43 protein-coding genes and 3 tRNA genes (1 of these 46 running past the window's edge) are annotated in these 57,671 nt (G+C 61.5%); 14 read left to right on the forward strand and 32 right to left on the reverse strand.

Annotated elements, in window-relative coordinates:
- Positions 1–37 precede the first annotated feature (37 nt).
- The 9 genes from thiL to nadA form a co-directional block, all read right to left on the reverse strand.
- Positions 38–985: a thiamine-phosphate kinase gene (thiL, locus tag SSPSH_RS12820; RefSeq protein ID WP_006913521.1), complete on the reverse strand. Its 948-nt coding sequence runs from the start codon at positions 983–985 to the stop codon at positions 38–40.
- 8 nt (positions 986–993) lie between these two features.
- A complete protein-coding gene (gene nusB, locus SSPSH_RS12825) occupies positions 994–1,509 on the reverse strand; it encodes a transcription antitermination factor NusB (protein ID WP_006913522.1) in 516 nt (171 codons plus the stop codon).
- A 20-nt stretch (positions 1,510–1,529) separates the two neighbouring features.
- The gene (gene ribH / locus SSPSH_RS12830; protein WP_006913523.1) at positions 1,530–2,000 is read right to left on the reverse strand and encodes a 6,7-dimethyl-8-ribityllumazine synthase; all 471 of its coding nucleotides are present in this window, start codon (positions 1,998–2,000) and stop codon (positions 1,530–1,532) included.
- Between the two features lie 50 nt (positions 2,001–2,050).
- Positions 2,051–3,178, reverse strand: coding sequence for a bifunctional 3,4-dihydroxy-2-butanone-4-phosphate synthase/GTP cyclohydrolase II (gene ribBA, locus SSPSH_RS12835; RefSeq protein WP_006913524.1), 1,128 nt, complete (start codon positions 3,176–3,178; stop codon positions 2,051–2,053).
- Between the two features lie 100 nt (positions 3,179–3,278).
- Positions 3,279–3,872 (reverse strand): riboflavin synthase, encoded by a 594-nt coding sequence (locus tag SSPSH_RS12840; protein ID WP_006913525.1) that lies wholly within the window; start codon positions 3,870–3,872, stop codon positions 3,279–3,281.
- A 2-nt stretch (positions 3,873–3,874) separates the two neighbouring features.
- Entirely contained in the window at positions 3,875–5,002 is a 1,128-nt protein-coding gene (gene ribD, locus SSPSH_RS12845) for a bifunctional diaminohydroxyphosphoribosylaminopyrimidine deaminase/5-amino-6-(5-phosphoribosylamino)uracil reductase RibD (protein WP_006913526.1), read from the reverse strand.
- Complete coding sequence (gene nrdR / locus SSPSH_RS12850; RefSeq protein WP_006913527.1) at positions 4,999–5,517, reverse strand: transcriptional regulator NrdR; 519 nt, start codon at positions 5,515–5,517, stop codon at positions 4,999–5,001. The genes ribD and nrdR overlap by 4 nt, the downstream gene beginning before the upstream one ends.
- Positions 5,518–5,546: 29 nt before the next feature.
- The gene (gene glyA / locus SSPSH_RS12855; RefSeq protein ID WP_021031769.1) at positions 5,547–6,836 is read right to left on the reverse strand and encodes a serine hydroxymethyltransferase; all 1,290 of its coding nucleotides are present in this window, start codon (positions 6,834–6,836) and stop codon (positions 5,547–5,549) included.
- Between the two features lie 141 nt (positions 6,837–6,977).
- Positions 6,978–8,078, reverse strand: coding sequence for a quinolinate synthase NadA (gene nadA, locus SSPSH_RS12860; protein ID WP_006913529.1), 1,101 nt, complete (start codon positions 8,076–8,078; stop codon positions 6,978–6,980).
- Between the two features lie 88 nt (positions 8,079–8,166).
- Here nadA and SSPSH_RS12865 point away from each other — a divergent pair, with 88 nt between their 5' ends.
- Positions 8,167–9,006, forward strand: a complete 840-nt coding sequence (locus SSPSH_RS12865; RefSeq protein WP_006913530.1) for a DUF6502 family protein — start codon at positions 8,167–8,169, stop codon at positions 9,004–9,006.
- Positions 8,987–10,459 (forward strand): DUF5666 domain-containing protein, encoded by a 1,473-nt coding sequence (locus SSPSH_RS12870; protein WP_006913531.1) that lies wholly within the window; start codon positions 8,987–8,989, stop codon positions 10,457–10,459. The genes SSPSH_RS12865 and SSPSH_RS12870 overlap by 20 nt, the downstream gene beginning before the upstream one ends.
- A gap of 107 nt (positions 10,460–10,566) precedes the next feature.
- Here SSPSH_RS12870 and SSPSH_RS12875 read toward each other — a convergent pair whose 3' ends face one another.
- The 5 genes from SSPSH_RS12875 to SSPSH_RS12895 all read right to left on the reverse strand — a co-directional run bounded on the left by SSPSH_RS12875 (position 10,567) and on the right by SSPSH_RS12895 (position 17,659).
- Positions 10,567–13,527 (reverse strand): beta strand repeat-containing protein, encoded by a 2,961-nt coding sequence (locus SSPSH_RS12875; RefSeq protein ID WP_021031771.1) that lies wholly within the window; start codon positions 13,525–13,527, stop codon positions 10,567–10,569.
- 195 nt (positions 13,528–13,722) lie between these two features.
- Complete coding sequence (aspS, locus tag SSPSH_RS12880) at positions 13,723–15,519, reverse strand: aspartate--tRNA ligase (protein ID WP_040608202.1); 1,797 nt, start codon at positions 15,517–15,519, stop codon at positions 13,723–13,725.
- Between the two features lie 150 nt (positions 15,520–15,669).
- Positions 15,670–16,047 carry an FmdB family zinc ribbon protein gene (locus SSPSH_RS12885; RefSeq protein ID WP_021031772.1) on the reverse strand — a complete coding sequence of 126 codons (378 nt, stop codon included), beginning with the start codon at positions 16,045–16,047 and terminating at the stop codon, positions 15,670–15,672.
- Between the two features lie 37 nt (positions 16,048–16,084).
- Complete coding sequence (locus tag SSPSH_RS12890) at positions 16,085–17,434, reverse strand: UDP-glucose dehydrogenase family protein (protein ID WP_006913535.1); 1,350 nt, start codon at positions 17,432–17,434, stop codon at positions 16,085–16,087.
- A 150-nt stretch (positions 17,435–17,584) separates the two neighbouring features.
- Positions 17,585–17,659: transfer RNA gene (locus tag SSPSH_RS12895), tRNA-Val, on the reverse strand.
- Between the two features lie 125 nt (positions 17,660–17,784).
- On the opposite strand from SSPSH_RS12895, the gene SSPSH_RS12900 reads away from it, so the two are divergent.
- The 4 genes from SSPSH_RS12900 (at position 17,785) to putA (ending at position 22,672) form a co-directional block, all read left to right on the forward strand.
- Positions 17,785–18,867, forward strand: a complete 1,083-nt coding sequence (locus SSPSH_RS12900) for a DegT/DnrJ/EryC1/StrS family aminotransferase (protein WP_006913536.1) — start codon at positions 17,785–17,787, stop codon at positions 18,865–18,867.
- A gap of 59 nt (positions 18,868–18,926) precedes the next feature.
- Positions 18,927–19,002, forward strand: a tRNA-Ala gene (locus SSPSH_RS12905).
- Positions 19,003–19,007: 5 nt separating this feature from the next.
- Positions 19,008–19,083: transfer RNA gene (locus SSPSH_RS12910), tRNA-Glu, on the forward strand.
- A gap of 391 nt (positions 19,084–19,474) precedes the next feature.
- Positions 19,475–22,672 carry a bifunctional proline dehydrogenase/L-glutamate gamma-semialdehyde dehydrogenase PutA gene (gene putA, locus SSPSH_RS12915; RefSeq protein ID WP_006913537.1) on the forward strand — a complete coding sequence of 1,066 codons (3,198 nt, stop codon included), beginning with the start codon at positions 19,475–19,477 and terminating at the stop codon, positions 22,670–22,672.
- 204 nt (positions 22,673–22,876) lie between these two features.
- Here the strand turns inward: putA and putP are convergent, their stop codons facing one another.
- The 4 genes from putP to hldE all read right to left on the reverse strand — a co-directional run bounded on the left by putP (position 22,877) and on the right by hldE (position 29,745).
- Positions 22,877–24,370: a sodium/proline symporter PutP gene (gene putP / locus SSPSH_RS12920; protein ID WP_006913538.1), complete on the reverse strand. Its 1,494-nt coding sequence runs from the start codon at positions 24,368–24,370 to the stop codon at positions 22,877–22,879.
- A gap of 579 nt (positions 24,371–24,949) precedes the next feature.
- Positions 24,950–26,893, reverse strand: a complete 1,944-nt coding sequence (locus SSPSH_RS12925) for a CotH kinase family protein (protein ID WP_021031773.1) — start codon at positions 26,891–26,893, stop codon at positions 24,950–24,952.
- 78 nt (positions 26,894–26,971) lie between these two features.
- A complete protein-coding gene (locus tag SSPSH_RS12930) occupies positions 26,972–28,306 on the reverse strand; it encodes a 3-deoxy-D-manno-octulosonic acid transferase (protein ID WP_006913540.1) in 1,335 nt (444 codons plus the stop codon).
- Positions 28,303–29,745 (reverse strand): bifunctional D-glycero-beta-D-manno-heptose-7-phosphate kinase/D-glycero-beta-D-manno-heptose 1-phosphate adenylyltransferase HldE, encoded by a 1,443-nt coding sequence (hldE, locus tag SSPSH_RS12935; RefSeq protein ID WP_006913541.1) that lies wholly within the window; start codon positions 29,743–29,745, stop codon positions 28,303–28,305. Before hldE ends, SSPSH_RS12930 begins: the two co-directional genes overlap by 4 nt.
- A gap of 124 nt (positions 29,746–29,869) precedes the next feature.
- Between hldE and SSPSH_RS12940 the strand changes: the two genes are divergently transcribed.
- Positions 29,870–30,832, forward strand: a complete 963-nt coding sequence (locus SSPSH_RS12940) for a lysophospholipid acyltransferase family protein (protein ID WP_040608193.1) — start codon at positions 29,870–29,872, stop codon at positions 30,830–30,832.
- On the opposite strand, the gene SSPSH_RS12945 is transcribed toward SSPSH_RS12940, so the two are convergent.
- The 6 genes from SSPSH_RS12945 to SSPSH_RS12970 all read right to left on the reverse strand — a co-directional run bounded on the left by SSPSH_RS12945 (position 30,802) and on the right by SSPSH_RS12970 (position 36,720).
- On the reverse strand, positions 30,802–31,539 hold the full coding sequence (locus SSPSH_RS12945; protein ID WP_006913543.1) for a 3-deoxy-D-manno-octulosonic acid kinase: 738 nt from the start codon (positions 31,537–31,539) through the stop codon (positions 30,802–30,804). The genes SSPSH_RS12940 and SSPSH_RS12945 overlap by 31 nt on opposite strands.
- 25 nt (positions 31,540–31,564) lie before the next feature.
- Positions 31,565–32,488 (reverse strand): branched-chain amino acid transaminase, encoded by a 924-nt coding sequence (locus tag SSPSH_RS12950; protein ID WP_006913544.1) that lies wholly within the window; start codon positions 32,486–32,488, stop codon positions 31,565–31,567.
- A 111-nt stretch (positions 32,489–32,599) separates the two neighbouring features.
- Positions 32,600–33,574 carry an ADP-glyceromanno-heptose 6-epimerase gene (gene rfaD, locus SSPSH_RS12955; protein ID WP_006913545.1) on the reverse strand — a complete coding sequence of 325 codons (975 nt, stop codon included), beginning with the start codon at positions 33,572–33,574 and terminating at the stop codon, positions 32,600–32,602.
- Positions 33,571–34,701 (reverse strand): glycosyltransferase, encoded by a 1,131-nt coding sequence (locus SSPSH_RS12960; RefSeq protein ID WP_006913546.1) that lies wholly within the window; start codon positions 34,699–34,701, stop codon positions 33,571–33,573. Before SSPSH_RS12960 ends, rfaD begins: the two co-directional genes overlap by 4 nt.
- A gap of 36 nt (positions 34,702–34,737) precedes the next feature.
- Entirely contained in the window at positions 34,738–35,505 is a 768-nt protein-coding gene (locus SSPSH_RS12965; RefSeq protein ID WP_006913547.1) for a lipopolysaccharide kinase InaA family protein, read from the reverse strand.
- A 72-nt stretch (positions 35,506–35,577) separates the two neighbouring features.
- Positions 35,578–36,720 (reverse strand): glycosyltransferase family 4 protein, encoded by a 1,143-nt coding sequence (locus SSPSH_RS12970; RefSeq protein ID WP_006913548.1) that lies wholly within the window; start codon positions 36,718–36,720, stop codon positions 35,578–35,580.
- Positions 36,721–36,933: 213 nt separating this feature from the next.
- Between SSPSH_RS12970 and SSPSH_RS12975 the strand changes: the two genes are divergently transcribed.
- Positions 36,934–38,172: a glycosyltransferase gene (locus SSPSH_RS12975; RefSeq protein ID WP_006913549.1), complete on the forward strand. Its 1,239-nt coding sequence runs from the start codon at positions 36,934–36,936 to the stop codon at positions 38,170–38,172.
- A gap of 5 nt (positions 38,173–38,177) precedes the next feature.
- Here the strand turns inward: SSPSH_RS12975 and SSPSH_RS12980 are convergent, their stop codons facing one another.
- On the reverse strand, positions 38,178–39,041 hold the full coding sequence (locus SSPSH_RS12980; protein ID WP_006913550.1) for a polysaccharide deacetylase family protein: 864 nt from the start codon (positions 39,039–39,041) through the stop codon (positions 38,178–38,180).
- 110 nt (positions 39,042–39,151) lie between these two features.
- A complete protein-coding gene (locus SSPSH_RS12985; protein ID WP_006913551.1) occupies positions 39,152–40,393 on the reverse strand; it encodes a glycosyltransferase in 1,242 nt (413 codons plus the stop codon).
- A gap of 278 nt (positions 40,394–40,671) precedes the next feature.
- On the opposite strand from SSPSH_RS12985, the gene asnB reads away from it, so the two are divergent.
- Positions 40,672–42,564: an asparagine synthase (glutamine-hydrolyzing) gene (gene asnB, locus SSPSH_RS12990; RefSeq protein WP_006913552.1), complete on the forward strand. Its 1,893-nt coding sequence runs from the start codon at positions 40,672–40,674 to the stop codon at positions 42,562–42,564.
- An 87-nt stretch (positions 42,565–42,651) separates the two neighbouring features.
- Here asnB and SSPSH_RS18040 read toward each other — a convergent pair whose 3' ends face one another.
- The 3 genes from SSPSH_RS18040 to SSPSH_RS13005 all read right to left on the reverse strand — a co-directional run bounded on the left by SSPSH_RS18040 (position 42,652) and on the right by SSPSH_RS13005 (position 46,264).
- The gene (locus SSPSH_RS18040; protein ID WP_006913553.1) at positions 42,652–43,884 is read right to left on the reverse strand and encodes a glycosyltransferase; all 1,233 of its coding nucleotides are present in this window, start codon (positions 43,882–43,884) and stop codon (positions 42,652–42,654) included.
- Between the two features lie 60 nt (positions 43,885–43,944).
- Positions 43,945–45,174, reverse strand: coding sequence for a glycosyltransferase (locus tag SSPSH_RS18045; protein ID WP_161627836.1), 1,230 nt, complete (start codon positions 45,172–45,174; stop codon positions 43,945–43,947).
- Positions 45,175–45,292: 118 nt separating this feature from the next.
- Entirely contained in the window at positions 45,293–46,264 is a 972-nt protein-coding gene (locus SSPSH_RS13005) for a glycosyltransferase family 2 protein (protein ID WP_006913555.1), read from the reverse strand.
- A gap of 202 nt (positions 46,265–46,466) precedes the next feature.
- Between SSPSH_RS13005 and SSPSH_RS13010 the strand changes: the two genes are divergently transcribed.
- On the forward strand, positions 46,467–47,567 hold the full coding sequence (locus tag SSPSH_RS13010; RefSeq protein WP_161627837.1) for a glycosyltransferase family 2 protein: 1,101 nt from the start codon (positions 46,467–46,469) through the stop codon (positions 47,565–47,567).
- 52 nt (positions 47,568–47,619) lie between these two features.
- Positions 47,620–48,342 carry a class I SAM-dependent methyltransferase gene (locus tag SSPSH_RS13015; protein WP_006913557.1) on the forward strand — a complete coding sequence of 241 codons (723 nt, stop codon included), beginning with the start codon at positions 47,620–47,622 and terminating at the stop codon, positions 48,340–48,342.
- A 7-nt stretch (positions 48,343–48,349) separates the two neighbouring features.
- Here the strand turns inward: SSPSH_RS13015 and glnE are convergent, their stop codons facing one another.
- The 3 genes from glnE to groES all read right to left on the reverse strand — a co-directional run bounded on the left by glnE (position 48,350) and on the right by groES (position 53,417).
- Positions 48,350–51,109, reverse strand: coding sequence for a bifunctional [glutamate--ammonia ligase]-adenylyl-L-tyrosine phosphorylase/[glutamate--ammonia-ligase] adenylyltransferase (glnE, locus tag SSPSH_RS13020; protein ID WP_006913558.1), 2,760 nt, complete (start codon positions 51,107–51,109; stop codon positions 48,350–48,352).
- A gap of 314 nt (positions 51,110–51,423) precedes the next feature.
- Positions 51,424–53,073 carry a chaperonin GroEL gene (gene groL / locus SSPSH_RS13025; protein ID WP_006913559.1) on the reverse strand — a complete coding sequence of 550 codons (1,650 nt, stop codon included), beginning with the start codon at positions 53,071–53,073 and terminating at the stop codon, positions 51,424–51,426.
- Between the two features lie 56 nt (positions 53,074–53,129).
- The gene (gene groES / locus SSPSH_RS13030) at positions 53,130–53,417 is read right to left on the reverse strand and encodes a co-chaperone GroES (protein ID WP_006913560.1); all 288 of its coding nucleotides are present in this window, start codon (positions 53,415–53,417) and stop codon (positions 53,130–53,132) included.
- Between the two features lie 287 nt (positions 53,418–53,704).
- Here groES and SSPSH_RS13035 point away from each other — a divergent pair, with 287 nt between their 5' ends.
- The 3 genes from SSPSH_RS13035 to SSPSH_RS13045 form a co-directional block, all read left to right on the forward strand.
- On the forward strand, positions 53,705–54,991 hold the full coding sequence (locus SSPSH_RS13035) for an acetyl-CoA C-acetyltransferase (RefSeq protein WP_006913561.1): 1,287 nt from the start codon (positions 53,705–53,707) through the stop codon (positions 54,989–54,991).
- 313 nt (positions 54,992–55,304) lie between these two features.
- Entirely contained in the window at positions 55,305–56,642 is a 1,338-nt protein-coding gene (locus SSPSH_RS13040) for a sodium-dependent transporter (RefSeq protein ID WP_006913562.1), read from the forward strand.
- Positions 56,643–56,687: 45 nt separating this feature from the next.
- Positions 56,688–57,671, forward strand: the 5' portion of a protein-coding gene (locus SSPSH_RS13045) for an alanine/glycine:cation symporter family protein (RefSeq protein WP_021031778.1). Its footprint extends 357 nt past the window's final position; 984 of the gene's 1,341 nt are visible here — the first part of the coding sequence; it begins with the start codon at positions 56,688–56,690; its stop codon lies off the right edge, out of view.

Consider the following 57,671-nt stretch of genomic DNA (forward strand, 5'->3'; position numbering starts at 1 on the left):
CTACTGAAAGATCACAGCTAGCGGCCGGCCCGGCGCGTCACGCGAAATGATCCCAGCCGCGCGCCTTGTCGCTATTCCAGCGAACGCCATGCCTGTCGAACGCACGCAGGCCTATTTCCGCTTCGATTTCGCCGATAACAGTCAACGGGCAGTCGATGGCCGCACGCGCCCTGTCGAGCTGAGCTTCGTTCAGCGTGACGCATAGCTCGTAATCGTCGCCGCCGGACCATTGCAGCCCGAGCCGAGTCTCCCGATCACAGCTGCGCATCATGCTCTCGGACGTTGGAAGCGTATCGATATCCAGACGGGCGCCCACTTCACTTGCAGACAGAACATGTTCGAGGTCTGCAGCAAGCCCGTCCGATATATCGATCGCGGCGTTGACGAGCCCGCGCAGGGCAGCACCCGGCCGCCATTGCGGGCGCGCGAGGCGATCAATAAAGAATTGCTGGTCGCGGGTCGCGTTATCCCGCGTCGGCCAACACTGCAAACCGTAGGCCGCATCGCCAAGTGTGCCGGTAACGGCGATCAAGTCGCCCACGCGCGCGCCGCTGCGTCGCAGTGCGGCGCCCGCCGGCAGACAGCCAATGGCCGTGATCGTGAGCGAGAGTTCGCCGCGGGTGGTGTCGCCGCCGACGATATCGACTGAAGCGTCGCCGATCGCGGCCAGCGCGCCATCAAGCAGCGCATCGCACCAGCCCGCGTTCAGCTCAGGCGCAGCGAGCGCAATCGTCACCCAGGCCGGGTCGGCCCCCATGGCGGCTAGATCCGACAGATTGACCGCTAGCGCCTTGTAACCGATATCGAAAGCCGACGTATCGACCGGAAAATGCCGGCCGGCGATGAGCGTGTCGGTGGTGATTGCAAGTTCCTGCCCCGCTGACGGTGCGACCAGCGCGCCGTCGTCGCCAATACCGAGGCGCGTGTCCGCGCGCCGATTCGCCAGCCGTTGCGACAGTCGATCGATCAGCGCGAATTCACGCACGGCCGACGCTACTTGCGCGCGCGGATCTCGTTGGCGCGCAATGAACGAGCGGTGGCATCCAGCACGCCGTTGATGAAACGATGACCATCGGTCGCGCCGAAGGTTTTAGCGAGATTGGTGGCTTCGTTGATGATCGCGGCAAACGGGATCTCGATGCGGTCCCGCAGTTCGAATGTTGCCAGCAGAAGAATCGCGTATTCGACCGGGTCCAGCTGGACCGCAGGGCGGCTCAGGTACGGATCGAAAGCCCCTTCGAGCGCGCTCACGTCGTAGACGACGCCGCGCAGCAACGTTTCGAAATACTCGCGATCGAGTTCGCGCAGACGTCCGGCCTGCGCGAATTGCAGAATCAGCTCGCCCAGATCCGTGCCGCTCATGCGCCACTGATAGATCGCCTGAACCGCCGCCATACGGGCACGAATACGCGCGCCGCCGGGAATACGCGCCGGCGTAGGCAGTTCGTCCTGCTCCGGGCGATCCTCTTCCTGCGATTCGTATTGAACCTGGTCGTCGCTGATGATCACTTGAATATCTCTTGTGTCGCCTATTCCGCGATCATGCGCAGCAGCGAAGCCATCTCGACCACGGCACTGGCCGCCTCCGCGCCCTTGTTGTGGTCTTCGTCGGGCTGCGCGCGTGCATCGGCCTGTTCTGCATTATCCGCCGTGATCACGCCAAAGCCGACGGGCACACCATATTCGAGTGCCGTCGCGGACAGACCTTTGGCGCATTCACCGGCGACAAAATCGAAGTGCGGCGTTTCACCACGGATCACCGCGCCAAGGGCGATGATGCCGTCGTAATCGTCGCGCTCGGCCAGCCGATCCACTGCCAGGGGCAGTTCAAACGCGCCGGGTACGCGTACCAGGGTGACGTCGTTGTCGTCGACACCGCAATCGTTGAGCACGTCGAGCGCGCCGTCGACCAGCCGATCGACGATATCGTCGTTCCAGCGGGTACACACGATGGCGATACGCAAGCCGTCGCCGTCGAATTCTCCTTGAATGCTGCGCATGATGGCGGCCCTTTTGATTTCGATCGATATTATCGCACGACGACCGGCAGTTATTCCGCGTCGTCCTTGCCTTGAACGTATTCGACAACTTCCAGCCCGAAGCCGGAAATGCCCTGTAACCGCATGGGCGCCGACAGCACGCGCATGCGCCGTACACCCAAATCCGTGAGAATTTGTGCGCCGACGCCGTAGGTGCGCAGGATACGGCTTTCGTCGCCGGCGCCATCGGGGGCGTGCGGCGGCACATTACCCTCGATGATACGAATACGCTCGATGAGTTCGCGCGCTGTTTCGGGTTTACGCAGCACCACGACCACGCCGCAGCCCTCTTCGGCCACGCGTGCCAGCGTATCGCGCAGCGGCCAGCCGAAATCGCCGTGGCGCACACCTAGCATGTCCGCCAGCGTGTTGCGTACGTGCACGCGCACCAGCGTGGGCGTTTCGGCGTCGATATCGCCGCGCACCATCGCGAAATGCAGGACCTTGTCGACTTCGTCTTCAAAGGAGTACAGCGTGAACGGACCGAATTCGGTGTCGACCTGCGATTCGGTCACCCGCACCACGGTGCGTTCGTTTTCGATGCGGTAACGGATCAAATCGGCAATCGTGCCGAGCTTGATATCGTGCTCGGCAGCAAATGTCTCCAGATCCGGCAGCCGCGCCATGGTGCCGTCTTCGTTGAGAATTTCGACGATCACTGAGGCCGGTTCAAGGCCCGCGAGCCGGGCAAGATCGCAACCGGCTTCGGTATGGCCGGCCCGGGCGAGTGTACCGCCCGGCTGCGACATGAGCGGAAAGATATGACCCGGCTGCACCAGATCCGACGGCTGGGCGTCACGCTTGACCGCCGCGCGCACGGTCTGGGCGCGATCGTGTGCGGAGATGCCGGTCGTCACGCCTTCGGCGGCTTCGATCGAGAGGGTGAAATTGGTCGACTGCGCTTCATCGCTGGCAGCCACCATCAGCGGCAGATGCAGCTGACGACAGCGCTCACGCGTGAGCGTCAAACAAATCAGGCCGCGCCCATAGCGCGCCATGAAGTTGATGTCTTCCGAGCGTACGCATTCGGCGGCCATGATCAGGTCGCCTTCGTTCTCGCGATTGGCGTCGTCGAGCATGATCACCATGCGCCCGTTGCGCATGTCGTCGACAACCTCTTCAATCGGGCTGATGGCCATAGCGAATTCCTTAAATAGCGCGTTACGCGAGCAGCGAGATATGCGTGCCAGGGCACGCCGCAGCGCAGTCTAGCACCGCCCCACAAAACGCAGCGACGCTTTATTGCGCCTCGGTCAGCCGAGCGAGATAACGGGCGATTACGTCGATTTCGAGGTTCACCCGATCGCCGACAGTGCGCTCTCCGAGCGTGGTGTGCGACATCGTATGCGGCACGATATTCACACCGAAACGATCGCCCTCGACTTCGTTCACCGTGAGGCTGATGCCGTCGACACAAACAGAACCTTTGGGCGCAAAAAAACGCTTCAGATGCGCAGGCACGGAGAACGTCAGCCGCCACGAGCGCGCGTCCTGCTCGCGCGCTTCAAGCACGCCAAAAGCATCAACGTGGCCCGACACCATATGCCCGCCCAGCGGCTCGCCTGCGCGCAGCGCGCCTTCGAGGTTCACCGAACTACCCACCTCAAGCGCGCCGAGCGTGGTCAGCGAGAGCGTCTCCTGTGAAACATCGGCCGCGAACGTTGTTCCGTCCAGCTCGACGGCGGTCAGACAAACCCCGCTGACAGCGATGCTGTCACCCAGGGCGACGTCGCCGAGGTCGGTGTCGACAGCGTCGATCGCAATTCGCGTATCGCCACCGCGCTCTTCGAGCGCTGCCACACGCCCAATGCCTTTAATGATGCCGGTAAACATGCTCAGTCCTCTTCGATAACCGCCGGCCGCGCGGTGATTCGCCAATCACGCCCCACCGGCTCGACGCTATCGATCACGAGTTGCGGCGCGTCGGCAAGCGTGGCGATCTGCGGCATATGCAGCAACCCGCGGCCGGCATCGCCCAGAAGTTTGGCGGCCATATAGATCACGTACTCGTCGACCAGACCGGCATCGGCGAGCGCGCCGGCCAGCTGCGGCCCCGATTCGACCAGTACATCGTTGATTTCTCGTTTCCCAAGATCAGCCAGCACCGCGCGCAGATCGAGCCGATCATCACTGAGCCCCACCATTACGATATCCGCGCCGGCCTGCTCGAGCGCGGCGATGCGCGCACCCTCCGTGCTTGCGCAATAGATGAGAACACGCGGCGATGTTTCGAAAACTCGGGCGTCCGGCGTGATAGCGACATGGGTATCGAGCACGACCGGCATCGGTTGGGGCCAATCGCCTTTCAGCCGCACGTTGAGGCTCGGATCGTCTGCCTTCAGAGTGCCGCGACCGACCATGACCGCCCCGCTTTCTGCGCGCAGCCGGTGCACATCATCGCGTGCCACCTCGCCGGTGATCCACTGGCTCGTGCCATCCGCCGCTGCGGTGCGACCATCAAGAGTCATCGCGAGCTTGACGCGCACACGCGGCCGCTTGGCCCGCATCCGTTTTTCGAAACCGGGATTGAGCGCACGACAGCGATCGGCGACCACATCGGCAATCACTTCGATCCCGGCTTCGCGCAGCCGCGCAATGCCACGGCCGTTGACCTGCGGGTTCGGATCGGTCGCGCCGACCACCACGCGTGCGACACCGGCATCGATCAATGCATCCACACAGGGTGCAGTGCGACCGGTATGGCTGCACGGCTCAAGCGTCACGTAAGCGGTCGTACCGCGCGCGCTTTCACCGCGCCGCTCAACGTCTGCAAGCGCGGCTTTTTCGGCGTGATTTTCGCCGGCACGCTCGTGCCAGCCTTCGCCGATCACGGTCTCGCCGCGCACGATCACACAGCCCACGCGCGGATTGGGCCGGGTCGTATACCAACCGCGTCTGGCCAGTTCGATCGCACGCTGCATGAAATAGGCATGCACCGCCTCGCGAACGGTATTCGTGCTCACGATTGTTCCTGCTCGTCGCTCGGCGCGCTATCGATCAGCGACAACTGCCCGCTGCGCCGGCCCGGCGTCGCTTCGAGACGCTCTATTTCCTCGCGAAACGCCTGCACGTCCTCGAAACGCCGATACACCGAGGCAAAGCGCACGAACGCCACCTGATCAAGCTCGCGCAGTTCTTCCATTACCCACTCACCCAGCTGGCGCGAAGCGACCTCGCGTTCGGCGTCGGTGCGCAGCCGCTGCAGGATATGGCTGATCGCCGTGTCGATGGCCTCGGCGGCGACCGGGCGCTTGTAGAGGGCGCGCGTGATGCCCTGGCGCAGCTTGGCTTCGTCGAACGGCTCGGGCGTACCATCGTTCTTGACGATGCGCGGCAGCACCAGTTCTGCTGTTTCGAACGTGGTAAAGCGTGCGCCGCACGCCGGGCATTCACGGCGTCGGCGCACCTGACTGCCCTCGGCCGCAAGACGTGAGTCGACCACGCGCGTGGCGCGCTCGTCGCAGAACGGACATTGCATTAGCGCCTTCCCTGCACGCTATACCGCAATCAGGCGGCGCCGAGCGCGGGCGTGCGATACACCGGATAACGGGCACACAGCTCATTGACCTGCTTGCGCACGCGTTCGGCTTCGCCTTCAATATCACCGCCTTTGGCCAGCGTATCAAGCACATCGCAAATCCAGGTGGCGATCTGGCGCACGTCGTCTTCGCCGAACCCGCGGGTGGTCGCCGCCGGCGTGCCGATACGAAGCCCCGATGTCACAAACGGAGAACGCGGGTCGTTCGGCACCGCGTTCTTGTTCGCCGTGATATGCGCCTTGCCGAGCCACTCCTCCGCGTCCTTGCCGGTGATGTCCTGTTTGACCAGGCTCACGAGCATCAGATGATTGTCCGTGCCGCCGGAAACAACGTGGTAGTCGCGGTCGATGAAAACCTGCGCCATGGCCTTGGCGTTGGCCACAATCTTCTCGGCATAGGCCTCGAAGTCGGTTTCCAGTGCCTCCTTGAAGGCGACCGCCTTGGCGGCGATCACATGCATGAGCGGACCGCCCTGCGTGCCGGGGAAGACGGCGCTGTTGAGCTTTTTATAAAGCTTTTCGTCGCCAGCCGCGGACAGAATCAGGCCGCCGCGCGGACCGCGCAACGTCTTGTGCGTGGTGGTGGTCACGACATGGGCATGCGACAACGGGCTCGGGTACTGGCCGGTCGCAACCAGGCCAGCCACGTGTGCCATATCGACGAACAGCCAGGCGCCGACCGAATCCGCGATCTTGCGCATGCGCGCCCAGTCGATACGACGCGAATAGGCAGAAAAGCCGCCGATCACCATCTTCGGTTGGTGTTCATCCGCCAGACGCTGGATTTCGTCGTAGTCCAGCTCGCCGGTTTCGGCGTTCAGACCGTACTGCACGGCGTTGTAATTTTTGCCCGAGAAATTCGGCGCCGCCCCATGCGTGAGGTGGCCGCCGGCATCCAGGCTCATGCCGAGGATGGTGTCGCCCGGTTTGACCAGAGCGAGATATACAGCGGCGTTCGCCTGCGCGCCCGAGTGCGGCTGCACGTTGGCGAAATCGCAGTCGAAGAGCTTGCAGGCACGGTCAATAGCCAGCTGTTCGGCCACGTCCACGTGCTCACAGCCACCGTAGAAGCGCTTGCCCGGATAGCCTTCCGCGTATTTGTTGGTCAGCAGGCTGCCCTGCGCTTCCATCACGCGGGGGCTGGTGTAGTTCTCGGAGGCGATCAGCTCGATATGATCTTCCTGGCGCTGATCCTCGTCGGCCATGGCGGTGGCCAGTTCGGGGTCGAATTCGGCGATGCGCTGGGCGGAATCAAACATGTTCGAATGCTCGGGTTGAAGTACGAAGAATGCACAGCGGCGGCGGCGCGATTCGCGCTCGCCGACACGTTTTCGAAGCTTGTAAGGGCGCATAGTGTAGCGCAGACGCGGTGCCGACCCCACATGTGGGGCGGCGCGGCGCTAGGCGGTGATCTCGAGCATCAGATCGAGTGCGGCCTTGGCTTCGCGTGCCTCGCTGGCGTCGACCTTGATCTGATTCACGACATGCCCCTCGGCCAGATTTTCCATGACCCAGGCCAGATGCTGTGGGTCGGTGCGGAACATGGTCGAGCACATGCAAACCACCGGCGACATGAACTGTACCTTCACGTTTTTTTCCGCCATTTCGTGGTGAAGTCGGTTGACCAGGTTCAACTCGGTACCCACCAGCCAATGACTACCCGGCTCGCTCGCACGCACGGTCTTGAGAATGGTTTCGGTCGAGCCGACCACATCGGATGCCTGACATACCTCGAAGGCATTCTCCGGATGAGAAATCACCTTGCCCTGCGGGTGCTCCTCGCGAAACTTCTTGATGTGGTTGGGATGAAACATCTGGTGAACCGAGCAGAAGCCCTTCCAGAGAATCATCCTCGCGTTGCGGATCTGATCCGCGGTCAGCCCACCCATGGGCTTGTCGTAGTCCCAGACCACCATCTCGTCGAGGCCGATGCCCATGTCGTAGGCCGTGTTCCGACCGAGGTGCTGATCGGGGAAGAACAGCACTTTTTCACGACGCGAGAACGACCAGTCGAGCACGCCGCGCGCGTTCGATGACGTACATACGATGCCGCCGTGACGGCCGCAGAATGCTTTCAGGTCCGCCGCGGAGTTGATGTAGGTGACCGGTGTGATCGTTTCGTCCGGTTCAAGCACGTCGGAGAGCTCGCGCCAGGCGCGTTCGACGTTGCGAAGATTGGCCATATCCGCCATGGAACAGCCCGCTGCCATGTCCGGCAGAATGACCGTCTGCTCGTCGCGCGAGAGAATATCCGCCACTTCCGCCATGAAATGCACGCCGCAGAACACGATGTACTCGGCATCAGATTGTGCCGCTTGAGCCGATAGTTTCAGCGAATCTCCGGAGAAATCGGCATGCGCGAAGACTTCGTCTCGCTGGTAGTGATGGCCCAGAATGGCACAGCGCGAACCCAGCGCCTCCTTGGCGGCACGAATACGTGCGTCGCAGGCCGCGTCGTCGTAACGAGCGAAATCCTGCAAGGCCAGAGCAGTTGCAGACATGCTTGTGATCAGTCGGCGAATCGTCCGGAAAATGTACCACAACCGGGCAGAGAGTCGGTGGCTGCCCGCAGACCTCTATAATGGCCCGATGAATAACCACGATCGTCAATGGCTCGCCCGCGCATCGCACCGCCTGCTGCGACCGCTCGTGCGCATCATGCTTACGCAAGGCATCGCGCATCGGGATTTCGACGCCATCGTTCGTGCGGTCTATGCGGAAGTCGCACGCGATTCATTCGCGCCCGACGGCAAGCGCGCAACCGATTCACATGTGGCCGTCATAACCGGGTTGACGCGTAAGGAAGTCAAGCGACTGCGCGAACAAAGCGATTCCCAATACGACGCGGGCAACTGGGGCGGCGCAAACCGCGCGACCCGGGTTCTTTCCGGCTGGCACCGCGACCCGGACTTCACCGACGACGAAGGCGCGCCGCGGCCTCTGCCCCTCGACGACGACAGCGACGGCTTCAGTGCGCTGGTGCGTCGCTATAGCGGCGATATTCCGGTGATGGCCATTCTCGACGAACTCGAACGGGTTCATTCGGTTGCGCGTGGGCAAGATGGCACGGTCCGCGTACTCAATCGCGCTTACGTACCCGGCGCAGGCGATTCCGAGCGCATTCGTATGCTCGGTTCGGCCGGACACGATCTGCTCTCGACCCTGGAGCACAATCTTTCATCGGGCGAAGATAAAAAACCGCGATTTCAACGTACTGTATTCAATACGCGCGTCAACAAACGGGTTTTGCCCGTATTCCATCGTCTGATCTCACAGCAGGCACAACAGCTGCTCGAAACGCTCGACGATTGGCTCGAGCGACACGAAGTCGATGACACGGACAACGAGACCGCTCATACCCGCGCCGGCGTGGGTATTTACTATTTCGAGGACCAGGGGGAGACAACGGATGACGACCAGTCTAAATAACGCGGCGCATCGCGCGACGAAAATCATCCTGTTGCTCGCAAGTCTGTTCGTACTGGCCACGTTCGCCGGCTGCAGCTCCGGTGGCAGCGGCGATGACCGTCAGGCCGGTATCGAGGGCACCGGTATCGTTTCCGGGTTCGGCAGCGTTTATATCGAGGGCATGGAGTTCGAAACCGACGATGCGACGATCCTATTCGTGGGCGAAGAAGTCCCCGAATCGAAGCTCAGTGTCGGCGATCGCGTTGCCGTGACCGGCACGCTGGACGCCGACGGCCGCGCGCATGCCGATCGCATCGTCTATCTCCGCACGCTCGATGGCCCCATCGAAAGCATCGAAACCGATGGCGAACGCGGTTCGCTCGTGGCGCTCGGACAGACGGTGTATTTCGATGGCAATACCACATTCGTGAACACGCCGGCCGATGAGCTCGCCGCGGGCGACCTGATCGCCGTAAGCGGCTTCACGCGGCCATCCAATCGGGTCTATGCCGAGTCGATCCGGCAAAGCGAGACGGATTTCGTGCCCAATAACTCGACGCTGGAAATCGAAGGCCCGATCGATACCATCGACGGCACCCGCCTGACTATCGGCGACCAGGTCATCGATTTCGCCAACGCCGATATCCGCCCAAGTCGCGCCGCGCTTACACCTGGCAGCCGTATCGAGGCGTTTGGAAGCCGGGATGCGGCGCGCACCGATCCGCTCATTGCCAGCCGCATCAACGTACAAAGCCTGAACGAAGCGCCCGAAGGCCGACAGATGCTTGTCGGCGCCGAGATCGACGACTATGAGAATCTATCCGACTTCGTTGCTGGCGGCTGGCGTATCGATGCAGGCGACGCCGAACGCCAGGGTGACGATACGACTGCGCTCGCGCCGGGCGTACGTGTGAGCGTACGCGGCGTATTCGAGAATCAGCGCGTGCGAGCCCGCACCTTGTGGGTCGAGCCGCGCTCGAATGGGATGCTGCAAGCGCGCTTGGACGCTATCGATAGCGACGCCGACACCCTCACGCTCTTCGGGCGAACGATTCACGTGTCGGCACAAACGGGCTATACCGACAAGAGCGCGACGAACGATCGCGCACTGCGTATCAGCACGCTCTCACCAGGCGATATTCTCCGCGTGCAGCTATATATGGTCCAGGGTAAGGCCGTTGCCCGGCGCATTGTGCGCGTACAGACCAGCGAAGCCGACGACGCCGCGGTGGCCGGCCACGTCACAGATACGACACGTAATGGCGCGAGCACCACGCTCGTCGTGGCAGGCATTACCGCACAACTGGCCGATGCCACCACGACCTACCATGACGCGGACGGCAACGTGATCGATCCACCGACGTTCTTCGCTCGCGTCGATGCGGGCACACAGGTACAGCTCGTCGGGCCGCAGAACGGTACGCAAATCAATATCGTGCGCAACGCGCGCCTTCTTCGCGCCGACACGTACTGACACGCATGCCGGTATCCACGTCATGGCATCGCGGCGGCGCAAGGCAAAAAAAACCGGACCGGGCAGCGCCCGGTCCGGCTTGTTACAACGATGATTCGAAGCGGGAGCTAGTCTGGCCCGTCCTCGTCCATCGCCGGTGCCTCGAACGACACGGTCGGGCCGGTTATCGGCAGACCATCGCCGATAACCAGATCCGTACCGGTGCCGTTGATCTCGCTGAGCACGAACGTCGCCTCACCCTCGCCCATCATCGCGTTGTCGGGCTGAGTGACGTTGACCTTGCGGTCACTGTCGCTGTCGCTACAAGCGGTGAGCATCAGCACAAGCGCCCCGGCGATGAGCAGGTACTGGGTACGTCGACGCACACCTCCGATCGATAGCAGACCGAACAACGCAAGCAACCCGCCACCGGCGAAGACCGGCGGGCTCGCCAGCGTTGCCGGCGCGCTGCCGGCTGTGCTGCCGACGGTAAACGGCTGTTCCGCCGCCGGATCGGCGAGATTGGCAACAATGAAATAGCTCGCGCTCGCCCCCGCCGCGACGGGCTGGCCGGCACCACCGTTGAACGTGACCGTGAAGTTGTAGCCATCGTCCAGCGTTGCGGTACCCACGCTCATATCGCTACCCATATCGTAGGCAGCGTTGTCGTTGCTATCCGCATAGACCGTCAGCTCGATATCGCCCGGGGCGATACCTTCAGGCAGCATGTCGTCACGATCCACATAGCCGGAGAAACCGCCGACCGTAACCGAGTCATCACTGCTGTTCGTAAGCGTGACCCCCAGCACGACGGCTTCACTGTCGCCGCTGCCGACCGTTGTGTCGCCGAGACTGATAGCGACTGCCTGCACCACGGGATCGTCGGTGAGCTCGAACGCCCCCGAGTCGCAATCGCCGGTGCCGTTATTCGGGTCCACGGCATTGAAGGGACGCTGCGCCCCGCGCTGATCCGTATCCATTGCGCCGCAGTCGGCGTTCGTATCGAGCGCGGCACTATCCATGGCCAGCGGCTGGGTCGGAGTCGGCCCGCCATATAGGCGATACGTGCCGTCAAGTAACGATGCCTCGCCCGTAACATTGCCATCGCCGTCGGCTGCGGTGATGCCCGCACCCAGATTGGTATCGTTGCCCGCAATCAGGCTGTTGGTGATGGTATAGGCGTCTTGCGGCGTCTGCAGTTCACCGGCATCGATACCCGTGCCGTTGTTATTGACCACCGAGACGTAGTCGAGGCTGATGCCCTCGCCGGATACAGACTGATCGTCGCCGCCGTCCTGATAGATGCCCGCGCCGGTGCCCGCCGTATTGTCGGACACGGTCACATTGTCCACCGTCAGCGAGCCGCCGGGGGAATTCCAGAAACCGCCGCCTTCCATGGCCTGGTTGTAGCCCACGCTGGACATGGTAAATGTCGCCGAACCGGTGCCGCCGATATGCAACGCGCCGCCGTTGCCGGGATTGGAACCGGCGTTGTTGCCCTGCGCTCTGGTGGTGCCACCTAGCGTGACATTGGTTGCCGTCACCATGCCGCCCGCATTCTCGATACCGCCACCCGCGCGCTGTGCGCTGTTGCCGGTGATACGCGTATCGGAGATGTCAGCCGTTGCGTTGGGGCTGACCAGAATGCCGCCGCCGGAGCCAGAGGTTCCCGAGGCGCGGTTCATGGCAATACGGCTATCCGTGATTGTGAGCGTGCCACTATCGCCCATGTCGTTGCCTTCGGCGTAGATGCCACCACCGCCCTGAGTCGCGTCGCCCCCCGTGGCTTCATTGTTGACGATCGACACGCCCGCAAGCGTCATTTCGCCCTGATTGTTCCAGAACGCGCCGCCTTCGACCGCGGTATTACGCGCGAACACGCCACCACTGACATCGACGTTTCCGGCCCCCGTGACGTGCAGTACGCCGCCGTTGCCCGGATTGGCGCCCGCGTTGTTGCCGGCGGCGGTCACGTTGGTCAACGTAGTCATGCTCCCGTCGAGCACTTCGAATACGCCGCCAGCGCGCTGGGCACTGTTGTCGCGAAACACGCTGTTGGTCACATCGAGCATCGCGCCCGTGGTGACAAAGATCGCACCACCCGATGCCGAGCTATCGTTATCAGCATTGTCGTCGTCATCGGCCATGCCGGCGCTGTTGTTGGTGAACGTCGAATCATCCACGGTGACCGAGCCGCCGTTGAGGAAGATTGCACCGCCGCCGTTATCCGCCGCCGTGCCGTTCGCCTGATTGGCGACAAAAGTCGCACCGGTCACGGTCGTTGTACCGTTGAAATTCCAGAGCGCGCCGCCTTCAGCCGCTGCGACGTTGGAATCGAAACGACCCCCATCAACCACGACATCGCCGTTGCCGGTCACGTGCACGGCACCGCCGTTACCCGGGTTGGCGCCCGCCCTGTTGCCGGAGAAAGAAACGTCGTTGAGCGTGACACGCACGTTGTCGGTCGCGTCGTCACTGCCGTCGTCGTCGTCATCCATGCCGCCGGGATTCGAGGCTTCCTCGATCGCGCCACCGGCGCGGTCTGCGCTGTTGTTGTTCATCGCACCGCCGTTGACGATAAGCGTGCCGCCTTCGTCGTTGAGCACGGCGCCCCCCGAACGATCGTCGGCCGATGCGTTGCTGCCGCTGGCCGTGGCGCCATTGATCAGCGTCAGTGCGTTGAGCGTCAGATTGCCCTGGTTGGTAAAGATGCGGCTCTGGCTATTGGCATCGATGGTTACGCCCGCGGAATCGCTGTCCTGCGTGCCGATTGTCAGCGTCGAACCGGCGACGATCGTGGGAAGCGCTGTGCCGCTCAGCGTGATGGTTGCCCCGGCCACGCCACTACCGAATTGGATCGTGTCGTTGGCGTCATCGCCAGCCATACAGGCGCCGACCATCTCATTCTGGTTTGCAGCCGCGATCGCGTCACGGAGCGTGCACTGATCTGCACTGCTTGAATCGCCGGATGAATTCACGGTAATCGTGGCGGCCATCGCGCCGGGCGCGGTGACTGCCAACGACGTGCCGATAAGCGCCAGACGCACTTGCTGGCGCAATCGACACCCGATTGGGTTCGGAATTTTCATGACTTGGTTCCCCTTGCCACTAACGCGGTGGGCGCGCCTCCCACAGTTTAGGATTTTTATCCCAAACCGCAGAAATAGACTCCGCGCTTGCCGCGGGCACGTCAAAACCAGGTGCCAGATACAACAAAGCCGGCGACCGCTCGAGGCGGCGCCGGCTCCTTGCAACAACGTTTGCGGGAAAGTTAAGTCGTGGCGCTATTGGCCGTCGGAGGCTTCGCTCTTGCCGGTTGCGCGCAACCGAATACCCAGTTCACGCAGTTGGGCGTTGTCGGCAAGCCCCGGCGCGCCGGTAAGAAGATCGGTCGCTGTCTGGGTCTTGGGAAAGGCGATGACTTCACGAATCGAATCCGCGCCCGCCATCAACATCACCAGACGATCGAGACCAAAGGCAATACCGGCATGCGGCGGGGCGCCGAACTTGAGCGCTTCCAGCAGGAAGCCGAACTTCTCTTCGGCGTCTTCACGAGAGATGCCGAGCACATCGAACGCAGCCTGCTGCATTGACGGCGTGTGGATACGCACCGAACCGCCGCCGATTTCCGTACCGTTGAGCACCATATCGTAGGCTTGCGAAAGCGCGTGCTTGGGATCGTTACGCAACGCATCGGCGTCGTCGACAGCCGGCGCGGTAAACGGATGGTGCAGCGCATTCCAGCGCTTGGCTTCGGGGTCGTACTCGAACATCGGCCAGTCGATGACCCACAGCGGCGCCCAGTCACCTTCGACCCGGCCGAGATCGTGGCCGAGCCGCACCCGCAATGCGCCCAGCGCATCGTTGACCACGGTTTCGGTATCCGCGCCGAAGAACAGCAGATCACCATCCGCCGCGCCGCTACGCGTCATGATGCCCTCGACCGCTTCATCGGAGAGGAATTTCAGAATCGGCGAGGCCAACCCTTCGCGTCCAGCAGAGGTATCGTTGACCTTGACGTAGGCCAAACCCTTCGCGCCGTAGCGGCTAACGAACTCGGTATAGCCATCGATCTGCTTGCGTGTGAGGCTCGCCCCGCCCGGCACGCGCATGACGGCAACGCGGCCGGTATCGCTGTTGGCCGGGCCCGAGAACACCTTGAAATCGGCATCGGCGACAAGGTCGGCAATATCGACCAGTTCGAGATCGATCCGCAGGTCGGGCTTGTCGGACCCAAAACGGCGCATCGCCTCTTCATAGGTCATGCGCGGGAACGGATCGGGCAGCTTCACGTCGAGCACATCGGCGAACAGCGAGCGGATCATGGTTTCGTTGATCGCCATGATGTCGTCGGCATCGACGAACGAGGCCTCGATATCGATCTGGGTGAACTCGGGCTGACGATCGGCGCGCAGATCTTCGTCACGGAAGCAGCGCGCGATCTGGTAGTAGCGGTCCATGCCCGACACCATCAGCAGCTGTTTGAACAGCTGCGGCGACTGCGGCAGCGCGAAGAAATGACCCGGCTGGGTACGACTGGGCACGAGATAGTCGCGCGCACCTTCGGGCGTGGCCCGGGTGAGAATCGGTGTTTCGATATCCAGAAAGCCGAGTTCGTCGAGCGCGTTGCGTACTGCTCGCGTGACCTGGGCGCGCAGCTGCATATGCCGCTGCATGCGCGGCTTGCGCAGTTCGACATAGCGATAGCGCAAACGCGCCGCGTCGCCCACGTTTTCGGTGTCGTCGAGTTGCAGCGGCGGCGTTTCCGACGCGTTGAGCACGGTCAGCGCGGTGGTATAGACCTCGATTTCGCCCGACGCGAGATTCCTGTTGACCGTGCCTTCAGGCCGCGCGCGTACACGTCCGGTCACCTGAATCACGTATTCGCTGCGCAGCTTTTCGGCTTCGGCGAATGTGCCGGGCTCGTCCGGATCGAAGACAACCTGAATCAGGCCGCTGCGATCCCGCAGGTCGACGAAGATCACGCCGCCATGGTCGCGGCGGCGATGCACCCAGCCGCAGACGGTAATTTCGCTGTCGATGGCAGCGGCGGTGACATCGCCGCTGTAGTGGGATCGCATCATGGCTATCGTCTTGAAGGTGTGCAAAAGAGCGCGAGTCTAGCAAGAGCGGGCGCCCTGCCGGTACCCGCGCGGAACTCGCCAGTCTGACGTCGGCGGCGCTGGCGCGACACCATACGCCGCTTATCTGATGACCGCGCGTTTGGCGTACTAGCTGCCGGCGTCGGTCGAAGGCTTGCTCTCGGTCTTTTTCGCCGGCTTGCTGGACGTGTCGGTTTTCGTGTCGGCGCTCGAACTCTTGGACGCGGTCGATGCGCTATCGGACTTGGCACCGTCGCTGGCGGTCGCGTTCGAGCTGGTCGATTTCGACGTCTTGTCGTCGCCGCTGGCGATATTGCGCTTGCCATCCGACTTGAAGTCGGTTTCGTACCAGCCACCGCCTGCCAGGCGAAAACCAGCGGCGGAAATCTTGCGCTTGAGTTCCGGGGTATCGCACTCGGGGCATTGGATCAGCGGGTCTTCCGACAACCGCTGGAGCCGTTCGAGTTCATGGCCGCAATTGCGGCAGACATATTCGTAGATGGGCATGCTCAGAAACTCTGCGAGGCCAATGACGGCGCGTATTTTATACGACGTGACGCGTTGCGCCACTGGCTGCAGAGCGGCCGATACCGTAATAGGTGAAACCCGCCTGGGCCACGTAGGACGGTTTGTAGATATTACGCCCGTCGACGAGCACCGGCTGGCGCATGCGTCGTGCGATATCGGCAAAATCCGGCGTCCGGAAAATATGCCACTCGGTTACCAGCACGAGCGCATCGGCATCTTCGACGGCCTGCTCTGCGGTTTCGCAAAGAAGCAGGTCGTCGCGTTCGCCATAGATGCGTCGGGTTTCTTTCATGGCTTCCGGATCGTAAGCACGAACACGCGCCCCGGCTTCCCATAGCGCTTGCATCAGCGTGCAGCTGGGCGCTTCGCGCATATCGTCGGTATTCGGTTTAAAGGCAAGGCCCCACAGCGCGATAGTCTTGCCCGACAGATCGCCGAAATGGGCAGCGAGCTTTTCGAACAGGACCTGCTTCTGGCGATCGTTGACGCGCTCGACGGCGTTAATGATTTCGGTGTCGTAGCCGAGCTTGCCGGCTGTTTGCGCCAGGGCGCGAACGTCTTTGGGAAAACAGGAACCACCAAAGCCGCAACCTGGATAGATGAAGTGATAGCCGATGCGATGGTCGGCGCCAATAGCCTTGCGTACCTGTTCTATGTCGGCGTCCACGCGATCAGCGACCTGCGACAACTCGTTCATGAGGCTGATCTTGGTCGCGAGCACGATGTTGGCGGCGTACTTGGTCAGTTCGGCCGAACGGATATCCATAATGATGGTGCGATCGTGCTGGCGGTTGAACGGCGCATAGAGCGCGCGCAGATGTTCTGCGGCGCGGTCGCTATCCACACCCACGACCACGCGATCTGGTTTCATGAAGTCCTCGACCGCCGCGCCCTCTTTCAGAAACTCGGGGTTCGAGGCCACATCGAATTCGATATCGACACCGCGCTCACGCACGGCCTGGCCCAGGGCTTCCCGCACTTTGTCGGCCGTACCTACCGGCACCGTCGACTTGGTGATAACGAGCCGATAGTCGTCCATATGGGCGCCGATAGTCGATGCGACCTTCAATACATACTGAAGGTCCGCACTGCCATCTTCATCGGGCGGCGTGCCGACGGCGATGAACTGCAGCGTCCCATGGGCAACCGCTTCGGCAGCATCGGTGGTGAAACGCAGCCGCCCCGAGCGAACGTTGTCGTGCACGATCTGCTCAAGGCCGGGCTCATAAATCGGGATTTCGCCGCGGGTCAGACGCGCGATCTTGTCTTCGTCGATGTCGACGCAGACGACATGATTGCCGCTTTGCGCAAGACATGCGCCGGTCACAAGGCCCACATAGCCGGTTCCGAAAATCGTGATATGCACTCTGACCCCTTGACTGCTTGAATTGGAAAGGTGGGTGGCACTCGAAATGCGGGCGATTATGCGCAACCGGGCAGCGGGATGCGAGTTCCACGCCGGCGCTCTGCGCAAAAAAAAGGGCCAGACCAACTGGCCTGACCCTCTTTCGATGTCTGGTGGGCGGTACTAGGTTCGAACTAGTGACCCCTGCCGTGTGAAGACAGTGCTCTACCGCTGAGCTAACCGCCCGGTTCGCCGTGCGAGCGCGCAAAGTCTAGTGTGCAAGGTCTGACGGGTCAACGAATAAATCGCACCGGTGCGATGCTAGAATTCCCGCGATTTGATAACTCTCACCCTCGAAGCCGGGAGCCCGGATGCAACTCATCGACCTGCAAGCCCAGTATCAGCGCATTAAGCCGGATGTCGACGCGCGCATTCAGGCAGTTCTCGATCATGGCCGCTATGTGATGGGCCCGGAGGTCGAGGCCCTTGAAGCACGCTTGGCGGAATACGTCGGCATCGAACACTGCATCGCGCTCTCGAGCGGTACCGATGCCCTGCTCGTGGCGATGATGGCGCTGAATATCGGCCCGGGCGACGAAGTCATCACCACGCCGTTTACCTTCATCGCGACCGGCGAGATGATCGGCCTGCTCGGCGCGACACCCGTATTCGTGGATATCGACCCGGATACCTACAACATCGATGCCGCACTCATCGAGGAAAAGATTACCGATCGCACCAAGGCCATCGTACCGGTGAGCCTGTTCGGTCAGATCGCTGATATGGACGCGATCAATGCCGTGGGCGAACGTCACCACGTGCCGGTGATCGAAGACGCCGCCCAGAGCTTTGGCGCCACCTACAAGGGAAAACGTTCCTGCGGTGTCTCGCAGATCGCAGCGACATCGTTCTTTCCAGCCAAACCGCTGGGCTGCTATGGCGACGGCGGTGCCGCGTTCACCACTGATGCCGCGCTGGCCGAACGCATGCGCGAGCTGCGCAACCATGGCCAGAACGCGCCGTATCACCATCCGCGGCTGGGCATCAACGGCCGTCTGGATACGATTCAGGCCGCCGTACTCCTGGCCAAGATGGAAGTCTTCGACGACGAAGTCGCGCGCCGCGCACAGGTGGGTGCGCGCTACGGCGAACTGCTTAGCGGCCTGGTCAAGACACCCGCGCTCGCTGCGGACTGCACGAGCGTCTATGCCCAGTACACGATCGAAGTCGACGACCGCGAGCGCGTTCGTCAGTCCTTGAATGACGCGGGCATCCCGAACGCGGTCTATTACCCGGTGCCCCTGAATCGCCAGCCCCCCCTGTATTCGGATGTGGCGATCCCCAAGTCCGAGCGTGCCGCGGAACGCGTGCTCAGCCTGCCCATGCATCCGTACCTCGAACAGGCCGATCAGGACCGCGTGGTGGACGCGCTGAAAAACGCAGTAAAAAAATAGTGCGATAGAGGTTGGCAAGGCGCGAGCCAATCTCTACAATACGCCCTCGCTGCAGATCAGGGGCCATAGCTCAGCTGGGAGAGCGCAACACTGGCAGTGTTGAGGTCGGCGGTTCGATCCCGCCTGGCTCCACCAAAACTGTCCCCATCGTCTAGAGGCCTAGGACACTGCCCTTTCACGGCAGCGACAGGGGTTCGAATCCCCTTGGGGACGCCATTACGGCAGAAGCCGCCCACCGACAGGTCGGGCGGCTTTTTTTTGCCCAACATAAGGCCAGGCCCAAGTGGCAACAGGCTTTTGTTAGCTGCCAAGACGCCTCCTAGCGCGTCATGGCCTACGGCTTGTCGCATTTATCGAGCGCAGTGCCTTGCACGGTAAGCAGACATACGCCGCCTGCGCGTTAATCACCGCTGACCGGACCTGACGGCACAAAGCGTTTCTAAACAACTGACGCTATTGCATAAATTCCCGTATCTCTCGTTTTGAGAGAACGCGCTCGGCAATAACGGTGTATGGCCGCAACCGCCGCCAAGGGGGACCGGGTCGACTTCCCGTAGACCGCCGCGATAGATTGACCTTGTTAATTCAAGCTGAGACGCGTTACCTGATGGATTATTCCCGCCCCAGCCAGATCGATGAACCCGCCTATCGCGGCGTACTCGAAACCTATCGCTGCGATGAAGCCGAGCAAGTCAATCGGCTGATCGAAATCGCCCGGCTGTCGCCCCATACCAGCCGGCGGGTGGAAGCCGAGGCCGGCAAGCTGGTTCAGGCCGTGCGCAAGAAGAATGCCCATGGCAGCGGCATCGACGCGTTCATGCACGAATACGAGCTGTCCAGTCAGGAAGGCGTCGTGCTGATGTGCTTGGCCGAAGCGCTGCTGCGCATTCCTGATGCCACAACGGTCGACCGTCTCATCGACGATAAGATCGGCGGCTCGAACTGGGAATCGCATCTGGGCGAGTCGAAATCCTGGTTCGTGAACGCCTCGACCTGGGGCCTCATGCTTACCGGCCGTATTCTGCGCTATGAGGATTCGCCCCAGCGCAATTTCCGTACCGTGCTGCAACGGCTGGTCAAACGCAGCGGCGAGCCGTTCATTCGCCAGGCCGTCAGCCAGGCGATGCGCATCATGGGTAAGCAGTTCGTGATGGGCCGCACCATCGAAGAAGCGATCAGCAACGCCAAGTCCCTGGAAAAGCGCGGCTATACCTATTCCTACGACATGCTGGGCGAAGCCGCACGCACCGATCGCGACGCCCAGCGCTATTTCGACGATTACTGGCACGCCATCGAAGAATGCGGCAAGGCCAGTCGCGGCATGGGCCCGGAAAAATCACCCGGCGTCTCGGTCAAGCTCTCTGCCCTGCACGCGCGCTACGAACTCAGCCATCGCGTTCGCGTGCATCGTGAACTTCTGCCGCGACTGCTCAAACTCGCCCGTTTGGCCGCTAAGCACAACATCAACATGACGATCGACGCCGAAGAAGCGGCGCGTCTCGACCTGTCGCTGGAACTGTTCGCCTGTGTATCTCAGGAAGAGGATCTGGCCGATTGGCAAGGTCTTGGCCTGGCCGTCCAGGCGTATCAAAAGCGTGCACTCGACGTGATTGACTGGCTTGCCGATCTGGGCCGGCGTCACAACCGACGCATCATGATCCGTCTGGTCAAGGGCGCCTACTGGGATACCGAGATCAAGCGCGCTCAGGAAGCCGGCGTCGACGGCTATCCCGTTTTCACCCGCAAGATGAACACGGACGTATCGTTCCTTGCCTGCGCGCAGCATATTCTCGATGCCTCGGACGTGTTCTACGGCCAGTTCGCGACTCACAATGCTCATACGCTGGCTTATATACGTCAGGCCGTCGGCGAGCGGACAGACTTCGAGTTCCAGCGCTTGCACGGCATGGGCGAGGATCTCTATGAAGAGATCGTGGAAAAAGGCGAACGCCGCGCGGCCTGCCGAATCTATGCACCCGTGGGCGCGCACGAGGACCTGCTGGCCTATCTCGTACGCCGTCTGCTTGAGAATGGCGCCAACAGCTCCTTCGTCAATCGCCTCGTGGACGAAAGCGAGCCGGTCGAAGATATCGTTGCTGACCCGATTTTCGCAGCCGAAAAGCAGGACCAGGCGCAGCATCCGCGCATCCCCCTGCCCCATAACCTTTATGGCGAACGACGCCCGAATGCAAAAGGCGTAGACCTCTCCGACATCCGCGAACTCGACGCCTTGGCCAAGGGCATGCAAGACGCCGATGCCCAAACCTGGCGCGGCATCCCGCTGATCGGCGGTGGCCAGACCGATTTCGACAAGCGCAGCGCTATCACGGTGAAATCGCCGGCCAATAACGACATTAGCGTCGGCGAAGTGGTCTGGTCGAACGAGGACGATATCGAAGCAGCGCTGGCCGGTGCCGCGGCAGCGGCCGACGGCTGGAGCGCGACGCCGGGGCGTGAACGCGCGGCCATACTACGACGCTACGCCGATCTGCTCGAAAGCCATATGGCCGAACTGATCGCGCTATGCGCGCGCGAGGCCGGCAAGAATATCGGTGACGGCGTGGCCGAAGTGCGCGAGGCCGTCGATTTTTGTCGCTACTATGCCTGCCAGGTCGAAGACGAATTCGACGGCGAAATGCTCTTGCCGGGCCCGACGGGCGAACGCAACACGTATCGCCTGGTCGGGCGCGGCGTGTTCGTGTGCATTTGCCCGTGGAATTTCCCGCTGGCGATTTTCACCGGTCAGGTTACGGCCGCGCTTGCGGCCGGCAACGCCGTGATCGCCAAACCCGCCGAGCAGACCTGTCTGATCGGTCATCGTGCCATTGAGCTTATGCACGAAGCCGGCGTGCCACGCGACGTACTCTATTTCTTGCCCGGCGATGGCCCGTCGGTAGGGGCGAAGCTCGTCGCCGATCAACGCATTGCAGGCATCGCTTTCACGGGTTCGCTGGCCACCGCGAAGGCGATCAACAAGACACTCGCCGAGCGTGACGGGCCGCTGATACCGATGATCGCCGAGACCGGCGGCCAGAACGCGATGATCGTCGACTCCTCGGCGCTGATCGAACAGGTCGTGGCCGATGTCATTCGCTCGGGCTTTCAAAGCGCCGGCCAGCGCTGTTCGGCGCTGCGCGTGCTCTACGTACAGAACGATATCGCCGACACCCTGTTGACCATGCTCTCCGGCGCGATGGCCGAACTGTCGATTGACGACCCCTGGAAGCTCTCGACCGACGTTACACCGGTCATCGATGCCGAAGCCCGCGACGGGCTGGTCGACTACGTAGAAAAAACCCGACAGAAGCTGGATACGATCTACGCCTGCGAGCTACCCGAAGGCAACGGCACCTATGTCGCACCGCGCGCCGTCGAACTCAAAAGCATCGACGATCTCGGCGAGGAACAGTTCGGGCCCATCGTGCACGTCATTCGCTATGAAGCCGAAAACATCGATGATGTGGTCGATCAGATCAACCAGCTGGGCTATGGCCTGACGTTCGGCATTCACAGCCGGATCGATACCACCGTGGAGCGGGTGGTACGTCGCATCAAGGTTGGCAATGCCTACGTGAATCGCAACATGATTGGCGCGGTTGTCGGTGTGCATCCGTTTGGCGGCGAGGGTCTGTCCGGGACCGGCCCGAAAGCCGGCGGCCCGCATTATCTGCATCGCTTCGCCACGGAGCGCGCCATCAGCCGCGATACCACGGCGGCCGGTGGCAACGCATCTCTGATGTCTCTCGAAGAGGACGAACCGGCGGATAACGCGCTGGTTACCCCCGAGCCGCAGCGCTACGGCTGACAGATCGGCACCGCCCCGGTCGGCACGCGTTGCCGACCGGGGCACCCAATTGCCGACTATATCGATCGCCCTGGTTGCGATTGGTAGCAGCAGGCGGTTTCCGCTAAAGGCCATCGCTGACCACGTATAACAGGCAAAAAAAGCCGGGCCTCACGGCCCGGCTCCTAAAGCCTACAGCTGATAACTCGCGGACTGGCTACGCGCTCAGGTCGTTTCGATCGCGCGATACTCGCCGCTGGATTGCGTCGCGAGGCTCACACCATAGATCGCCAGCCATGACACGATGAAGCCGGGAATGATCTCGTACACCCCGGGGCCTCCCAGGAAACTGCTGTTCCAACCCAGCGTGATCCATACCAGTACGGTCACCGCGCCGCTTACCAGCCCGGCGACCGCCCCGGCCCCGGACATACGCGGCCACATCAACGACAGAATGATCAACGGCCCAAACGCCGCGCCGAAACCGGCCCAAGCGTTACTGACAAGCCCCAGCACCTGCGACTCGGGATCGCGTGCGATGAAGGCGGCGATCAGCCCCACGATCAGCACGCACACGCGGCCGACCATCACACTCTCACCGTCGCCCGCCTCCTTACGCAGGAACAGTCGATAAAAATCCTCGGTCAACGACGAAGATGCGACCAGCAGCTGGCTTGAAATGGTGCTCATGATTGCTGCGAGCAGCGCAGCGAACAGGAAGCCAGTGACCAGCGGATGGAACAACAGGTTGGCCAATACGATGAAAATCGTTTCCGAATCTTCGACGTTCAGCCCGTTGCGCTCGGCATAAGCACGCCCGAACACGCCGACACATACAGCGCCGATGAGTGAAATGCCCATCCAGGTCATACCGATATTGCGCGCCTTGGACACCTCGCCCACCGTGCGAATCGCCATGAAGCGCACGATGATGTGTGGCTGGCCGAAATAGCCAAGCCCCCATGTCACTGCCGACAGGAACCCTACGAAGGTCAAACCATTGGCGAGCGACAGAAAGTTCGGATCCACGCCCGCGAGCGTTTCCGACGCCTGATCGAAACCGCCGCCACCGCTGCCGAAAAGCACCACCGCGGGCATGACGATCAATGCAAGCATCATGATCACGCCCTGGCAGAAGTCGGTCAGACTGACCGCCAGAAAGCCACCGACCACGGTATAGGCGAGCACGACCGCGAGCGTACCCCAGACGCCCACCTGGTAATCCGTCAGTGAGGCGAAGCTGACAATGTCGCCGAACGCGCTTTGTACCAGCTTGCCGCCGGCCACCAGCCCGGACGCGGTATAGACCGCGAAGAACACGACGATAATCACGGCCGAAACCGTACGCAGCGCCATCGCACGTGTTGGAAAACGTTTCGACAGAAATTGGGGAATCGTCAGGCTGTTGTCATATCGCTCTGTCTGCTCGCGCAGACGCGGCGCCACAATAACCCAGTTGACGAATGCGCCCACGAACAGGCCGATGCCGATCCAGGCCTCAACCAGACCGGAGGCATAAAGCGCGCCGGGCAACCCCAGCAGCAGCCAGCCGCTCATGTCCGATGCCCCGGCCGACAATGCAGCGACCGCCGGACTCAGATTGCGTCCGCCGAGCATATATTCTTCGGACGACGCGGTGGATTTGCGCCACGCATAGAAGCCGATGCCGAGCATCAGCCCAAAATAAAGGATCAGACTGATCCATACCCCAATCGCCATAATGTCCCCAACTAATAAAAGCGTTCCCCATCACAACCCTTTCACATTCGGCGGATGCTGTGAAGGCCGACATAGGTCGCGCTACGCGGCGCGGTGGATGGCAAGAGACCGAATTACTCCGGCTGCGCGGCCGAGTTCGGAACGCCTTTAGCGGCAACCAGGCCGTATTGCCGCTACATTGCCCGCTATTGCGCGCCCCGATCACCGAGCAAACGCACCGTATGAAGCATTCATTTTAAAACCGGCGTTGCCGAGTCCCTTGCATAGACGCGCGGTTCGCGCCCAAAGATGGGAAAAGCGCTTGCTCGTATGGCAGCCATACATGAGGCCGCCCAGCGCGTTCCTTTATAAAACGAGGACAGTCTCATCTGGCACGATGGACTGTCGCCCCGCGCTAAATACGGCCGCTTCCGAAATCACTACGCGGGTGCCAGCGACCGGTCATCGACAATCATAAACCGGGCGGTACGCGGTCTGTACGTCAGCCGCGACAGATCAGTGCAGACTCGGCTAGTCCGGCGGGTAGGCAACGAATAAAAAAGCCGGCACGAGGCCGGCTTTTTTATTCGCGGTTCGCCTTCAGTCCTCGAGAGACGTTATCGCGGTCCCGTCGAAGTTGAACCCATAGACACCATTATAAATTTCATCATCATCGGATGTATCCGGATCACCTTCGTAAAAGTAGGAGTCGAACGCGCTCTGGCAGTAGCCGTTCGAATCGCGTACGACCACTTGCATGTAGTAGTCGCCCGCCGCCGGTGTCGGGATAGTGACGCTACGGCCAGTCAAGCCATCCGGACTACTACTATAAACATCGCCGTTGATCACCGGCATCGGATCGTCCTGATCGGTACACGCCGCAAGATTGCTGCCCAGCGTCGGATCCGAGCCTATACGCACATCATAGACGAGCGAATCACCCTGGATATCGTACGACTCGTCCCAGGTCAGCCGCAGGCCGCCGCTTGTGGCCTCGACGCCCATGAACACCGGCATCGGCCGATCGAGCGCATTCAGATAGCGTTGGCGTGCTTCGGTTACCGTCTCCGGCAAACGCTCTATTTCGTCCCGCATGGCCTGTGCCGGATCGCTTGTGTCACCAGTCGGTAGATACTCGCCATCCTGATTGGATGTCGAAATAGCGATAATGCCCCCAGCGCCTTCGGTCGGGTAGCCCTCAATCATTTCCTCGACGCTGGACGGGCTAACCGGACCATTGAACAGCTCGTTGATCTTCGCGGTCAGCGACGGGACATTACCCGCGCGGATATAGCGCTCAACGAGCGGCATGAGCCACCAGTTGCTTACACCTTCCTGCCAACGCGGCAGCCCGTCGTCCGGTTCGGCCGGCTGGCCATAGAAGTCGAAGGCGCCATCGTAGTCCCAGGGGGTGAAATAGAACTGGTCGATCTGGGACGGCCGATACAGATAGAAGTTCTGGGTATTCGAATCGGCGTTCGCCAGCAGAATGTTGATACCCAGCCAGGTCTCGAAGTTGTCCTGGTTGAAATATCGGTTCAGCACCGTATTGAAATTGTTGCTGTCGTCATTTACCGCGCGCAGCATTTCCAGAAGCTTGGCCGAACTCTCATCGTCGCCCTTGGATTCCAGGACCGTCTCGAACTCGTCGGAGTCGACCGCAGCGAGTAATTCCGGCGTTTCTTCAAGCGAACGGAATGAAAATTCTTCGGTCTTGAAGATATTCGATTCTTCTTCCTGGCCGTGATAACGCGCCCACTTGTCGTCCATATACTCGACGTTGGTGAACAGACCGGCATCCTGGCGGACATCACGAAGGGCCGGATCGGTCTGGTCGTAGAGGTAGACATGCACAAACTGCGTGCGCAGGCTGGGGAAATTACCGACTTCCCGGAACAGATCGAATGCCAGCTTGTTGCGGATCCGGCTTAGGTCATAGGGATGCTTGTTGAGCTGCAGGCGCTCCATACGGAACCAGTCTTCCTGCTCATACTCGCCGTCGTTGTCGTCAAACTCGACCTTGTAGGATTTCTGCTTGCTAAAGCGGCTGCTGGCGCCACGAACTTCCACTTCGTCGGAAAACAGTTCCAGGTCGCCGATACGAATCGTCGCCCGTAGCTCGGGATCGAACGCATCGTCACCCTCGGTGTCTCCTAGGTTGTTGGGGTCGTCACCACCGTTCAGGTCGGCCAGCGTGCAGCCGCTATAGTCTTCCTCGTCGACATCGGGCGTCGTCGGGTCATCGCCGCGGCACGGGCCGCCAGGATTCGGCGGCGGCAGAATCGTAACTTCGATCTCGATGATCCCGCTGTCATCGGGCTGGGTATAGATGTTGGGTGTCGTCGGACCGGGATCCATAATGCGACCATTCTCATCCAGCCCCAGGACCGACACCGGTTCCGTGGGCGGATTCGGCGTGCCGCCACCGCCGCCACCATCATCGTCGGAGCCGCCGCCACCGCTGCCGCAGGCGCTCAAGCTTGCGACCAAGGCAGCCGTTATTAAAGGTCGGGCATGCGCCCCGCATAGCAAACGTTCAAGCATTTGGTTCCCCCTGGGTTGTAATTAGCACCGCGCCACCGCCTTCTATAGCACGGCATGCCGGGCGCTGATAGTGGCATACTAGGCCGTGACGTCGGCAAGCGTTTCGATCATGTGCATACTACGTTCGAGCGCGCCCGACCGCTCATTGACCAAGCGCCGACCTGCTCGCCCAGCGGCCGCGGCACCGACCGGATCAGCAAGCCAGCCATGCAGCGTTGCCACCAGCGCAGTAGTCGTATCGCAGATACACGCCGCTTCAACGGCAACCAGCGCCTCGACGATATCCTGCCATTCGCGAACGTGGGGGCCCACGCAGAATGCACGCGCAAGCGCTGCGGGTTCGAGCACGTTGTGCCCCTCGATGCCGGGCACAAGGCTGCCACCGACCAGCACCGCATCGGCCGCCGCATAGAACAGCGGCACCTCACCCAGCGTATCGGCCAGTACAACGCCGATATTGTCGTCGACCGGCTGACCAGCACTGCGGCGTACGAAAGCGATGCCGCGCGACTTAAGCAATTCGGCAACGGCTGCGAAACGCTGCGGGTGACGTGGCGCGATCACGAGTAGCAGCTTCGGATGGCGGGCGCGCAATTCGGCCCAGGCCTCGAGCACCTGCGCCTCTTCCCCCTCGTGCGTGCTGGCCGCCACCCAAATGGGTCGATCGCCTGCCTTCCAGCCCTCGCGCAGGAACTTCGCCTGGGCTTCGCCGACGCCGGTGGGGAGGCTGTCATATTTGAGATTGCCGATCACATGAACCCGCTCGGGTGGCGCACCCAGGGCGACGAAGCGCTCGGCATGGACGTCGCTGGCGGCACCAACGGCGGCCAGCGAAGCGAGCATACGGGCGATGGTATGCCGCCACAGCGGGTTTCGGTAGCGCGCTGCCGAGCGTGCCGACACGCTCGCGTTAACCAGCGCGATGGGCACGTCATATCGATCGGCGGCGGCCAGCAGATGCGGCCACAGCTCGGTTTCTGCGATCACGCCGAGGCGCGGGCGCGCGCTGCGCATGAACCGCCGCGGCGCGCCCACGGTATCGAGCGGCATATACCGACAATACACGTCGCCAGCGAAGACCCGCTCGATGCGTTCACGCCCGGTGGGCGTCATGGTGGTCACCAGAAGGGGACGATGTGGATGCGCCTGCTTGAGCCGCCGAATAAGCGGTGTGACCAGAACCGCTTCGCCCACCGACGCGGCGTGCACCCAGATCGCGCCCGCGGGCACGTCACCGACATAGCCCAAGCGTTCGTTCCAGTGCCGACGATAAGCCGGTTCGCGCCGCCCCCGCCCGTAGAAATAAGCCAGGGCAACAGGCAGACCGGCCCAGGTCACCAAGCGATAGATCCCACGCATCAGCAGATCGGCGAGCCGCGCCGGGAACGCGCTGCTACCGGAGTGATCGGTCACCGCGGATCGGCCGCGTCGCTATTCATACGTTCGATGATCGACGTAGTGGAGTAGCCGTCGACGAAATCGAGAACGCGCACCTCACCGCCCGCATTGCGTACACAGTCGCCGCCTGCAATCTGATCCGGCGTGTAATCGCCGCCCTTGACCAGAACGTCCGGCAGAATACGGCAGATCACACGCTCCGGCGTATCTTCCGAGAAAGCCACCACCCAATCGACTGCGGCAAGCCCACGCAGCACCTGCATGCGGTGATCGAGATCGTTGAGCGGTCGCGACGCGCCTTTCAGGCGTCGTACCGAGGCATCGTCGTTGACGGCAACGATCAACCAGTCACCCAGCGCACGCGCGGCTTCGAGATAAGCGATATGGCCCGGGTGCAGCAGATCGAAACAGCCGTTGGTCATGACCACGCGCTCGCCGCGGCCACGACGTTCCGCCACCATTGCGGCCAATGTATCTTCGTCGACCACGCCTCGGCGTCCATTGCTCTGCCTGTGCGCGGCCTGCTTGAGCTCGCCCGGCGTCACCGTTGCCGTACCCAGCTTGGCAACGACGATGCCGGCGCCCAGGTTCGCAATGGCAGCGGCATCGGCCAGCGACATGTTCGCGCCCAACCCGGCACCGAGCAGCGCGATGACCGTGTCCCCCGCACCGGTGACATCGAAGACTTCCTGAGCCTGAGCGGGCAAATGCAAATGGCCGTCGTGTGCGAACAGGCTCATGCCTTTTTCGCTACGCGTGACCAACAAGGCATCGATATCCAGCCGGGTGCGTAGCGCCGCCGCTTCATTCTGCAGGGCTGTGTCGTCATCGACGGGCCCGACGACTGTCTCGAACTCGTGCAGATTGGGCGTGATCAGATGCGCACCGGCGTAGCGACCCCAGTCACTGCCTTTCGGATCGACAAGCACGGGAATATCGCGCTCGCGTGCCGCGGCAATGATCGCATCGACATCGGCCAGCGTGCCCTTGCCATAATCGGAACACACCACAACGTCTGCGTGCTGCAGTGCCGCGCGATACCGCTCGATCAGACCCTCACGGTCAAAGGCGCCATCGAGCGCAAACGATTTTTCGAAATCCAGACGGATGAGCTGCTGGTTGCGACTCATCACTCGTAACTTGGCGATCGTGGGATGGGTTTCGCTTGCAATCAGATCGGCGACCACACCGGCTTGTTCAAGCAGTGTGCGGGTTGCCGTGCCCGGCTCATCATCGCCGATGACGCCGATCAGACGTGTTTTCGCCCCGACACGGGCCAGATTGAGTGCGACATTGGCGGCGCCACCGAGCCGGCGTTCCTCGTCGGCAATACGGACCACGGGCACCGGCGCTTCCGGCGAGATCCGGCCCGTATCGCCATACCAATAGCGGTCGAGCATGATGTCGCCGACCACCAGTACGCGTGCGTTTTCAAACGAGGGAACCGTAAGCATGCTTTCACCGGGCGAACAATTCGCGCATCATACAAACCCTGCTGCGCGCTGTGTAGCGCGCCATTCGTGACCCGATCCTCGTTCGTGCCTATGACCGCCGACCGACTGCTGCGGCTTGCCTCGCATGGCTAGCCCCGTTCCGTCCAAAAATTCCGATACGACTGGCCTTCGCAGCCCCCGTTATTGGGCGAGCTGGGCGTTAATGGGCCTGGGTTGGGTGCTCGCGCGCCTGCCCTACCGTCTGCAGATGGCCCTGGGTCGGCGCTTCGGCGACCTTGCCTATCACATCATCGGCGAACGCCGGCGTATCGCGGCCGTTAACCTGCGGCTGTGTTTTCCCGAGCTGGACGCCGACGCCCGTCAGCAATTGCTGCGCGAACACTTCCAGTCGGTGGGCATGGGCGCAATCGAAACCGCGCTGTGCTGGTGGGGCCCCACTGAGAAAATCGAGTCACTGGCCCATATCGAAGGACTGGAAAATCTCGAAGCCGCCTGCGCGCGGGGCCGCGGCATCATTCTGTTATCCGCGCATTTCACCTCACTGGAACTGGGCGTGCGCATGGCCAAGCGGCCTCTGCGCGAACTGGGCTATATCACGACCGCGATGTACAAGGCGCCGCACGACCCGGTGGTCGATCACGTCATGCGCACACGACGCGAAGCCCATATCGGCGGATCGAGTATTCGCGACGATGACGTCAAAGGGCTGCTCAAGGCACTAAGGCGCAAGGACGCGGTCTGGTATGCCGCCGATCAGAAGCCACCGAAACGGCTCGGTACCGTGGTCGATTTTTTTGGCCAGCCGGCACGCACGCATATTGCGCTCAGCCGCTTGGCGCGGATGAGCAAGGCCAGCGTCGTGCCGTTTTTCACGCTTCGCTGCGAGGACGGCAGCGGCTATCGGCTGATCATCCTGCCTGCGGTCGAGGATCAGCTCGGCCAAGATGAGGCCGAAGACGCGCGCACGATCAATGCCCTGATCGAATCAGTCGCCCGCCAGGCGCCAGCGCAGTATTTCTGGCTACACCAACGCTTCAAACGCGCCGGGTACAACCCCTACAAAGCAGCGGCCGAAGCCGATACGTAGCCGCCCCGCAGCGCGCTCCAATCGGCTTCGAGAAAGTGGAACGCGAGCGAGGTATCGCGAAATTTCGCCAGCGATCGGTAAAAGCGTGCCAGATTGGCCTGGCGCCATTTGCCGGGCGCGCGCAGCCTTGCCTTATCGAAATCGATGAGATGAAACGCATCGTCGGCATCGACCAGCACATTGCGCGCATTCAGATCGGCGTGCCATAGCCCGGCGCGATGAAACCGTGCCAGCACCGCACCGAGCCGCTGCCACGCCATCGACGGTAACGCTTGGTTGGCGAGGCGATCTGCCAACGGTTCGGCCTGTTCGATGCGCTGCGTGATGACATCGCCGCAATAAAAACCCAGCCGCGGTGCCACACGGGCAGCGATTGGCCGCGGCACAGGCAAATCCAGAGCCTCCAGTGTCGCAATCAGACGAAGCTCGCGGATCGGGCGTGCGCGCTCGGCCCCGGTGTATAGAAATCTATCGTGATTGAAGCGCGCAATCACTCCGCCACGCCGATTGTGGCGCAGCACCCATTCCTTGCCATCGAGCCCGTGTAGAAAATACGCCGCGCCACGGCCCTGCGCCTCACCCAACAGCGCATCACGTGAACGCCACCAGTCCGGCTCGAACAGGTCCGACTCAGCACTATCCAGAACGGAATCGTTCCAGACCATGCGATCGCCGTTATCACCTTGGGTGAACTGCAGCGTCATCATCGCGCACGCGCCGTGCGGCGCAGGCTTATACGAATGTCAGCCAGTCCGCATGGTCATCGCGCTTGCCGGTCACCTGGTCGAAATAACGCGACTGCATGGCCTCGGTGATCGGGCCGCGCTTGCCTTCGCCGATCGGGCGATCGTCGAGTTCACGCATGGGCGTGACTTCAGCCGCGGTCCCGGTCAGAAACGCTTCGTCGGCGATATAGACTTCGTCACGGGTGATGCTCTTTTCCCGATACTCGATGCCCATTTCCTGGGCATAGGTCAGGATCGTACGACGCGTGATGCCATCGAGCGCGCTGGTCAGATCGGGCGTATACAGCACGCCGTCGCGCACGATGAACAGGTTCTCACCACTGCCTTCCGAGACGAAGCCGTTGCAATCGAGCATCAATGCTTCGTCGTAACCGGCCTTATTGGCTTCGGTCACGGCAAGCATGGAATTGAAATACGGCCCGTTGGCCTTGGCCTTGGTCATCGCGGAATTGACATGGTGACGCGAAAACGACGACGTCTTCACGCGAATGCCCTTGGTCATGTTCTCTTCGCCGAGATAGCTGCCCCAGGTCCAGGCGGCGATAGCGACATGAGAGGTCAGGTCGTGGGCGTGCAGACCCATCGCTTCCGAGCCATAGAAGATGACTGGGCGGATATAAGCCGACTCCAGCTTGTTTTCGCGCACGACCGCTTTCTGGGCGGCATTCAGCTCGTCTTCGGAATACGGCATCGGCATGCCGAGAATCTTGGCCGAGCGACACAGCCGACGCGTATGGTCGGCGAGCCGGAAAATCGCCGTGCCGCGATCAGTGTTGTAGGCGCGTACGCCCTCGAACGCGCCCATGCCGTAATGCAGGGTATGCGTGAGTACGTGGACCTTGGCATCGCGCCAGTCGACGAGTTCGCCGTCGAACCAGATCAGGCCATCGCGGTCGGCCATCGAAGTCATGCGCTTTTCTCCTGTTACGCGTGCAGCTGCGCTACCGTGCGAGCACGGCGAGGCCGGCTATTTGACCATATCGGCGCCGGTGCAGGCCAGCGGTTTGGCTGCATGGGGCAGCTACTCGGCCTGCCCCGCGTGCTTGTCGGCTTCCCCGCGATCAGCAAGCCAGTCGAGATATCGGGCCACGCCCTCACCCACGGTGGCGAAAGCCGGGCCGTAGCCAGCAGCACGCAAGGCGTCGATATTGGCCTGGGTGAAGCTTTGGTAACGCCCAACCAGCGATTGCGGGAACTCGATATAGCGTTTCTCGCCCCGGCCGTACCAGGCGATCACTGCATCGGCGACGTCATTGAATGTCTGGCTGCGACCAGTACCGCAATTGAAGATTCCGGATACGCCCGAGTCGAGCAACCAGAGATTGACGTCGACGCAGTCGCCGACATAAACGAAATCCCGACGCTGCTCGCCGTCGCCGAAACCTTCTGCGCCTTCGAACAGCCGGCATTCGTCGTCAGCCTCGATCTGGCGCGAGAAATGCCAGGCCACGCTCGCCATCTTGCCCTTGTGCTGTTCGCGCGGGCCGTAGACGTTGAAATAACGCAAGCCGGCGACCTGCGATTTCGTCGTCGCCGACTGTGCGCGTACGTACTGGTCGAACGCGAACTTCGAAAACGCATACATATTGAGTGGGCGTTCCGCTTGCCGTTTTTCCACGAAGTCCGGGCCCATGCCGTACACCGATGCCGAGGAGGCATAGATAAACGGAATGGCCCGCGCCACACACCAGTCGTGCAGGCTTTTGGAATAGCGGTAATTGCGCGCCATCACATAGCGGCCGTCCCACTCGGTGGTATCCGAGCAAGCGCCCTGGTGAAATACGGCGCGAATATCGCCGAGATTGTCACCGGCTTCGATACGGGCGATCAGATCGTCGTATTCGAGGTAATCGCTGAAGTCCAGGTCGGCGAGATTCAGACATTTTTGTCCGTCGGACATGTCGTCGACGATAAGAATGTCGCGTTCGCCACGGGCATTGAGTCCGGCCACGATATTGCTGCCGATGAAGCCCGCGGCCCCGGTTACGATGATCACTGGCGCGTATCTCCATTGTGTTCGTTGCTGCGATCGACGGCCGCGATATCGTCGGCGACACCAAGATCCAGCCCAAGTGTGCGATACCAGCGCACATAGCGGTCGGCCATCGCGGCGGCAGTATACGCGAGCGATTTTTCCCCTGCCGCGTTCGCCAGGCGCCGCGCCAGCGCCGCATCGTCGCGCAGACGCTGCAGTGCGTCGGCCAGCGCTACGGCATCGCGAGGCGGCACCAGCAGCCCGTCGACGCCGTCGACCACGATATCGGGAATACCATCGACATCGCTGGCAACGATCGGCAACCCGGCATGCATGGCATCCAGCAACGCCGACCCCAAGCCCTCGTGCACCGACGGGAAAGCGAAGATATCGAAAGCGGCCAAATGGTCGCCGACATTATCGACATGGCCGGTAAAGCGGATCGCTGGGTTATCGCCGGCCAACTCGCGCAACATCGCTTCATCGCGCCCGCCGCCAACGAACACAAACCGCCAGCCCGCATCCACCGCGCTGAGTTCGTGGGCAGCAGCGATCAGATCGCGCTGACCTTTCTGACTGTCATCGAGCGCGCCGACATGGCCGACGACGCAATCGCCGCCGAACTCTGCGCGCAGCGCGGCGACATTCGGGTGCGAGGTATGAAACTCGCCACAGGCGCTGGGAATACGCACCGTCGCGAGCCCCGAGAAACGAGCCTGCAAAATACGATCGATCGCGCGCGATAGCACCGCCACACCGCGCGCCTGTCGATACATGCGTTGTGTAGCCCAGCTTTTCGACGGCGCATTGTCGACACGTCGGGTGAATACGTAGTCGCAGCCAACCAACGTATGGGCCGCATGCGCGAAATGCGCCCCCCTGCCATCATGCGCATGAAGAAAATCGCCGCGCACCATGCGCGCGTTCAGCGCGAACGGCTTGCCGATCGGCATCCGCTCCAGATTCGCCACGTCGGCCAAGCGATCGAACAACACTTCACCGCGCCGCAGTACCACGCGCTGTGCTACGCCGCGCGCGGCCAACTCGCGGATCAACAATTCGGTCTGGCGTTCGCCACCGCGAAAGCCGCGAGCGAGATTGATATGGGTCAGTTGTGGGCGCGCCGCCGCAGCACTTGATTGCGTCATCGTTCAGCCCTCCGACGAAAAGCCACAAGACATACGCTATTCATTTGGCAACGTTTGCACGAACGCCGGCACGGAGGTCGCTGCAAGTACGCGCCCCAAATCCGTGACGCAAAGGTGCTCGGAAAGCGTGGCGGCAAACTGGTGCCACTCGCTCGTCGAGATGAAATTCCGAGAGGTAAATGCCAGCTGGCGCAAGGACGCGTCGAGCCGCCGGCAGGCATGATCGGCACGAACGCTGTAACGCAGGTCATTATCGACCCATACCAGTTCGGGCTCGGAGGTCGCCGGCATGGCTTCGCTTGCATGCGTCAGCAGCACGTTTTCCAAGTGGCAGTCCTTGTGGTGATAACCATTGCGGTAAAGCGCCGCGATATCGCGAGCGATCCGATCAAGCAGCACGGTTCGCCGCGTCTTCTCCGTGGTCCGACGCAGCACAACACGCAACGTATCGTGCGGCGGCAACGCCCCCATTAAAAGCAGCGACTCTGCCCGCACCCAGGGCGCAATGCGAATACCAAACCCCGTAAGCGAAGCGGTTTGCATCCCCAGCCTGCGCATGACGCGATTCGCCGCCATTTCACGCTTCGCCTGGGACGCCCAGTATTTGCGCACATTATCGCGCGGCGCCGTTTTCACCCACGATAATTTGCTTATCAAGCCTGGGCAATCGGGGTGACGGCTTATGCGGGTATAGGTGCCCTCGTAGATTGTTTCCGCCCGCGCGAAATCCGGACAGCGCGCCGCTATCGTGGCATCAATCCACCATATGTCGCGCGATGCGAGCACGCCGCGGCGAATAGTCATCCCCATGGCGCGGCCTGCCGCAGGAGATGACCGGCACACCATCGCTCGGGCGGTTTCAGCGAACGCCGACGGTCAGCGGAAGCCATCGTAGAATTCGAGTAATTCACGGCGCATACGCTCAACCGAGTAATCCTGCGCGACCGCTTCGCATGCCATACGGCTTTTTAAGCACGCGTCAACGTCGCGCTCTGCGATAGCCCGCATAGCCCTGGCAAATCCGTTCACATCGAGCGAGTCGAACAACTGGCCGGTTTCGCCCCCCCTAACCATCGCGCGCGCGGCCCCGGTACGCGTAGACGCGATGACCGGTATGCCCGACGCCATGGCTTCGGCAATGACGATGCCGAATGCCTCATAGAGTGCCGGATGCACCAGGGCGTCCGCAGCCCAGAAATAGGGTCGAACGTCATCACGCGAGCCCATAAAGTGCGTTCGATCCTCGACGCGATGCCTACGGGCCGCTCGGCGATAGTGTGCTGTTCGGCTGTCGCGTCCTACGATAATGAGGTGCGCCTGTGGCGGCATTTTTGCCAAGGCAGCTATGGCGGTTTTAACGCCCTTGCGTTCGAACCCGGAGCCCACGCATAGAAAAACTGGGGCATTGGCGGAAATACCGAGCTGCGCGCGTGTTTGCCGCCCAATCTCTTGTGCCCGCGCGTCGCGTTTGAAATGTGCGACGTCGATGCCGTTTTCGATCACGCGCAATTTCGCGCGACAATCGGGAAAACGGCGTTCGATATCCTCAAGAACCATTTGCGAGTTGCAGATCACAGCTTTGAGTCGAGCGCTGGCATACATCTGCTCCTCCATACGCAGCTTATCGCGATGATAGCCGCCAAAACGACGCCACCATCGCGCAAGTGGCGCAGCGGCACGTCGACGCTGGGTAAGCCATTCAGCGTGAACACCACCGTCGGCACGAAAGATATCGACCTGCGGCAAATGAACCTGGGACTGAACGAAGTCCACAGAGAGCGTTCGCAAATGGCGCTCCAGTGACCGTATGAACGACCGCAACCGCCAACGCCGGCCGATCGCAAACGGGCGGCATTCGATAACGCGCACATTGGGCGGTAGAACGCCGCCCCAGCGCCGTGTCAGCACAACCCACTCGACGTTATCCTCGGCAAGCGCATCGAACACGCTGGACGTAATACGCTCGGTACCGCCATCACTACGATAACGGTTAAAAATTAGTCCGATGCGAATGCCCATACGGATCAAGTTGCCATTGTCGTGACGTCCAGCTCTCGGGTTGAAAACCCACCGTCCAGCGTGGCCACGTCGCTTTTCCAGCGCGCAATTGTGCCATATGCAGGGTGATCGGCGCTCTCATGCGTACCCGGGCGTGGCCCCTGCGCGTTTTTGTCTTCAAAATGCCCTTCTCGCACACCGAATTCGGCCCCATGCCGGGCGCCCTGTAAACGCATGTCAGACATCAAGCGCCGTATTGCCTTCTTTCTCCCCACCTTCCCGGCGGGTGGTCAGGAACACACCACGCTATTGCTGATGAAGGGGCTGGTCGAGCGCGGCCACCGGGTCGAGCTGTTGCTCGAACGCAAGGTCGGCGCCTACCTCGAGCGCGTACCCGAGAGTATTCCTGTACATGAACTCAAGCGGCGTTCGCGATGGAGCGGTTATCCGCGTTTCATCACGGGCTGGCCGAGCGAAGCATTACGCCATTTTCGTGGCTCCATCGGCCTCGGGGAACGCTCCATACCGCTGCACCGTCTGATCGCACTCGTCGATTACATGGAAGCGCAGCACCCTGACGTCATTATCAGCGCACACGACCGGGCACCGTTGCTTGCACAGTGGGCCGCCGGCATTTCGCGACACCGCGTTGCCACGGTTGTCATTGAGCGCAGCATCTTCTCGCGAAATTACGCGGCGTCGCGTACGGACGCCCGCACGCACGCGGTCATGCAGCACCGCCTGACGCTCATGCGCAGGCTCTACCCCGCTACGGACCAGCTCTTCGCGGTCTCGAACGGTGCTGCTGCGGATCTGGCGGATATTCTGAACCTGCCGCGAGACGCCGTGCGTACAATGTACAACCCTGTCCTGCGCCCCGAATTGACCGAACGTGCAGCGGAGCCCCTGAATGATCCATGGGTGAACGATCGAACCGTACCGCTGATCGTAACGGCAGGACGGCTCGCGCCTGAAAAGGCGCAACATGTATTAATCGATGCGTTCGCCCAACTACTCGATCAGGGACAGAAAGCGCGTCTCGTCATTCTCGGCGAAGGTCCTGAACGCGAGAATCTCACCCGCCAAATTGCAGAGAACGGACTGGAATCGTCTGTCCGCTTGCCGGGCTGGGCAGACAATCCCTACGCCTGGATGGCCGCTAGCGCTCTGTGTGTTCTACCGTCCGAATTCGAAGGCCTTCCCAATACGCTGATCGAAGCCATGGCCTGTGGCTGTCCCGTGGTAGCTACGGACTGCCCCGGCGGCACACGAGAGATTCTGGTGGACGGCGAGTACGGCCAACTCGTACCGGTCGGCGATAGCACGGCCCTGGCCGCGGCCATGGCACAGACACTGGCAAATCCGCCTGCTCCGGACCATCTGTACGCTCGTGCGTCGGATTTCTCGCTCGAGCGCGCGATCGATGCCTACGAAATCGAGATAAACCGCCTGGCCGGTAGCGTGTCGGGCTGAGTTGGCTACGCCTGGCGCTGGGTGCGCTTTCGGTCGCGCTCGCGCATACGAAATACTTCCCAGGCCAGATCGCGTCGTGGCCAATCGAGCCTACGCAGAACAGGCACTTCGCTGCGCCAGCCGTGGTTGGTGGTGACGTACGCACGTTTGTAGCCCGCCGCGGCAGCGGCACGGCGCACGCGCGCGTCGGTATCGCCAAAGGGATAGGCCAGCGTCGTCACACGGTGTCCGAGCCAGTCTTCGAGTCGATCCCGGCCGGTGACGAGTTCTTCGCGCAACTCGGCATCCGTCACGTGGCGTAAATCCGGGTGGCTAACCGTATGCGCACCAATGGTAATCAGTGGGTGGGCATCGAGCTCGCGCAGCTGATCCAGCGTCAGATAGTCTGACGTCAATTCGGCCGCGTCCAGGCCATAGTCCGCCATGATCGCTTGCTGATGCTCGAAGCGCTCATGGTTGGTCATCTTCTTCAATACGCCACGCAGCTCGGCGAATGCGGCCTTGCGCTCGTCGCGGGCAATGGCACGCAGCCAAGGCGCTACCGACGGCCGACTCCAGTCATCATGGCGTGCAACCGCCGCCGCAATACGCGACAGGAGCGGCTGACTACGGTCGATAAAGCCGGTCGTCACGAAAACGGTCGCAGGCGTGGCATAGCGCTCGAGGATGGGCAGTGCCACCGTCAGGTTGTCGGCATAGCCGTCATCGAAGGTGATGTTGGCCTGGTGCGAATGGCGCCGCAGAAACTCGTCCAGATCGGCCGGATGCACATAGGTCACCCGGTCGGAGCTGACCTCGGGGGCCGAGAGAGGGTCGGCTACGCCGTGGCCATAGAAAACGCGGCGATAACGCGAGCGAATACGTGCCATCAATCATTCCGTTATTGCGCGCCAATCGGCGTCGATATTCAAAGACATCGGCGCCCTACGCATCGGTGTGCAATATACGTAGCGATACCTGCTGGCGCCACCCGGGCAGGTCATAGACTGCCCGCCAGCACCCGTTGCACGAGCGCGCGGTAACGCTGTGTCGCAGCCGCTACCGAATAATGCTGAGCCCGAGCAATCAACAAATCGCTATTGCGGTCGGCGTCGAGTGTTTGCTCTATAGCTGATGCGAAGGCGTCTACATCGTTAACCGGAACGAGCCGCCCGTAGCGCCCGTGATCGAGAACTTCGCGCGGGCCATGAGGGCAATCGGTGGCGACGACCGGAACACCACAGGCCAGTGCTTCGATCAGCACATTACCCAAGCCTTCCCAGTTAGACGACAACGCAACCATTGTCGCCCGCGCCATCCAGGCATGGGGATTATCAACCCAACCGGGCATCAGCACGCATTCGGTGAGTCCGAGTTCGTCGCGAAGGCTTTCCAGGTGTGTCCGCTCACTGCCTTCGCCAAGAATCGCCAAGCGCACATCGGGTCGGCTAGCACGCAAGCGCGCGAAAGCATGCAGTAGCAAGGCATGATTCTTCTCGGGGCTCAGGCGCCCCACCGCGACTATGAGCGGTGGCGCATCGGATTGCAGCCAGGCATGGGTCACGGGCTCGGCAGCACGCGCAGCCAATCTCGGCGAAACCACCGGGTTCGATAACGTCTCAACCTGCGGGTGCGCCACGCCGACAATACGAACGAGGTCTTGCCCCACGCCGTCGGAAACGCTTGCGAGCGCATCGGCTTGTGAATAGAAGTGGCGACAGAACGCATAGAAATGGCGCCAGCGCCAGGGATGCTTGCGTGCCGAACGCCGCTGTGCGGCCTCGGCGAAAAAGGTGCCATGAAACAGACCAATCAAGCGTGGTGATCGCTGGACTGCCGCGCACGCACAAGCCGCGACCAGCACCGTATTCCAGACGTTGGCCAACAACAGAACAGGTTGTCGCGTTTCAAGATAGTCGACCAATGCTGGCAAAAATTCCAGATCGGTCAGCCGATTCGGCGAGATGTAGCGCGCCCGGATGCGCATCATCGGATGTCCGCTTAGCGCGCGTCGCATATACTGGCCGATTGACTCGCTATCCGCGCTTTCCAGCGTGAGGATCCGGACATCTGCGGGTACTTGCGCTCGGTACTCACCGACGTCGCGATGTAGCAGCAAATCGACTGTATGGCCGGCCGCCTGCAATATGTCGATCTGCGCCAGCGCGATATGGGCTACCCCACCGCCGAGATCGGGGCAATAGACGGCTACGTGGCCAGGTGCCGAAGAAGGCGTATTCATCCGTGTCTTGTGCCTGTTTCGCTGCGCCGTGTCGATAACGACTCGGTTGTAAGACATGCGTTTCGTATGGTCCGCGCGGTTGCTCAGGCTGTGGTTGCCACCAAGCCGCTTCAAGTCATCCCTGCCGGGCGCGGTCGATAACGGCGCTGCGCCGTAGCGTACAAGGTGTGCGGCCCTCGCGAGCACTCATCCTATCGCTACCCAGGCGAGGCGAACACTGGGTAACCGTCATATCAGCGTTGTCGACAACACCGCCCGTGCGCCTGACAATACGCACGATGTGCGGCATAACCGGTATTCTCCAGCGCCAGCCCGATGTCGGCTCCCTAGCTGACAACCTCGATCGGATGCGCGATGCGCTTGTGCATCGGGGCCCGGACGATTGCGGCAGCTGGGTTGATCGCACAAGTGGCCAGGTGGCGCTCGGCCACCGTCGCCTGGCGATCATGGATACGTCGTCTCTGGGCGCTCAGCCCATGATTTCTGCAGACGAACGCTATGTCCTCGTGTTCAACGGCGAGATTTACAACTTCCTCAGCCTGCGCGACACCCTTCAGGCGCAGGGGCACGTATTCACCAGCCGCTCCGATACCGAGGTCATGCTGGCCGCGTTCATGGAATGGGGCGTTGAAGACGCTCTGCCCCTGTTCGAAGGCATGTTCGCGATCGCGGTCTGGGATCGGCGCGATAGCGCTTTGTATCTGGCTCGCGATCGCTTTGGCGAGAAACCGCTCTACTACGGACTGCACGACGGCACCCTATTATTCGGTTCCGAGCTCAAGGCGCTCGCACGCCATGATCGATTCGTCGACACAATCGATCGCAGCGCGCTAACCGAAATGATCCGCCTGTCCTATATTCCCTGCCCGCACAGTATCTTCAAGCACTATCGTAAACTGCCTCAAGGCAGTTATCTGCGGATAACCGACCAACTCGAACCCGCAGAGCCCAGACAATATTTCGATATCGATACGCTCGCACAGGCGAGCGCCGAGCCGCTCGCGGACAACGAGGCCATCGACACGCTCGATCGTCTTTTATCCGCCTCAATCGCCAAACGGATGGTCGCCGACGTACCCGTGGGCGCGTTTCTATCGGGCGGTATCGATTCTTCCCTGATCGTGTCGCTGATGCAGGCGCATACGGCCCATCGCATTCAGACGTTCACCATCGGCTTCGATGACCCGACCCTCAACGAAGCGGCCCAGGCGCGTGCGACCGCCGACATCCTCGGCACCGAACATCACGAACTGACCGTGAGCGATGACGATCTGCTTGCCGTCGTGCCCCGCTTGGCTGAAATCTACGACGAGCCGTTTGCGGACCCGGCACAGATTCCGGCGGTGCTGTTGTCGCAGATGGCCAGACGACAAGTCACCGTAGCCCTGTCGGGCGACGGTGGTGACGAACTGATGGCCGGCTATGACCGGTATCACGATATCGGTCGCCACTGGCAAAGCCATGAACAGACAGCCCCGGCCCTGCACGGAATTCAAGCACGGTGGCTGGGACTCAAATCGAAGATACAGCCGCGAAAAAGTGCGAAATATACACGTCAACAGGCGATCAAACGCGCCGGGCAAGATCTGCCGCGTTTCTACCGCGATAGCGTCAGCATCTGGAAGGATCCCCAGCAGCTCGTCCTCGGGGGGCAAGACGCTGCAACGGCCTTTCTGCGTCACGACCCCGCCATCGCACGACAGGATCCACAGCGCTGGATTCAGGCCACGGACGCCCAGTGCTACCTGCCCGACGACATCATGACAAAGGTCGACCGGGCCGCGATGGCCGCGAGCCTGGAAACGCGGGCCCCGTTTCTTGATACCGAACTCGCGACATTCGCCCTGGGCCTGCCGGTCGCCCAGCAGTATCGCGATGGCAAGGCCAAATGGCTCTCGCGTCAGCTGTTATATCGCTATCTGCCCCGAGAAACCGTCGAACGACCGAAACACGGCTTCGAGGTGCCGCTCGCGCAATGGCTGCGCGGCCCCCTGCGGGAATGGAGCGAAGCAATGCTCGATCCGAGCCGCCTGGATCGCGAGGGCTATTTCGATACGGCCTATGTGCGCCGCCTCTGGCGCCAGCATCTCGGCGCGAGCCACGACTGGAGCAACCAGCTCTGGTGCGTATTGATGTTCCAGTCCTGGTTGGCGGACTTTTTCGACCGCTGAGTTCGTCGATCGCCATCGCCCCGAGCGCATAGGCGCGAGTGCGCCACTCGAATGCTCAAGCCAAGCCCAGCTGCGGTGACTGAACGCCTATGCTGAATGCGCGCGCTGCTCGCCGAATTGCCCGAGTGCGTCAATAACACTGGCTATATGACGCTCGAACGAAAAGGTTGCGCGCGCGTGCGCGGCGGCGGCCTGCGATGTATGCGCATAGACCTGCGCATCGCCGACAATACTCGTAACGGCGTCGGCAAGCGTTTCGGGCCGCGCAAACGCCGCCGGGCGCAAGGCGTTGCTGTCCGGATCGTACACCTGGGTCGATTGCATGCTCGAGCGTGTCCCGCCCAGATCCGGGTATTTCGCATAGGGCTCGCTGGCAACCACCAGCCGCCCGGTCTCGCCATGACGAACGGTTTCGGCCATACCGTCGACACGCGTTGCCACCACCGGCACGCCAAAGGCCTGGGCTTCGATCGTGACGTTGCCCAATGGCTCCTGCAGGGCGGGATGCAAGAGCACATCGATACCACGATAGAACGCCGGCATATCCGATACACGCCCCAGAAACCGCAGATGGTCACGCACGTCGAGTGTCGTTGCCAGCGCTTCAAGCACGGCACGATCCGGGCCGTCGCCGGCAATATGCAGCTCGCAATCCATGCCGCCCGCGCGCAGATGACGCAATGCATGGATGGCCAGACAGACCCCTTTTTCCGAGGCCAGACGTGCAGCCACACCAATACGCACACGCTCGCGATTCGCCAGGCTGCGTACAGTCACCTCCGCCGCATCGGCAGCCGCCATCACCTCGGGGCGAATACCGCCCAGACACACCCGTGCCGGCCCGTCATAACCCCACTTGAGCTGCAGCATGCGCATGGACGCATGGGTATTGCAGATCGCACCGCTTATTGATCGTATGAACTCGGCTGCGGCTTGTGGCGGATGTTCAAACCAGCAGCCCCCGCCCTCGCGATAGACCAGCGGCGTAGCGCTTGCGCGCGCGGCCCGAGCAACCCCGGTGCGCGCGAAACCGCTCCAGGACAGAACCACATCGGAGCGCAGCCGTTTGATTCGCGACGCCAACGCGTATTGACGCAGTGCCGTCGGGCGACGCGGCAAACGAAGCCAGCCAGCCCGTTTGAACGATACCGCGCTATCCACGAACGGCTCGACATACGGCGCGAGATCCGGATGCAGGCGACTGCCGTAAACCAGGTCGTGGTCGAAAGCGGCCTGCACCGCAGCGTGGCCAATCAGTGCACAGAACTGGTATTCCACCCCGGCCGGCACATCGAGATTGATCCGGTGCAATATCCGCATCCGCCAATTCCCTTCGTTCAGAAACGTTTGTAATACCGGCGTTTTCGCGCGGCGCAGCGATCACACCCCATCGGTGGTCAAACGCAGGATCGCCTGATCGAGCGCCGGCCCGTAGTCGTCAACCGAGAAGCGCGCACCCACATGGCTCAACCCGCACTGGCTTGCGCGATGATATGCGGCATCACTGCAAATCAATTGCATCACCGCCGCAGCGAAACGCGTCGGCGTTGGGGCGCGCGGATGAACCAATTCATCGGTTTGCGGATCGTAGACCCAGGGCACGCCGATGTCGGACTGACCGCCCAGCTCGTTGGCGTATTCCGCCAGCGACCATTCCGGCGTAACCAGGCTCTCTGCCTGCTGGGTGGCCGGCAGTGTTTCCGGCAAACCGTCGACGGCCGTTGCCACGACCGGGCAGCCCCGGGCCTGGGCCTCGATGCTGGTACGACCAAAGGGCTCTCGCAATGAGGCAACGAGCAGCAGATCGATCGCGTCGTAAAACGCGCCCATATCGTCGACTGAACCGGCAAACCGCACCACGGGGGCCAACCCCAGCGTACGGGCCGTCTCGCGTAGCGCCGTCTCGCGCTCGCCGGTGCCCGCGATCGTGAGCTGCGCATCGACGCCATGGACATCGCGCAGGGTCTTGAGTACATGCAGTGCAATCAGGTGCCCTTTCACCTCGACCGTCCGCCCCGCACTGCCCAGGCGCAGCGGTCGGTCCCTCGGCAATGCCACACGGGCCGCCCCAGCGTCCAGAATGCCGTCGATCGCACAATAGACCCGCTTCGTCGGCCCTTGCCACCCCCAGCGCAGCGCCAACATACGTTCGGCGGCGAAACTATTGCTGATCACGCCACAGGCACGGGCAAGATAATTTCGCGCATGGCGACGTTGTTGCCGCCACGCCTGGCCATGCTCATAGTGGATCAACGGCAACCCCGCCCGATCGGCGATGTCTGCAATATCGCGATTGCCGATACTGTTCCACCCCACCAGAGCGGACTCACCACCCCGCACCAGCTGCCTCACCGCATTACGCGCGCGCAAGGCGCGTGCGGATCGCGGCAAACGAACCCCATGCCAGTGCCGTAGGGTTCGGCGTGAGACAGTGCGAAACGGCGGCGCGATCACGGCCTCGAAACGAGGATGGATTGGATCATCCACGATCACCGTATCGTCGCCATGGCATGCGCGCCGGTAGCCCGCGTATTGCGCGAACGACACTTCCGCGCCGCCAACCACATTCAGATTGAGCCGGTAGATCAAGCGACCCGGCCTCTCGTTCACAAGCTCAGCATCGATTGTCGATGCGGCACCGGCGATGGCGTTCGTTTTCACGGGCGGCACGCACCCGCGTCGGAAAGCCGGATCTGTTCGACAGAATCGCGCGCCAGACCGCGGCCAGTCATTGGCGCGACTCCTCTTTCGAGTCCCGGCTATCCAGATAGCCGCGCAAACGACCCGCCCGCACCTGCCATTGCCAGCCGTACTTGAGCCGGAAATGGCGCGGCCCGAAGGCAAACGGTGCGTAGCGCAGCCAGGCCCGGGCCGCTCCGGACCAATAGCGCAGCGGCACACCGTAGAGATAGACACCACGCGAACTGCGCCCATGGGTGAGCGCCATGCTGCGCCCCCACAGATAGGCGCGCGCCCAGACTGCTTTCACGGTCAGTTGTTCGGGTCGCACGCGGTGCTCGGCACGTGCGGCCGGCACATAGACATACGGGTGATACCCCAATCGCGCCAGGCGATACTCAAATTCGGTTTCATCGCCCATCAGGCGATGCGTGCCACCGGGGCCGAGACGTTCATCGAAACGGTGCGCGCCAATCGCGCTGCGCCGGATCATCATGTTCGGGCCCAACGGTACGCGTGTCGTCAGCCCTTCATCTTCACGCGCCTCGTAATAGGCAAACATGGGGCTCTGGCGAACATAGCGCTGGTCCTGAACCCAGGCCGGTGCATCCGGCGGGAATACGGGGATGATCGGCCCGCCGAAGATCGCGTGATCGGGCCAGCGCGCTGCGGCATCGATATAGGATTGCAGCCAGTGCACGCCCAGATTGACGTCGTCGTCGATAAAGACGACGAGTCCCGCCTCGATCTGGTCGACCGCGCGATTGAGCGCCCGAGGCTTGCCCGGTCTCGGCTCGCTCAGTGCTTTCAATTCAAATCGCGTGTCCGCCGCGAAGCGCTCGAGTACTGTGGGGGTTTCATCGGTACTGGCATTGTCGACCGCCAGAACCCGCCAACGCGCGCCCGTCACATGCTGTCGACAAAGGCATTCGAGCGTTGTCGCGAGCGACTGCGCACGATTGTGACTTGCCACGACCACCGTGACATCGAAACCGGATACAGGGTTGGAATCGTTCGACATACAAGCAATCGAATAGGGTCAGGCAGCCTCCTGGGTAAGTGGCATGTCCCAGAGAGCAATGCGTTCTCGCAACACCGCGAGACGATCGGCGTAGTACGCCGGTACCCGGATTGTACTGGAAGCGATGCCGCGCGTTGAGCGCGTCGATGGAGCGGCCGAAAACGTTATCATCCGTGTTCTGTCGAAGCCCATGCCCTGGCCTATGCGAACCGCTTCCAACGACTGCCCGCATGCGACGGGCGCACCTCGCGTGACGGTGCTTATTGCGGCTTTTCAAGCCGGCCGCTATATCGACGAGGCCATCGAAAGCGTACTCGCGCAGACCTTTCATGATTTCGAGCTGTTGATTATCGATGACGCATCCACCGACGACACATCGAACCGGGTCTGTGCGCATACCGGCGACCCGCGTGTGTGCGCAATCACGCACATCCGGAATATCGGCAGGGCTGCCAGTCGCAATCACGGAATCGATCTTGCACGCGGCGAATATATTGCATTCCTGGACGCAGACGACCGCTGCGAGTCGAGCCGTCTCGAGCAGCAGCTCGCCTATCTCGACAGCCACCCTGAAATAACCGGGGTTGGCAGCTGGATGGCATTGATAGACGAGCAAGGCAATCGGCTCGACGATCAGATCTATTCGTTGCCACTCGAACCAGACCACGTGGCTTGCCGGATGCTGTTTGAATGCTCGCTCGCACAACCGGCGATGATGGTGCGTCGCTACGCGCTCTCAAGCTATCGCTACGACACGGACATTGCGCTCGCAGAAGATTACGAACTCTGGGCACGCATGATCACCACCTGCAGGTTCGCCAATCTTGCAGAACCATTGACATGCTATCGACGCCACGCCGAGCAGGTATCGGTCAATCAACTCCATGCACAGCAACACGTCGATTTCGATATCTACGGCCGGCAGCTCGCAAGGCTTGGCATCACCTACGATCAGCAAGACCTGATTCGCCATGAATGCGTGTTCAAGCGCTACGGCCGCAAGCCTGTACTCGAACACACCGGCGCCCCCCTCGATATTCACTACCTGCGCTGGTGCAATGCCTGGCTCAGCGAACTACGTGCGGCGAATGCGCAATATCGCATCTATCCCGAGCCGGCATTGTCGGACATGCTCGTCTCATGCTGGATCTTCGCCTGTCGCAAGGCGGCACGAAACAGTGGCTGGTTACGCGTAGCGGCTGAATTCATGCGCTCGGAATTACGATCTGCGATAGTTCCGTTCATGAAAAGGCATATGAAAACACGCTTGCGCGTACGCGGCGGCTTGGCGCGACCGGACTGACGCGACTTGAGCTTCGCATCAGCCCACTTTCCACAATCGAGCTTCAAACGGTATGAGTCTATTCAGAAAGCCTGCCAAGCCAACACCCGCGCCGCGCTCCAGCGAGCAAATCATCCGCGCCTACGAAAACAACGAGAACATCACGCGGGACGAGTGCCGCATTCTCTATGACCTGGTCGAAGATCCCTGGGATCTGGGTTCGCAGACGCACTATGAATCCTATGCGCGCCTGATCGAAGTCACCGACAAATATATCGACTGGGCGAATATCGACTGGATTGTGGATTACGGCAGCGGTGTGGGTACCTTCACCAAGGCGCTCAAGGACGCCCATCCGCATATTCGCTCGCTGGGCATCGACTTCGATCGGGCACGCGAAGCCGCTGATCGACGTTTCGGCAGCAACCTGTTCGACGCGTTCTATGAAATGACACCCGGCATCAGCGAATACGACCTGATGCGCGACGGCCTGCCCGACATCGATCTGGCACGGGTATGTATCTGTTTCATAAACAGTACGTACTATGTATTCACAGAGCAGCGTCGGCGCCAGCGAATCGAACACATGTCGCGCCTGATCGCGCGTTTCGAGGCACGGGCTCAGGCCGACGCCGTGAAGTATCTGCTTGTCACCGCGAACAACACCGACCGCGCCGCCGTCGACGCCATCAACAAGCGCGGGGCTGAACTGGTCTATCTGTCGCGCGATCTGGAACTGGCCAGCCGTATCGCCCAGTTCAATTCCGAACTGCACACCCGTGTGTGGCAGCGTTGAGTCGCGCTCAGCTCTTTTTTCGCGCGTCGCCGATCCACGCCTGCCATATGTCAGCGACTGCACGGCGCTGTTTTGCGTATTCATCGGCCCCGATCATGGCGCGCTGACGTTGCAGAGACTGCGCATGGATAATGCGCCGATAGCGTCGATACGCTGACGTTAGCGTCTTGATGTCTTCATAGCCCGCCCGCCCCGCGGACTCGTATGTTTCCAGCACACGAATCGCGTCGGTAAAGATCAATAGCTCGGGGCAATTCGTACCGTGTGCGAGTGCGACGAATTGAGCGATGAATTCGATATCGATCAGCCCGCCCGGCATCTGTTTTACATCGAGCCAGTCGTCCTGGGTTTCATCCTTGACGCGGCGCATGCGATCGCGCATTTCGCACACTTCCCGGGCAAGTGCGCCGGTATCACGCGGTGTAGCCAACACGGCGCGACGGATTTCGGCAAAACGCTCCCCCAGAGCGGCGTCGCCACTGACCGGCCGCGCGCGGACCAGGGCTTGGTGTTCCCAGGTCCATGCATTTTCGCGTTGATAGCGCTCGAACGCATCGATATGGGTCACCATCATCCCCGCCTTGCCGCTGGGGCGCAGGCGCATGTCTATTTCATATACGCGACCCGCGGCAGTTTGAGTACTGAGAACATGAATCAGCCGCTGGGCAAGGCGGGTGAAAAAGGCCTGATGACTCAGGGCACGCTCGCCATCAGTCATCGCCTCGGTCTTGCCGCTGTAGACGAACACGAGATCCAGATCCGAGGTGTACCCAAGCTCCAGACCACCCAACTTGCCGTAGGCGATAATCGCGAATGGCGCGCGCTCACCGTTGTCGGCACGCGGCGTGCCATAACGCTGTGTCATTTGATGCCAGGCCATGTCGAGCGCGGCATCAAGCACCAGCTCGGCGAGTTCGGTGAGGTGATCGGATACGATCATCAACGGCATCGAGTTGCTCACATCCGCAGCGGCAATTCGCAACGTCGCGCTTTGCTTGAAACGACGCAGGGTGTCCATGCGCAGTTCGAGATCGTCGGCATCGATGCCGGCCAGGTCCGCTGCCAGATCCTTGGCCAGTTCGGCACGGCGCGGCGGCCGGTATAGCTGACGCGGATCCAGCAGGCTGTCCAGCAAGGCCGGTTGAGCACGGATACGGCTGGTGATCCATTCGCTGGCCGAGCACAAACGCATTAACGTGGATAGCGCGGCCGGATGCTCGACCAGCAGCGCCATATAGGTGCTGCGCCCCACAATGGCTGACAGTACGCTGATCGTGCGGGTGATCGCACGGTCCGGACTGTCGGCACGTGCTGCCGCGCCAAACAACAACGGAATCAGGCGTGCAATCCAGCGCCGCCCCCGGTCCTCCAGGCCACGGTAGAGGCTTTGCCCCTGGATGTCGGCCAGCGCTTCACGCACACCCGACACGTCCTCGATGCCGTACTCGGCCAACAGGTCCTTTGCCTGGGTTTCATCCAGTTCGCCGTCCCAGAATGCGCTCAAGCGCTGGGTATCCTGATCCGGCGTACTGTCATCGGCCTGCGGCGAGACGAATACCTGCTCGAAAGCCTGGTGTACCCCTTCACGGGTATCCTGCATGGCTCGACTGAAGGCAGCCCAGTTTTCATACCCCATGGATTCGGCGAGCGCCTGTTGCGCGGCGCCGTCGTCGGGCAAGTCGTGGGTCTGGCGATCATTCGCCATCTGCAAACGGTTTTCCGCGCGGCGCAGGAACCGATACGCGGTTTCCAGCTCCTCTGCCGTATGTGACGGCAGATGCCCACCGCTCGCCAGGCGGGCCAATGTCGGCAGCAGCCGCGTATCCTGCAGTGACGGCTCCTGACCGCCCCGGATCAGCTGAAACGCCTGCACGATGAATTCGATCTCGCGAATGCCGCCGATACCGAGCTTGATGTTGTCCTGAAGCTCGGCGCGTACCACCTGGCGGTCGATGAGCGCCTTCATGTCGCGAATCGACTCGAAGGTTCCATAATCCAGGTAGCGTCGATACACGAACGGCCGTAGACACTCTATAAGGCGCCGCCCCCCTTCGATATCCCCGGCCACAGGGCGTGCCTTGACCCAGGCGTAGCGCTCCCATTCGCGTCCGTGCGACTGATAATAGCTCTCCATTGCAGCGATACTGGCAGTCAGCGCGCCGGAATCGCCGAAAGGACGCAAGCGCGTGTCCACTCGGTAGACAAAGCCGTCGGCGGTGGATTCACTGAGTGTCTGCACCAGACGACGTGCGACGCGCTTGGTATACCCCTCGGCATCCAGTGGCTTGTCGCCATCGGACTCGCCACGCGCGCGATAGCCGAAGATCAAGTCGATATCCGACGAGAAGTTGAGCTCGCGCCCACCGAGTTTGCCCATGCCGATCACGATCAGGCGCTGCGCGTTACCTTTGGCATCGCGCAGCACACCGTGACGTTCCTGCATCGCCTGCTCGGCCGCGTCGAGTGCCGCCTCGATACAGCGGTCAGCGAGCGTACTCAACGCCGAAAGCGTGGTCTCCAGCTCGTCGACACCTGCCAGGTCCCGCCAGGCGATTATCGCCATGCTTTCGTTTCGATATGCGCGGAGCGCGGCGTCGAATGAATCGGGAGACGACGGTTGCGGCGCCTCGGCGATCACTTCAGCATTATCGCGGTCGAACCGCCCTTGCTGCCATAGCGCCTCGAAGCGTTCCGGATTCTGTTCGCACCAGGTGTCTAGAAAGCGGCTCCAGCAGCGCACACGCGCATCGATTTTGGTTTGAGGCACTCAGAACACTCCGAATCGGTCGTCGACATCGCGCATGGTAGCGCTGTTGTTCGGTTGTGCCATCCCTGAGTATATATTGGCCACAACCGCAAATGAATCAATCGACGCGGGCGGAAAGCGCTAACTATCGTGCAGCATCTGCTCGCACCGGACGTCTGCCCCGCGTTACTGCGCTTGATACCGTATCGGCCGGTAAACGAATATAAGCTCGTCCAGAATCGCCTTGTGAAGCCCGAATCGCCCATAAAAAAGCCCCGCACGAGGCGGGGCTCTATTCACGCTGGGATAGGCATCCCGGACGTGGACCGCACGATTTACATCATGCCGCCCATTCCGCCCATGCCACCCATGCCACCCATATCGGGGGCACCGCCCTTGTCATCGTCGTCAGGGACGTCGGTGACGGCGGCTTCGGTCGTCAGCATGAGGCTGGCGATGGAAGCGGCGTTCTGCAGCGCGGTACGGCTGACCTTGGTCGGGTCGAGAATACCCATGGCGACCATGTCACCGTATTCGCCGGTGGCGGCGTTGTAGCCGTAGTTGCCTTCCTTGGAAAGCACTTCGTTGACCACGACAGACGGCTCGGCACCGCTGTTGTGAACGATCTGGCGCAGCGGCTCTTCGACCGCACGACGCAGAATACGGATACCCGCGTCCTGATCGTCATTGTCGCCCTTGGCGTTTTCGATCGCCTTGAGCGTGCGCAGCAGGGCCACGCCGCCGCCAGGCACGATGCCTTCTTCGACGGCCGCACGGGTTGCGTGCAGGGCGTCTTCGACACGGGCCTTCTTCTCTTTCATCTCGACTTCGGTAGCCGCACCGACCTTGATCAGTGCCACACCGCCGGCGAGCTTGGCCACGCGTTCCTGCAGCTTCTCCTTGTCGTAGTCCGAGGAGCTTTCCTCGATCTGCGCACGGATCTGCTTGATGCGGGCTTCGATATCGCTGTTCGGGCCGGCGCCGTCGATGATGGTGGTGTTCTCTTTCGAGATCTGCACCTTCTTGGCTTCGCCCAGATCATCCAGCGTGGCTTTCTCGAGGCTCATGCCGAGATCTTCCGAGATCACGGTACCGCCGGTGAGCACGGCCATGTCTTCCAGCATCGCCTTGCGACGATCGCCGAAGCCAGGCGCCTTGACAGCGGCAACCTTGACGATGCCACGCATGTTGTTGACCACCAGCGTCGCCAGGGCTTCGCCCTCGACGTCTTCGGAGATGATCATCAACGGACGGTTGGCCTTCGCGACGTTCTCCAGCAGCGGCAACATGTCGCGGATGTTGGAGATCTTCTTGTCGTGGAGAAGGATATACGGGTTATCCAGCTCGGCCTGCATCGTCTGGTTATCGGTGACGAAGTACGGCGAGAGGTAGCCACGATCGAACTGCATGCCTTCGACGACGTCCAGCTCGTTCGAAAGGCCGGAGCCTTCTTCGACGGTGATCACGCCTTCCTTGCCGACCTTGTTCATCGCATCGGCGATGATCTTGCCGATGTCTTCATCGGAGTTGGCCGAGATCGAACCGACCTGAGCGATGGCTTTTTCGTCGTCGCAGGGCTTGGACAGATTGGCCAGTTCGACCACGGCTGCATCGACCGCTTTGTCGATACCGCGCTTGAGATCCATCGGGTTCATGCCCGCGGAAACAGCCTTCACGCCTTCGCGCACGATGGCCTGGGCCAGAACCGTAGCGGTGGTGGTGCCATCACCGGCGATGTCGGAGGTCTTGGAAGCAACTTCCTTGACCATCTGAACGCCCATGTTCTCGAACTTGTCGTCCAGTTCGATTTCCTTGGCGACCGAGACACCGTCCTTGGTGATCGTCGGCGCGCCGAAGCTCTTGTCGAGGACAACGTTGCGGCCCTTCGGGCCCAGCGTCACCTTGACGGCGTTCGCGAGCGTGTTAACGCCGCGTACCAGACGCGAGCGTGCGTCTTCGCCAAAACGTACTTCTTTAGCTGCCATTGCTAGCTTCCCCTAAATACTGTGTTCGTAAACGGTGAACGTAAGCGACGCGGGTATTAACCCAGCACCGCCAGGATGTCGTCTTCGCGCATTACGACGACTTCGTCACCGTCGACCTTGATTTCGGTGCCCGAGAACTTGCCGAACATGACTTTATCGCCGACCTTGACTTCAGGCTTGCGCGTCTCGCCATTATCAAGCGGCTTGCCATTGCCAACCGCGACGACTTCGCCACGCTGGGGCTTTTCGGCCGCCGTATCGGGAATGACGATACCCCCGGCCGTCTTCTGCTCTTCCTCGAGCCGCTTGATGACGACACGGTCATGTAAAGGACGGATATTCATGCCACCCTTCTCCTCGAAACGTTGGTTGTTGATCAAAACGTCTTGCCGACGTGCCATCTGGCCGCCGGGAGAGAACGTCACCATTGACGATCTCAATCATCGCCATTGATGCGGCCTTGGCTCAGCCTTTCAAGAGCGCATGGCGTTTTTTTTATCGGTGAGGCGTCATAAAAGGCTCTGACGCGCAATGGATTTGAAAGGGTTTCTTGTCACTTTGCACTGCAACAATTATCTTGGAGCAGTCAATCAACCGCGCCGGCATGACGCCGGCGAAACTGGAGGGATCAATGGCCGAGAACATGCCACGCCGGGTCGCCATCGTCGGCGGCGCCCGTATTCCGTTCTGCCGCTCGAACACCAAGTACTCGCACCAATCCAATCAGGACCTGCTCACCGCATCGTTCAAGGCACTGTCGGAAAAATACAAGCTGGCCGGCAAACAGATCGGCGAAGTCGCCGGGGGCGCAGTGCTCAAGCACGCGCGTGACTTCAACCTGACGCGTGAAGCAGTGCTCGGTACGGATCTCGATCCCCACACGCCGGCGTTCGATGTGCAGCAGGCCTGCGGCACCAGTCTTGAAGCTACCCTGCTCATCGCCAACAAGATCGCCATGGGCCAGATCGATTGCGGTATCGCCGGCGGTGTGGATACCACCTCCGACGCACCGATCGCGATCAACGAAGACCTGCGCAAGATTCTGCTCGATGTGAATCGCGCCAAGACGGGCGGCGAGCGCGCCAAACTGCTGGCCAAGCTGCGCCCGCGTCATCTCGTGCCGAACTTCCCTGGCGTATCCGAGCCGCGTACCGGCCTGTCCATGGGCGAGCACTGTGAGCTCATGGCCAAGGAATGGAAGATTTCGCGCAAGGCACAGGATGAATTGGCCGTCGCCAGTCACAAGGCCGCCGCCCAGGCTTATGTCGACGGCTTCTACGACGATCTGGTCTTTCCCTACCTCGGCGTCGAACGCGACAACAACATGCGTCCGGACACCAGCGTCGAACAGTTGGCCAAGCTCAAGCCGGCCTTCGACAAGGAAAACGGCACCCTCACGGCGGCGAACTCCACGCCGCTGACCGATGGCGCATCGTCGGTCTTCCTGTGTAGCGAGGAATATGCCGAGGCCAATAACCTGCCGGTGCAGGCGTTCTTTACGCCCTACTCGCGCACCGCAGCGGTCGATTTCGTCGATGGCGGCGAAGGCCTGCTCATGTCACCGACCTATGCCGTGGCCGATATGCTCGACGCAGCCGGCCTGACCTTGCAGGATTTCGACTTCTACGAAATCCACGAGGCATTCGCTGCCCAGGTGTTGTGCACGCTCAAGGCGTGGGAGTCCAAGAAATACTGCAAGGAACGCCTCGGTCGCGACACGCCGTTGGGTTCGATCGATACGAGCAAGCTCAACGTCAAGGGCTCATCGGTCGCCCTCGGGCATCCGTTTGCAGCCACCGGTACGCGCATCGTGGCCACCCTCGCCAAGATCCTCGACGAAAACGGCGGTGGCCGGGGCCTGATCTCGATCTGCGCAGCAGGCGGCCAGGGCGTGACCGCGATTCTGGAAAAACCGTAACGCCGTTCAACGTTAGAAATAGCGCTTTCAGAGCGCTCAGAGGCTAAAAAAGACGGGCGTTATCGCCCGTCTTTTTTTATGCGTGCCAATCGCTTGTCCTAGCCGAATGGCTACAAGACAGCGCGCCGAGAAAAGTGGCAGGATTGACCGCCGGTGCCGATCCAGGGAGAACATAAGTCGGCACGAATAGTGCAAGGCTGACATAGCGCGAACTCAGGCGTCCTGTGGCGGCCATCAATCGGCGACACGAACAAGGGGGAAGCATGGAAAACAAGTACGCGATCATCGAATTTATCGGGCAAGCACCACGGCCATGAGTGTGGCGCGCGAACATTGGGGCAGCCGGCTGGGCTTCATCATGGCGTCGGCCGGCTCGGCGGTCGGGCTCGGCAATGTCTGGAAATTTCCGTATATGGCCGGCGAGAACGGCGGTGGCGCATTCCTGATCATCTATCTGGGTTGCGTCGTGTTTTTCGGCCTATCTCTGGTAATCGCCGAGCTCCTTATCGGGCGCATGGCCCAGAGCAACCCGGTCGGCGCCTTTCGCACGCTCGGCGGGCGCGGCTGGCCCGCGGTCGGCGCCATGGGCGTGCTGACCGCTTTCATCATCCTGTCGTTTTATATCGTCGTCGCCGGCTGGACGCTGGCTTATATCCTGTTCATGGGCGAAAACACCTTCGGCGGCGTCGACATCGAACAGAGCACGAAGATCTTCACCAGCTTTATCGCTTCACCGGTACAACCGCTGGTCTATGCCGCGATCTTTACCGTGTTGATGGTCGGCGTAGTGCTCGGCGGCGTCGCCTCCGGTATCGAGCGCGCATCCAAATGGCTGATGCCGTTGCTTTTCGTCCTGCTGATCGTGCTCGCGATTCGCGCGGTGACCCTGCCGGGCGCCGGTGAAGGCGTGGACTTCTATCTGATGCCTGACTGGAGTCGGGTGACCGCTAGCACCTGGGGCGGCGCGATCAGCCAGGCATTCTTTTCCCTGTCGCTCGGCATGGGGGCCATGCTGACCTACGGCTCTTATATGTCGCGTGAACAGAACCTGCCGCGCGACGCATCGCTGGTCGTGGGCCTGGATACCCTGGTCGCCCTGCTCGCCGGGCTTGTGATCCTGCCGGCGGTTTTTTCGGCGGGCATGGAACCCAGTGCTGGCGCCGGGCTGACCTTCATGACCCTACCGACGGTATTCGCGCAAATGCCGGCCGGCGAGATATTCGGACTGGCATTCTTCATTCTGCTGGCGATCGCCGCGTTGACCTCGGCCGTGTCGCTGCTTGAAGTGGTGGTGAGTTATCTGGTCGATGACAAGGGTTTGTCCCGCTTCGCCGCGGCCGCAGGGACGGGCATCGTGATCTTCATCATAGCCATCCCGATTTCCCTGTCGCAGGGCATCTGGAAAGAAAACACCATTGCCGGCATGACCTTCCTGGACTTCGCCGATTTCGTAACCGCGCACGTCATGATGCCGGTCGGCGGGTTGCTGATCGCGCTGTTCGTCGGCTGGCGGTTGGGGCCGCGTGCGGTCGAGGCGTTGAAATCGCATCCGGAACAGCACTTGCCGCTTGCGGGCTTGTGGCTATTTGTCCTGCGCTTCCTGGCGCCGGCGGGGATTGCCTGGATTCTGGTTCAGGGTTTTTTTGAATAATGTCATCCGGGCCCGTAAACGCGGCCCACTCAGGGGGATTTGATCATGGAAACACTTACTAACGCGCTGAGCACGCTCAGCGGCTGGGTCTGGGGCCCGGTCATGCTGATACTGCTGCTGGGTACCGGCATTTATTTGACCGTCGGTTTGCGCGGTATACCGCAACGCAAACTGTTCTACGGTTTTTCGATGATGTTCGCCGGGCGTAAACAGACCACGGAGCCCGGCGACATCACACCTTTCCAGGCCCTGGCCACGGCTCTGGCGGCAACGGTCGGTACCGGCAACATTGCCGGTGTGGCCACCGCCATCCATTTGGGTGGGCCCGGTGCGATCTTCTGGATGTGGGTGACGGCCATCGTGGGCATGGCCACCAAGTACGGCGAAGCCGTGCTGGCAGTGAAGTATCGCGAAACCAATGCCGAGGGCGCCTACGTGGGTGGCCCGATGTACTACATCCGCAACGGACTCGGCACGAACTGGAAATGGTTGGCCTTCGCCTTTGCCCTGTTCGCGACGATCGCGGCGTTCGGTATCGGCAATACCGTGCAATCCAACTCGGTTTCGCAGGTGTTCGATGAAACCCTGTCCATCCCGCGCTGGCTGACGGGTCTGGTCATGGCTGCCGGCGTGTTCGCCGTGATCATCGGCGGCGTGCAACGCCTGGCGAGTGTCACCGACAAGCTTGTGCCGGTGATGGCGATCATCTACGTGATCGGCGCCGCCGTCGTTCTTGTGCTTAATGCCGGCGAAGTGCCGGGGGCAATCGCACTGATCTTTTCCGATGCCTTTACCGGCACCGCGGCCACCGGCGGCTTTGCTGGCGCGGGCATCATCATGGCGATCCGTTTCGGCGTGGCGCGCGGCATCTTCTCCAACGAAGCGGGTCTGGGTAGTGCACCGATCGCCCATGCGGCCGCACGCACCGACAGCCCGGTCCGCCAGGGCGTGGTCGCGATGCTGGGTACGTTCATCGATACCATCATCGTTTGCACCATGACAGCGCTGGTGATCATCTCTACCGGCGCC

Origin of the sequence: Salinisphaera shabanensis E1L3A (assembly GCF_000215955.2) — a bacterium.
GTDB lineage: Bacteria > Pseudomonadota > Gammaproteobacteria > Nevskiales > Salinisphaeraceae > Salinisphaera > Salinisphaera shabanensis.

What these genes read in the sequence shown, in the direction of transcription:
- ribH (WP_006913523.1), bottom strand. Translation starts at nt 2,000, where the DNA reads ATGCGCAGCATTCAAGGAGAATTCGACGGCGACGGCTTGCGTATCGCC.
- ribBA (WP_006913524.1), bottom strand. Translation starts at nt 3,178, where the DNA reads ATGGCCATCAGCCCGATTGAAGAGGTTGTCGACGACATGCGCAACGGG.
- SSPSH_RS12840 (WP_006913525.1), bottom strand. Translation starts at nt 3,872, where the DNA reads ATGTTTACCGGCATCATTAAAGGCATTGGGCGTGTGGCAGCGCTCGAA.
- nrdR (WP_006913527.1), bottom strand. Translation starts at nt 5,517, where the DNA reads ATGCAATGTCCGTTCTGCGACGAGCGCGCCACGCGCGTGGTCGACTCA.
- glyA (WP_021031769.1), bottom strand. Translation starts at nt 6,836, where the DNA reads ATGTTTGATTCCGCCCAGCGCATCGCCGAATTCGACCCCGAACTGGCC.
- nadA (WP_006913529.1), bottom strand. Translation starts at nt 8,078, where the DNA reads ATGTCTGCAACTGCTCTGGCCTTGCAGGATTTCGCTCGTTACGACGAC.
- SSPSH_RS12865 (WP_006913530.1), top strand. Translation starts at nt 8,167, where the DNA reads ATGAATAACCACGATCGTCAATGGCTCGCCCGCGCATCGCACCGCCTG.
- SSPSH_RS12870 (WP_006913531.1), top strand. Translation starts at nt 8,987, where the DNA reads ATGACGACCAGTCTAAATAACGCGGCGCATCGCGCGACGAAAATCATC.
- SSPSH_RS12875 (WP_021031771.1), bottom strand. Translation starts at nt 13,527, where the DNA reads ATGAAAATTCCGAACCCAATCGGGTGTCGATTGCGCCAGCAAGTGCGT.
- aspS (WP_040608202.1), bottom strand. Translation starts at nt 15,519, where the DNA reads ATGCGATCCCACTACAGCGGCGATGTCACCGCCGCTGCCATCGACAGC.
- SSPSH_RS12885 (WP_021031772.1), bottom strand. Translation starts at nt 16,047, where the DNA reads ATGCCCATCTACGAATATGTCTGCCGCAATTGCGGCCATGAACTCGAA.
- SSPSH_RS12900 (WP_006913536.1), top strand. Translation starts at nt 17,785, where the DNA reads ATGCAACTCATCGACCTGCAAGCCCAGTATCAGCGCATTAAGCCGGAT.
- putA (WP_006913537.1), top strand. Translation starts at nt 19,475, where the DNA reads ATGGATTATTCCCGCCCCAGCCAGATCGATGAACCCGCCTATCGCGGC.
- putP (WP_006913538.1), bottom strand. Translation starts at nt 24,370, where the DNA reads ATGGCGATTGGGGTATGGATCAGTCTGATCCTTTATTTTGGGCTGATG.
- SSPSH_RS12925 (WP_021031773.1), bottom strand. Translation starts at nt 26,893, where the DNA reads ATGCTTGAACGTTTGCTATGCGGGGCGCATGCCCGACCTTTAATAACG.
- hldE (WP_006913541.1), bottom strand. Translation starts at nt 29,745, where the DNA reads ATGCTTACGGTTCCCTCGTTTGAAAACGCACGCGTACTGGTGGTCGGC.
- SSPSH_RS12940 (WP_040608193.1), top strand. Translation starts at nt 29,870, where the DNA reads ATGGCTAGCCCCGTTCCGTCCAAAAATTCCGATACGACTGGCCTTCGC.
- SSPSH_RS12945 (WP_006913543.1), bottom strand. Translation starts at nt 31,539, where the DNA reads ATGATGACGCTGCAGTTCACCCAAGGTGATAACGGCGATCGCATGGTC.
- SSPSH_RS12950 (WP_006913544.1), bottom strand. Translation starts at nt 32,488, where the DNA reads ATGACTTCGATGGCCGACCGCGATGGCCTGATCTGGTTCGACGGCGAA.
- SSPSH_RS12960 (WP_006913546.1), bottom strand. Translation starts at nt 34,701, where the DNA reads ATGACGCAATCAAGTGCTGCGGCGGCGCGCCCACAACTGACCCATATC.
- SSPSH_RS12965 (WP_006913547.1), bottom strand. Translation starts at nt 35,505, where the DNA reads ATGACTATTCGCCGCGGCGTGCTCGCATCGCGCGACATATGGTGGATT.
- SSPSH_RS12970 (WP_006913548.1), bottom strand. Translation starts at nt 36,720, where the DNA reads ATGGGCATTCGCATCGGACTAATTTTTAACCGTTATCGTAGTGATGGC.
- SSPSH_RS12975 (WP_006913549.1), top strand. Translation starts at nt 36,934, where the DNA reads ATGTCAGACATCAAGCGCCGTATTGCCTTCTTTCTCCCCACCTTCCCG.
- SSPSH_RS12980 (WP_006913550.1), bottom strand. Translation starts at nt 39,041, where the DNA reads ATGGCACGTATTCGCTCGCGTTATCGCCGCGTTTTCTATGGCCACGGC.
- SSPSH_RS12985 (WP_006913551.1), bottom strand. Translation starts at nt 40,393, where the DNA reads ATGAATACGCCTTCTTCGGCACCTGGCCACGTAGCCGTCTATTGCCCC.
- asnB (WP_006913552.1), top strand. Translation starts at nt 40,672, where the DNA reads ATGTGCGGCATAACCGGTATTCTCCAGCGCCAGCCCGATGTCGGCTCC.
- SSPSH_RS18040 (WP_006913553.1), bottom strand. Translation starts at nt 43,884, where the DNA reads ATGCGGATATTGCACCGGATCAATCTCGATGTGCCGGCCGGGGTGGAA.
- SSPSH_RS13005 (WP_006913555.1), bottom strand. Translation starts at nt 46,264, where the DNA reads ATGTCGAACGATTCCAACCCTGTATCCGGTTTCGATGTCACGGTGGTC.
- SSPSH_RS13010 (WP_161627837.1), top strand. Translation starts at nt 46,467, where the DNA reads ATGCGAACCGCTTCCAACGACTGCCCGCATGCGACGGGCGCACCTCGC.
- SSPSH_RS13015 (WP_006913557.1), top strand. Translation starts at nt 47,620, where the DNA reads ATGAGTCTATTCAGAAAGCCTGCCAAGCCAACACCCGCGCCGCGCTCC.
- groL (WP_006913559.1), bottom strand. Translation starts at nt 53,073, where the DNA reads ATGGCAGCTAAAGAAGTACGTTTTGGCGAAGACGCACGCTCGCGTCTG.
- groES (WP_006913560.1), bottom strand. Translation starts at nt 53,417, where the DNA reads ATGAATATCCGTCCTTTACATGACCGTGTCGTCATCAAGCGGCTCGAG.
- SSPSH_RS13035 (WP_006913561.1), top strand. Translation starts at nt 53,705, where the DNA reads ATGGCCGAGAACATGCCACGCCGGGTCGCCATCGTCGGCGGCGCCCGT.
- SSPSH_RS13040 (WP_006913562.1), top strand. Translation starts at nt 55,305, where the DNA reads ATGAGTGTGGCGCGCGAACATTGGGGCAGCCGGCTGGGCTTCATCATG.